The following is a 57,671-nucleotide window of genomic DNA, read 5'->3' as shown; positions in this document are numbered from 1 at the left end:
TATCCTCATCATCAAGGTAAATAATAACACTTTTATTTCCTGAATCATCATAATCATATCGACAAGCAGAGTACCCTTGAGCCATATTTATACGCTCACCATCTTCATCATAGTATGCTTCATAAATTATATTGTCGCTTTCGTCATATTCTTTATGAATTTCAGCATACCCTAAAGATATCACAACCGGATTACCTTCGGTATCGTAATACCTCGCACTGCTTTGCCTACCATAACTATCAACCTCATACTCAACCTTCCAGTATCCTATATTGACCATAATAGGCTCGTCGTTATCACCATAATAACTTTCAGAAGTAATATAATTTAAATCATTATATGTCCTCTTAAGCTCTGCGTATCCACCATTAACAGTCATAAGCTGTCCAGCAAGCCCATAGTAGCTTTCTCGAAGTATATTTCCATTTTTGTCGTAGTCATACTCAACAGCAAAAAAACCTTTTGGCCCCAGCGTTTTATTCCCATCAATATCAAAGTACTCAGTTCTAATAGGAAATCCGTCTTCGTTATAAATCATATGTACATCGTAATCAGGTTTTGCAACATACGAAAATGAATCTAGCATCACATTATACTTTCCTTCGCCTGTCACCTCAAAATCAAAGTATTCTGCATTAGAATAGAAAGGTATTATTATTTTACCCTCGCCATTCTCAAAATCTCTAGCATAAATAGTTCTAGTCACACTTTTTCCAGAATTAGTTGTATATAAAAATGTTCCAACTTTTTCATCTTGCGCAATTGAATTAAGATTTTCTGCTGATAATAACATCGTCAACTCATATTTTCCGCCATAGATCCCAACCGACTCAGCTCGGCAATCCATGTCAAAAACCACCTGTATCTGGTCATCAATACTATCACTTGTGCTTATCGCACAGTTTTCAATCCGCAAGTTATTACCATAATAAGCATAAACCCTAACTGTTACATGACTACACTTTGTGTTAAATCCAAAATTAAAATCGAAATTCCCATTGCCATCAAAGTCTTTGTAATATATGTTTTCAGCGAGTTCCTCACCATTTTCTGATTCAACTACCAACCTAGCGATTAACATATCATTTGCCAAGTCTTCTAATTTCTCATACTCCAAATGATCTTCAAGTAACTTATCAACACAAAGCTCAATATTCCCACTGAGAATCAATTCTCCAGGAGCCAACTCTATTGATGAGGAAACATATTCATAATCAAAATCAACTTCTTGTTCACCATAATAGTATCCTCGAATAACATATCCTGCACTAATTAGCGCTTCATATACTGCTTTATCAGTAGTATAGATTGAGGTTTTATCTGATAGAACTCCATACAGCGCGCCTCGAATGAAATGCTGAATATAATAATCATCTGAATCAGTGATTATAGTGCAATCCAACTGTCTTACCGTGTCCGAACCGGTGTAAGGTGAAATCTCCAATCCCTTATATTTTTCATAATATAGTTCATGAAGTTTATCACAATATACAGGATACTCATTGTTATTCAAAATTAAGGTAATAGCATCTGAATCTCCTTCTATTTCATCATTAAAAACTTTTCCATATTCATTAACCTTTATGCCAGCAAAAAAGAATAGCATAGCTGAAACCAAGATTGCTAGCGCCAAGAATACTACATCACATTTATTTACACTAATCTCTTTCCTATTCAGTAACTTAGCAAGAATTTTTCCGGCAAAATATATTATGATAATAAAGCACGCAAAAAAAACACAAATCACGGCCTTTGCCATCATAATAGACACATCTGATGCAAACCTCTGTTCTACGTCTATAATTGTTCTAAAACGCATGAGAACATATGGAATAGCAAAATATGCTATCACTATTAGAACTAGCCTTATCATACTTGCGGTAACACGTTCACTATTAAAGATTTCAAAGCGTGCCAGCTTACTATTCGAAAATTGCTGTCTTTCTGCTTCTTTTCTTTTTAGATACCCCTTATAGTTTTCGGTCCTTGTAGTCAGATTATAAGCTAGTGGCATCCAAAGAATAGGATTTCCCGCCATCTCCAAAAAATGCTGTTCTCCCAACGAATGAATTGCAATCACTATTGTAGCAAAAACAAGCCTACGTCTCCTTCTACTCATTCCCTTGTAAACAATAAAAGTCCACATGCTCAAGACTAATAATGCTGCTATCCATCCATACCGTATTAAAATGTTTATATACGATGAATCCAGAAAATTATACTCGATGGCCTTCATTCCAGGTGAAGCTGCTCCAACAAGCTCATATTTTACTCCAAAAGGTTTTACTCCACTTGCAGCGAGCCCTTCCCATGTCAAACCTATCCTGCCATGAGTAACATTTGATAGTTTTATCATGGCAGCATTGCCATGTCCATAAAGTTCTGCGCTAACCAATAGAAAAATCGTCAATATCGGCATTAGAACAAGTGATAGAATATTTAATAATGCAGATACTACTTTAACCAATCTTTTCTTCGAAAAGCGCACTTCTATCCTTGAATACAGTATTAATAATGCCAAAAGCAAAGACATATATGTGGAGGTGTTCGAATAAAAATAGTATCTAGCTGCTAAACAAGAAATTACAGTCACTATGAGCACGATATAGTCGCTCTCATATTCAGATACTATGAATAGATAAATGCAAAAAAATAACACTAAAGAAGCTGAGTCTGTTGGAAAACCAGTTATCCCGCCACTAGACCTAATTCTACTACCCACAACATAAACAATCCCATCGCCAGTAACAGAATTAGTAATCAACAAAGAAAGAATTGTTATTCCTTGCAACAGTAAACATATTTTTAATATCTTTTTATAATCCATTCCAATACTAGCAGCCATAAGAAGTGGCCAAGCGCTACTTCCTAGTCCATTAGGATTGTAAATAATGACAAGTCTCCACAACACTATCAGCGATATTCCAATAAATATATCCACTTTTCTATCGATGTGCGTGATCCACTGAAGTGTAACAATAACATATAAAAGGAAAACCAACACAGTAAATAAGAAAGAAGTGACAGCTTCTCCCATTATTCTGCTAGCACCGCATACATTAAAATAATACAGACAAAATATAACTATATAGCTTGTCTCTGAAAAATGCTTCAATCGCTGATTATTAGAAATATTTAAAAAGCTATTTATAATCAAAAAAAATCTTCTCCATTTAAGCATTACATCGTTTAATCACTTCAAATTTATGTAGTTCCCAAACTGCTCATCCCATTCTTCTGGTTCAAACGGTGTAAAGCCACTATTATTATAAAAAGTAAACTCACTAAAGTATATTTTACCATTTGCTTCATACAGATCGACGCGAACATGCTTAAGTCCACTCGATAATTTCTCTGCAATTTCTATCATTTCCTCGTACTTATCCGGTTTCTCAGGCAATGGATCTGCATAATTATGTGCATGGATAATCGGAAGAAAATGATAATCGCGATCAAAAAAAGTAAACTTCACTTCTGAATTACTTTTAAATCTATCAGTCGCAACATATAAAAATCTAACCTTGCCATCAAAACAAAAGAACTTATAATCACGAAGTTCTTCGTCTTCAATATCTTCCACATAGGGCTCACATATAATCTTTGGGCTTATATCCTTATATACCCATTCTCTACTAAAATAATAATAGTTTCTATTTAAGCAACTATTTAATTTGTTTTTTGCTGATTCAATATCGAACATACTCTTGTCCTTGCATATAACCACACTTCCACTATCATGGTTACACTTCAGTACAAAACTATCTGGTAAATTCGAAAAATCAATTTCATCAGCTCTATTCCAAACTCCAATCAACGGTATAACATATTCTTTACCGATTATATCTGCAACAATCTGCTTTACCATCCATTTATCTGCCAGCTTGGTATACAATTGATTTCTATCATTTAATTTCAACCAATTTAACTTTTCATTATAAGTCCTTGGTTCTTTTAAATTGATTTTTTTTCCAGTTCTGACACGATATAGCATCTCTATGTATAATCTATCCGGAAGTATCTTCATATATTTTGTACATATTTTTCTATAAATTCGTTGTCTAACAGTTAATTCATTTCTATCCATACTATACTTTTATCCAGCTTTCGCAATACTGATTATAAACTTCATGATTGTTAAACCATTTTTTAGGGCAAACCACAATTCTATTAGGGTTATTATTTAGCCACGCCCCCCACCAGCTAAATGTACTGTTAGCAATGATATTATGCTTACAAATTGTCATAAGATACATATCAAGATAGTCTTTTTGACAGTCGTATTCTATAGGTATATACTCATTTCCTTTCGGCAAAAGTTTCATTGCTGAATCAATGTCGGTACTAAAAACATAATAGTTACATTTTCCAGCATTGGCAGCTATATATGAGACCGCACTATCGTAATAATGTGAATCACATATATTTCCATAAACCTTCCGATTTTCCTCATTAAGATAATCTTCTAAACGGACATGTATTGCTACTGAATTCCCATGTTTTACTCTGTCCATTAATTCTAAAAAGTCCTTTGAAGTCCCATCAAGTTTAAAGGAAAAATCTCTTATTATCTTGCTCCTAAGGTTCTTAAAATACTTCTCGCATTGCCAATATCCACTAAAATACGTATCACGATCTAAATCTGGTATTTTCCCAAAACAAATTGCATCTAAATCTTCAATAATTTCATTAGGCTTTCTAAATAAAGCTTTTCTAATAAAACTATTAGCAATTCTATTTAGCTCGGAATCATAAGGATTATTATTTCGTAATAATGAAACTTGTGTTTTATTAGCTATTTTTATATCAACTCCAAATGCATCATATAAAGAATATGACCTGATTGCATTGCTAACGCTGTAATATGAGCAATCATACTTTATTGTATCATTTGAATATTTACACTCTAAAGCTTTTCCAAAGGCGTACTGAAACATTTGATTTCCTAAGCCGCCAGTCATTTCAATAATGTATGTATTTTTGTTTCTCAAGCCATCTCCCCATTTTCCTAAAGTTTTATTGATGATCTAAAAGCAACTAATACATATATAATTATGTATTGTCTAGCCATTACCAACTTGTAGTAGAATCTCTGCTGAAATGGAAGCTGCTTGTATGTGAGTATTTCCAACTTGCTCTTAATTGATTCATCTTCAACTGCATTTCGTATGCTTTGTATAGCATCTTTAAATTTTAAATGTCTATATTGTTGCTTACAATATGCAATTAAATTAATCCATGTAGTCATTGCTATTCTTCTTTTTACTTGTTGATAGTTTCCATATTCTACAGCATACCTCTCAAGCATCATTATATGTGCTTTCATAAGATTTAATCTATCAGATCGAAATCCCTGCGAAAAAGAGTTTTCGTTTTGGCAATAATGATACAATGGATCACTTATAGTAATTGCTTTATTAATATATTTACAATACTCTAAACAAAATGCTGTATCCTCACTAGCAACAACTCTTTCAGATAGAAATTCAATATGATTGTCTTTGATAATATCCGAACGAAAAACAGACATGCACGATGATACTCCTCTAAGCTCTTCATCATCATATGAATCTCCAAAATAATGAAGGACAAAATCTTCTTTTTTATATACCCTATTATTAACTGACGGTCTTACAAGCAATCTTCCATTTTTATCATCAATTTGGTATCCGTAACTACATATATCCGCGCCAGATTTATCCATTACATTAATGAGTTTTTTACAAGCACCTTCTTCGTAATAATCATCCGAATCCAAAAAGCTTATAAATCTACCTTTTGCAACCCGTAACCCATCATTTCTTGCCAGTCCTTGACCTTCATTCTTTTTGTGAATAACAGTAATATTTTGATATCTATCACTATAATCATCACATATACTACCACTTTGATCTCTTGATCCATCATCAACCAATATAATTTCAATATTCTTTTCTGTTTGATTAACAAGCGAATCAATACACCTTTTTAAGTATTTCTCGGTATTATATATAGGAACTACTACCGTAAGATCATATGTATCTTTACACATAATTCTTTACTCCGAAACAAATTTCTCGAGTTTTTCTCTCATTGTCCTTACTATTTCTCCACAAAAAATCTGCATATTTTCGCCGTTATAATTGCATAAATACGGAAACCTTAGTAAAAGCTTTACACTTTTACTTCTAATTATCCATGTATATAATAGCTTACGTAAAACAATGCTAAGTTTCTTGTCATCATAAATTTTTTTTATATCATTGCCTCGACTTATTAACTCGATCAATTCATATACTCTTTTATAACCTTTTGCATTATCTAACTTCTTTTCTGATACCCAATTATTATATATTATCTGCTGACTGTCTGATAGTTTAATATCAAGATCATTCAGCAATCTATTTCTAATTCTACTAGCATTATCCATTTGTTCATTTGTTGATGTAATTGAAATCTGCCTATCATGAACTCTATAATTAAGCAATACATGTTGTAAACGACCAATCTTATGATTTTTCGAAACTCTTACTACAAAGTCATAATCCTGTGCTGTCCTAAACGACTCGTCATAAATTATACCTTCTTCCACAAGTTCCTTTCTAAACATAAGTGATGGATGGGCAAATACAGGATGTAATAGCATTCTTACTTTCAAATCCTCACTATCATCAGGTAATTTCCAGCGAAGATCCGAAGCCCCTATATTTTGGACCGCAGTTCCCAAAAGATAAACATCCTTATGCTTATCTAAATACTCAACTTGCTCTTGTAGCCTCTGTGGATAAGATATATCGTCCCCATCCATTCTTGCAATATAACATCCTGATGCCATTTTTAACGCCTTATTCAAATTCTTTGTTAATCCCAAATTACTTTCATTAACAAATAGTTTAATTCTACTATCATTATAGTTCTTTATTATTTCGGGCGTACCATCTGTGGATGCGTCGTCTATAATTATAAATTCAAAATCTAAAAATGACTGATTCAAAATGCTCTCAACAGCTTCTCTTATATATTTACTGTCATTATAAGTAGACATCACTACGCTAACCTTAGAAGACATAGGACTCCTCTCATTTTGCCTTTTATTTCGTCAGTAAACGCTAAATTATTAAGTTGATAGCGCTACCACTACATTTATGTTATTTGGTGCTTGGGCTTTTGCGCATAAATATACCCCAGCCTCTTTTGAGACTGGAGCACATTGACCATTGCACCCCATTCTTTCAGAAATAATAAATATGTCAATATCAATATTTTCATATATTATATTTCTCATTATTCCTAGCACACAGCTTACACCATAATAATCATTATTCTATTTTTTATCCCATTAGTCTTCAATTATAGTAATCGATTTTAAAGAATAGTATTCAGCCACAGCCATGTTAATATAGTGTTTGGGGTCATTTGAAAGCCAAAAGTTATTGCAATTATCTATTGGAAATGGTAACTCGCTTCTATTAATAATTATATCAGACCCATTTTTATAATCTTCAAAGCTCGACATAAATCTTTTAGTATCATAGTAATGATCTTCATATGTCCCACTAGTAAGCATTTTATGAGTTGTCACAAAAGTATTATTTGGAGTCACGCATACCACGCAAACAAGATACATCCAACAAAGCAGAGGCATAATAGTTTTTATTTTATTTGAAAATAGTACTTCACAGTTTTTTTCCAAAAAGAGCCTAAGTCTATTTCCTATAAAAAAACATACTATAAAAGTAGACAGAACAATTGAAACATCTAAAGTAAAAGCAACTCTATTAGATGCTCTATTCCACGAATACCCCAACGCAACTGGATAACTCGCTACAACCGGGGTTAATACTCCCAAAGCACCTATAAAAAAAGTACTATCATCTATCTGTTTTTTATGATAAATACCACACATAATTACAGCCAGCAAAACAAGTACTAACGTTGTCTTAAAGAACAAAAAATGCCATCTACTAAAGGCCATTTCAAACGCCCATTTTATTGCCAAAACAAAATGATATTCCGTGTCTTCAATTTCACCATGCCTTACGTAATTACCTGGACATAGAACATTTACCATTGCCCCTAAAATCCAGGTAATAAAAATATATACATCCATTTTTCTAATCGTTTTAGTAATAAACTTGTTCAACAAGATTAATGCTCCTGCATAGCATAGGATTCCAACAACATTTAATGCCCCCCCGCAGCAAATATACCAAAAACAAAGGCAAATACAACATATCTATCTGACAAATGTGCTCTCATATAACATGTAACCGCAATAAGCATAAATGAAAGAGGAAAACTATGGGATATAGCACCAGAATACCAAAAAAAAGCTTCAATGTATAAAGTATATCCAAGACATGAAAAAACCGCCATAAGAACACACATGTAGCTCCATAAATCTTTATGTTTCTCCCCAAAAAGACTATAAACAAAATAAGATAATGCCCCCAAAAATAGTATTGTATTAAATGCTAATACACAACGTAATTGCCTAAATCCATAATTATTTATTGGACTCAATAAAGCTTGTAAGAACATCGAAAAATAAGTTCCTTGATGTTCCATGTATTCTTTAAAAGCGTATTTTAATGAAGAAAAACAATACTCTAGAAATGGTTCATTATATGCTCCAATACTTACTCCATGTGAGTAGTCATCCCCCTCCAATACACCAAATGAGCTTGCATGTATCATTGTTATAGCCATACTACAAATCATGAATATTGTAAGTAATATTATTATTTTTTTAGTTAAACTCAGTATTCTTTCACTACTATAAATCATATTCCCACCTATACCTCATATCTTAGTCTCATAACATTATGCGCATCAAACCGTTGATAAAAAGAAGAACAATTCAGTACAATACCATTTACGCCGAATTGTTGTTTATCATTAAGCACATTTTAAGAATAATGTGTTAATTAAAAATAGTCAGTCATGCGATAACTTCTCGTTGCTAACACTAGTACACTATATCATCATTTCAAAACAATGCACCTACTATTGAATATACAAAACCCAAAGCTGGACATATGTATATTACAAATAGTAATATCATGCTTATAATATAAAATAAATGTATAGCTATTCTTTGCAATATTTGGTTTCTAACAATTACTCTATAATCAAACCTGTTTATTATTGCTAGTGTAATAATCATAATTGTAAGCAATAGCAATGCCACCCCTACCTTAAAACCTACCGGTATGAAATATAGTTTTATCTCATTTTTCCCGTATTTCAATGGTATGCCAATGAAAGCACCATTGTAAACCTTTTCTACATCAGATAGATTTCCATTGACTATGCATGTCCATCCTTTATCAGCACTTATAGGTAAAAACAACTCCTTACCATCTTTTTTATTTTCTAAATATATGCTTATACTATTATTACTATACTTAGCTTTATATGATTCAGCATAGTATGGCTCGTTTTCAGCCAATAAATCCATATCTAAAGTGAAAAAATTGTCTGCATCATACGCCTGCTCTCCATTAACTATAATTTTTACAACTTCATCTTTAAATACTCCCAATAGTACACATCCATTGTTCCACGATGATGGATAAAACGTATTTTTACCATTTCTATCATATACTTCTATTTGCTGCCCATTAACTTCAAAACTAACATTCCCTTCGTTTTCATTGTAATAATACAAGCACTTTTCACCATTTATTCTAATATCAATCTCATTTCCTTTTATCATGCTTTCTGCACTTGTAAATAAATCTACGCCCAAAATCATATGTGCCAAACAATTTTGGTTATAGATAATGCTTCCTTCATTTATATCTCTAACTGTATTTTCATCTATAAGAATACCTTCATCATATTGATATTTTGTCTGATATATATTAAAATGCTCATTTTCGCCAATCTTTCTATATAATTTCGATGGCAGAATATTTTCTTTTTTAGAAAAAACATCCTTTACTCCAATGACCATATCTGAAAAAACTGTACCGCCAACATCACTTAACCTTGTATATATGTTGGCATAGCCAAGCATTTTGTTTTCTCTTATTTGTTCTTTTGAAACTAAATGCATATAACTTGACTGAGCAGCCCTCCGAATTAGAACAGGATAATTACTATCTTGATTTCCATCATAGCATTTTACCCTTTCCACTGGTTTTCTTATACTACCAGATAATTCCTCATACTCTTCGAAAGATAATAGGCTTGGTGTATCCTCATGTTTGAAAGGTAATAAATACACATTTAAAAGAATTAAACATTGGGCTAAAATCAGCGTTCCTAAAAATATGCATTTCCAATTTGAATGTTTGCTCATTAACGGAATAACACTAATCGCATGCCCCGCTAACAGGATAGCAATCCAAGCCATCCCTTTATTATTAGTCAGTATCCAATGTTCCATACATAAAAAAAATGGCTGAACGGCAACAGCACATAATAAAAGCAATTTATTATCACAAAAAACTAACTTTAGTCTTTTATAACACAAAAATGATATGAATAAGATCCATGTTTCAAGCATATATGCATATCTCATTGGGAAATTGACATATGATCCTGCCGACCACATAATATTAGATGCTTCAACAAGTATTGGCATAGCAAAAACAAATGCAATAAAAATATAGAATTGAACCCTTTTATTTTTTAGCATTTCTTTTATTATTTTTCTATTTTCTATTAAATACATCAAAATAACAGACGCAGGTATCGACATATTCACAAGCATTAGCCACTTAAATCTATTTGAATAATCAACCGTGTTCATTATATCCCAAAAAGAATTTCTAGAAGCAAGTCTATATGAATTAACAACTTGATAAGCGCCTGGTATAAAAATCGGTGCAGCTATCATGAAACTTATCATCGTACCAATTGCTAAACAAATAATTATAGCCCCCTGCTCTTTCCTGCTGACAAAAATTAAATACGCAAAAATCAACAGAATAATGCTTAATACAAACATATAACTCTGTTCAATACTAAGAATAAAAATCATTGTAAGAACTATTGAGTATTTAATCCACTTTTTTCTCTGAATAATATCATTGATTCCTAATAATAGCATAGGATATAGCATTACTGCTTCAAGCCAACTGGGAGTTTCCATGTTTTGTAGTACGAAACCACTGAATGCATATAATAAAGAATACATAATCCCCAATTTGCATTCATAATGAACTTTATTTAAGAAATAGAACATTGACCAAGAAATAAAAATAATTTTTATCATTATGAAATACGTCATCATATATTTCAGTTCTGATCTATCCCACAAAAAGAAAAGAAGATTAAATGGGCTCAATAAATCAAAATGCACAACCACACCCATCATATTCTGTCCGAGCCCCGTATACCAATCCCAAAAAAGAGAGGCTTTACCATGCATAACATCCCAAATGAATGTATAACTTGGAACTATCATGCCAGCAAAATCTTCCCGTGCAACAGTACTGTTTCCAAATGGATATATATGGTGTCTTGCACAAACCATCAGATAAATTGTAGAAACAAGAACTGTTAAAAGCATATATGGTTGTAGCAGTTTACACTTATTGATTATTATCTTAATCATTTCTTTTTTATATCTCCCCTTACAACTACAAGCTCATTTTATCATCTAGCCATATTCAAGATGTTATTTCATTTCCTACAGTCAAAAGTACTTGGTATATGAGAGCTCTAAAATTAGACATACTGACAGCATATTTAGCCATTAAATAGAAGCTATATATTCAAGAAACACTTTAGCTTTGTCCTCACCCCTTCCTTTGCATTTAATATGTCATCAGGATTAGCTTCATCATCTTAGCCTCTTCCTACAGTTTTATATTGTTTTTTCTAGTATAATAAGAAATCAAAGCAAAACACAAAACTATTACTGCAATGGTATATCCAAATTGAACGTAAAAATCAAAAATATTTATGATTAAACCAGGCAATTTTCTTAATCCACCATAATTTATTAAATTTATTCCATCGGAACTAAGAATCAAAAAAAGCGTAACTGTTACCATATATATCTTATCAACATATCTGAAATTCAGTGCACACAAGGCTGCCATCGGAATAACTAAATATTGATTAGCAACAGCAGAAGAAAACGCCACCATAGATATCATATAAATCAGTATGGTTTCTTCAATATTCATCTTTCTTGTAAGATAAGCCATGATAAGCATTAGCATCAAATAAACGACAAAGCTTTTACTTAATGGAAAATTGATTAATTTATAAAGTCCTAACAATAAAGGTGCATTGTTATAAGATCTATAGAGAAAAACATTATTCAGCACTCCCAGAAATGCTTCCTTACTTTGCACTACATAGGGAATAAAACTCATCAAAAAAATTGTTGGCGGCGTTATTGCATAAAATACCTTTTTCTTGAAAGAAAGCTCTTTCTTCGCTAATAAAAATATCGGCAACATAAAAAAAATGTGTTTCATAATTAATGACAACGCAATCATCATTACAAAGATAAAATCTTTCCATTTTATCTTTGTAGAATCGTTATAAAAAAACACTGCCAACACGCCAAATAGTATAGCCATATTGTCAAACTGATTATGATACCCTGAAATTATGATAGAAACAGGATTCAGAAAAAAAAAGATTGCTGCTCCAATTGAATGCAATTTTGCCAAACAACAAGCAATGCCCACATCTGACAATGTTAACATTCCTACAATTAGTACCCTAAATACCAGTTTCCATTCCTCTGCTTTAAACTGTGCAAATCTATAAAATCCCCCCTGAACTATTGAGAACAGCGGAGCATAATTGTATCTACTAGTTTCTGCATATACATTTCTACTATTTCCAACTATTTCTCCAACTATACAATATGATTCAAAATCATAATTATGGCCTAATGTCATAGCAACAAAACGTGCAATGACTCCCAATGATATTGCTATTGCAAATATAAAATAAGACTTATCCCCTTTTTCGCTCATAACATTTCCCTTTTAATTTCATTAAAGTCCCTTACAGCTTTAGAACCAATTTTAACTATTTTGGCAATATTCATACTATTCTTCCCCCCTTGCCTTGGTCTAAAACTAATTGGTATAAAAGAGCACTTTTCAGAATAATACACATAAAACATAGTAAGAATAATATTAGGTAAATTAAAATCATCAGGAATCCTTTTTATATAATTGCTTAATTGTTTTACTTCAAACAATCTGAATGGAGCATTAGCATCAGACACACTGACCCCAAATATAACCTTTAAAATAACACAGACCACTCTTTCAACAAATTTTCTCATTAATCCATCTTCCCTAGATGGTCTCGTACCAAATATAGCAGAATAATTCTTTCTATCCTCCCAGAATACATCAAACTCGTCTGGATTAGTTTGTCCATCTGAATCAGTTTGAAAAACATAATCAGCATTCTTAGCAATTGCATATTTATAGAGTGCTATCACCTTAGGACCATGATACTTTTCTACACTATCTATCACTTCTAGCTTATCATACCCATTGTTGATCATTTTCAAAAGAATCTCATGTGTTCTATCAGTACTCCCCTTATCTGCAATCACCATTCTTGAATCATCCGATTTACATGCCAATTTAGGATACCATTGTTTAATTACATTCTCTATGTTAGCCTCTTCATTATAGGCTGGCATAACTATAAATAATGTTTCCATTTACTATCTCCATTTTTTATATATCTTAAACATCAATAATTCAATTTCTGCAATTACGACGTTTTTATAAATATAATCAAGTAGTACTCTATCAATAGATCCAGCTAAATCCAATGCCTTATACATTTTCTTAAAGTAGTGTGAAAAACTGCATCTTCGAAGAATAAAAAGACTATGCACAAATAAAGAAAGACTCAATTTGCCACCTAACAGCAAGCGCCTCTCTCTCCCAATATATGAAGAGAGCATCCATGCACCATAATATACCAATTGTCCTCTAGCATTCCTACCGCTTAATTTATGATACAAATAATCAAGAAGAATCGCATACTCATCTGCTCTTCTGTGCTTATCCACTCGAGTCATTGAATTGTGTTGTATTCTATACACATATCCATACACATTTTTTGCATAATAAATGCTATTTGATGAAAAAATCATAGGATACATATATGCCGCATCTTCACCTATGCGTATTTCATCCGGCACTTCCATACTTTTCAAGAACAAGTCTTTTTTTACCCATTTATTCCACATTATTGGATTTAACCCGAAGTGAAAATACTCTCCACAATACAACACTTTACTCAAAAATTCGTTCAATGACTCACCATAAAAGTATCCCCCATCCAATTTTTGAACGTGTTTTTTTAATTTTTGCTCTTCTAATGTAAAGTAATCAAAAACTACTATTTCAGGATTATACTCAAGATAAATATCATATATTTTACCTAATATATCATCTACTAAATAATCATCCGCATCTATAAAAGTAACATACTTGCCGCTAGCAAACAGCAAACCTTGCCTCCTAGCATTTACCAACCCTTTATTAGATTGATGTATAACCTTAACCCTCGGGTCCATCTCACAATATTTATCACAAAGATTACCCGAATTATCTTCAGAGCCATCGTCAACTAAAACTATTTCATAATCTCTATATTTCTGCTCCAATATACTCTTAATACATGTTTCCAAATACTCTTCAGCATTGAAAATTGGTATTATAATGCTTAAAAAAGGCATTCTTATCCCCTTACTATCTTCTTAACCTATCGCATATATACAATAAATAAAACTTAAAAGGCAAGTCACCAAAATAACTAAAAAGTTCTCCGGCTGTGTTTCCATTAGCATTTGATATATCAAGTAATTTTCTAGTATACTTCATTTCTCTATTTCTAAGTCTATATTTCTTATACAAATAGAAGTATTCCTTGAATTGTAGATCCCAATTATACTCACAGTTTCTTGTTAGTTGCTTTGAACTTTCTCCAATACACACTAAAGGTTCGTTTATGCAGATAAAATCATTATCATGCAAAAAGACTTGCATATAATAGTCAAAATCAACAGTCCATGTCAAGTTTTCATCCCATTTAACTTTATTGTCTTCTACAAATTGCCTTCTTAAAAAAACACCACTTGGTGCTCCTACTATATTGGCTAAATACAAGTATCTCCAATCAATTTTTAGCTGTTTAATATCATCATTTCTTATATATCTACGTTTTTCAAATACTTTTTCGCCATTCTCAGCAAGTTGAACTTGCTGAGATTCACAAAACGCAAAATTTGCTCCACCTTGGTCCATCTTTCTTATTATCGTATCTACACTTTTCTCATCAGAGTACCAATCATCATGATGTAACAAGGTAACATATTCACCTCTAGCTTTTGCAAAAGCATTATTCCAGTTAGAAATAGGTCCTTTGTTATTACTTCTATAATATCTAATTTTGGAACACCCTAATTGTTCTGTATAACTATATATATCCTTAGTCCTAGAATCATCACTTATTACTATTTCATAATCATCAAACGTCTGGATCAGAATTGAATTTATTGCTCTTTCAAGTCCAGTTACATTTTCAAATGCCGGAATACAAATTGATAACTTGCAACTATTATTCAAGTCCAACCTCTTTCTTTGTCCGTTCAATAAGCCTGCCATTATTAACCTCATAAATAACATCAACATTTCTTATTGTGGTTAATCTGTGTGCTATGATAATAAGAGTTTTTTCACCCTGTAAATAATTAATTGACTCCATGACTGCATTTTCCGTTTCATTATCTAAAGCTGATGTTGCTTCATCTAAAACCATAATTTCAGGATTGTGATATAGCGCTCTTGCAATTCCAATTCTCTGTCTTTGGCCCCCTGAGATTCGAGCCCCCCTATCTCCAACAAAACTATTGATTCCTTGAGGCAAACTATCAACAAATTCTCTAAGATGTGCCATATCAATAGCACGATTCACAGCGTCATCGTCTATATCCTCTTCCTTAATACCAAATGCAATATTGTTCCGAATAGTATCGTCTATGATATAAATATTTTGTGGAATATATCCCAAAAGCTGATGCCATGCATTGGGATTATCTTTAATATTCCAATCATCAACGGATATTTTTCCCTCATTAGGCTGAAGAATCCCCAAAATAATATCAGCCAAAGTTGTTTTTCCGGCTCCAGAGCTTCCAATAAAAGCTACTGATTGGCCTTTCTTTATAGTTAAAGAAATATCTTTAATTACGAACTCGTTTCCATCTGGATATTTGTAAAATACATGATCTACACTTAGTTTATTCTCAAATTTTGCACCTTCATAAACATCTGTTTCATTTGCTAATTCTTCCGGTGTGTCTTCAATACTCCTCAAATCATCATATATAAATTCCAGTGATGGCATGCAATAATTTATGTTATTTATATAAGCATTAATTTTGCCTACAGAAGGTAATATTCTAAACGCAGCAACCGCAAAAGCAGATAATTGTGGCACAAAACTCTGTATCTCTACATCTTTACCAAAAGAGAGCTTTATAATTATCGCAATTAGCATTCCAACAATGCTTACTGTTTCTATTATATATTTAGGAACGGCAGTTAATAATTCGTTCGTTTTTGCGCCTCTAATTGTCTTCTCATAATACTTACTATATTCATCTATGAAGTATTTTTCTCTATGTAATACTTTTACTTCTTTGATTCCGCTAAGCGCCTGATTTATCCATTGCAATAATTTAGCATTATATAATTCATTTCTTTTCCCAATTTTGCCAGAGACATTTTTTGAAACAAATGCAAAAATCGCTATGCAAAAAAGTAGCATTCCCATTACAACTAGTGTTATTGAATGACTTGTATGAAAAAGAAAAACGCCTAATGCAGACAATACCACTACTTCTGACAACAAATGCAAAGCATTATTGACTAATAGCATGAATTGGTTTGTGTCTGTCTGTAAACTTCTTTGTAATACCGATATATTTCTATTCAAATGAAATGTATAAGGCTCATGCATATAAGTAGACAGCAATTTGATTGAAATATACTTTCTAGTCCGATATGAAAAAGAGAGAATACGTTCTTGTAAGAAGCATAAATATATATTTTTAGCTAAATATATAGCACATATTCCAAGCGCAATTATTACTATAAAATCTTTATCATCTGGTTCCCCGAAAAATCTATATAAGCTCAATATATAAGAATAGTCATTCAACGCACCTCTAGTGTCCATTATTAACGAAATTAACGGCATAATACACGCTACACCAATTAACTCCACAAAACTTCCAACAATCATTAGAAGAACCAAAAAAAACAAATTAGCCTTCTGACTTCTTGTAAAAATATACCTTAATTTTTCAATGTTCTTTTTCATTTTATTCTATCCTAAGCTTTCTTTTTACTTTCGACGCCTTTATACGCAAATTAAGCAGCATCTTATCAGTGGCTTGCAGAATGTATTTTTTATACACATACACTCTTTCACTAAATCCCGGGGCCACGTCTGCTTGGCAATTTTCATATGCATATATTACTTCTCTACACAGAACATCTGCACTGAACATTTCCTCATTAGGGTTATCCACATACTTTTTGGCTGCGTCAATATATCCCATATATTCTTTCTCAGACATATTTTTTAAATATGCATATAAATCTTCTAAAGAGGAATACTCACTATAATCAATGAATGCTTCCTTGGGAATATATAACGAAACATCATCTGCTCCCAAGTATATTGGTACTATTCCACTACATAAGCAATCACATATTTTTTCTGTAACATATCCTCTTATATTTTTAGAATTTTCGAAACAAATAGCAAATCTATAGCCATGATATGTAATACATTTGTCATAGACAGTTCCTTTGTAGCATGGATGTAATAAACTATCCCATCCTGTTCCATAGAAATCAAAATCCTCTTTATGATTATTCTCAAGCCATATTATTACTTTTTCTCTTTCGCTATATAATTCATTTTCATTATCTGACGTCTTATTTCCAGAAATCGAAGTTATTAATTTTCTATCTTTATAATCAACGTCTCCATACCTTTTCACAAAATCGAATGGAATATTTCTTTTAAAGATACGCCTGTTGTCAACCAGATCATAGTTCCATGTCAGTATTCCCCCAAACCACTTAAGCAGTTTAGCATAACCTTCTTTAGTATTCTTTGGTACTACAACTGGAGGTTCAGCAGAACAGTAAAAAGCTCTATCAAGCAAATTACGTTGCATTATTTCCTTATACCATTTGTAATTAACACTAAAAAACAGAAAACAATCTATATCCTCTAGTTTTTCATAGCAATCTATAGTATGAAACTCAATCCCCCTACTTCTAAATGCTTCTGCAAATAATACATGCGTTCCTTTATACCCATCTTCTCTAGGAATATATACGCTATCTTTTTTTATTGAATCATCCCAAGGGACAATAGCAATTCTTTTCATCATTTTACAATCCGTCATTATATAAGTATCCAATCCTTACAATATATGTCTCTAACTCTTTTTGTCTTATTCCATTGCCTTGGTGAAACTACAACCTTTGAATTATTTTTATTCAACCAAGCTGCCCACCAGCTGAACGAGCTGTTAGCAATAATGTTTCCATCACATTCACTCATAAGCAAAAGATCATAATAGTCATTCCATAACGTCGATCTTACAAAATAATATTTTTCATCAGATGGTAGTACATTTTTCGCCAACTTGTCATCATCAGTAAACACAAAAAAAGTAGCATCATTCCAAGTACTTTTGATTATTTCTATTGCCTTGCTATAGTATTGTAAATTGCAAATGCCTCCCATCTTTTCAATGTTATACTTGTTATAATAGTCCCCTCCTCTTATGTGAATAGAAACCGCATGATTACTTTCAGTAATAGTTCTTTCTAGTTCTGTATACTCAACAGATTTAGGTTTTTCTATTTTAATAAATTTATCTAATATAACAGGGCGTATATCATTAAAATATTTAGCAGTTTGCCAGTACCCAAATAAATAGCCGTTTTTTCTAGTAAGTATGCAACGCTTGTATTCCTCTGACTCTTCAACATAATATGGAATATATTGCCTAAGCAAAGGAATCCTTGATAAGATATATTTCCAAATCACTTCCTCATTCTTCTTTTTATAAATATCCACGCTATCCCTTGACGCTTCTTCAAATTCAATACCAAGCAATTCCCTTATACTTTCTCTTTCGGTATTTTCTTCATTAAAGCTATCATAAAAAGATGTATCTACTTTAACATCCGCGCCTTTTTTTTCCAACGCATAGCAAAGTGCATATTGAAACAGTTGGTTTCCTAAGCCCCCCATTATTTTCACGATAATCATTATTTTCTATTCCTTTACTACGCTAATCAATTCCTTCACTTTTTCTTCTATACGGTAATGCTTCATTGCATATGCTCTCGACTCTTGTCCTTTTTCATATACAAATGAAGAATCATTTAGTACCTCGTTTATTCTTTCAGCCATTTCATTATAATTATTAACAACAGTGCATCCTGGGATTTTTTCCGCATGTCCAACATTTGTAGATATAATCATGAGCCCCGATGCTGCTGCTTCACACAGTACAATAGGATATTGCTCTTTTCTACTTCCCATCAAAAAAATATCTGCTTCCTTCATATAATGCTTCATATCCAATCTATCAAGTCCATAGAATAACTCTATATTAATTTTATCTACAAAAGCATGCCCTTTATTTTTTTTCAACTCATTTTTTTTATACTCATTAATCTCACACAATTCATTATAATACTTCTCATCCTGCCCCCCGATCATTCTAAGCGTAATATTCTTATTTCGCCCTGAAAACATCTCCAATGCATGATAAAAAGCATTCAGTACTGCTTTTTGATTCTTATTATCATCATAGTTTGACACATAAATAAAATTCAGGCTATCTTTGTCACAAATGTTATTATTTCTAATATAATTAAAGAAATCATCCTCAACTGCATTTTCTATAATAACGCCATTTGAAAGTCCATATTTTTGAGCATATTCAAATGCACTATTGTTCTCTGATAAGTATATTACTTTATCAAATTTTTTTATGTATTTATAAGCTTGCTTATAGTATCTATACCAATAATAGTTATATTTAAATGCATTCAATCTAAAATGTAATAAATTATCAATCAACGGGTATCTTTCAAAATATGCAGAAGAACCATGATTATATAGTATTTTCTTACAATCAATTTCATCTAAAATAGGAGATAGAAAATCAAACGTCCATGTTTGAACGCATACACATATTAAAACATCTGGTGCAAATTCTTCTATATATTTACGAAGTCTTGCTTTTTCTCCGTAAAACTTGAATCCTTTTTGCTGAATGCCAATTCTGTACACACAGATTCCATCATAATCATATTTATTATTATACTCAGCAGTCAAACTATCTTTTTTTTCAGTTATGACAATAACCTCATTATCTCGTGATAATCCCTTAGCCATATAATCATTAACTAATGATATCCCATTTTTTTCAGGAAAAAATGAATGCGTTAATATCAATATTTTCATATACTTTTCCTTAATTCATTCAGTAAGTACACTATATAATCCGAAGAGTTTTTCTATCGCAGATATACATATGTATCATTTCTAACTATTTATTAAAAACACGTTGCTCACTTATATTTCCTTAAAAAGCACTCAATTTCTTTTGCCATTACCTTTTCATTATTAGTATCACTTATGTATTTTTGAGCATTTTTCGCAATGCTATACCTCAGTTTTTCATCAACGTTAACAGTTTCAATTAATTCTGCTAACTGTTCAAAATTCTCTGGTTCGTATAGCAAAGCAGTCTTTCCATCTTCAATATAATCCATTAAACTAGGCACCCTTGATGTAATTACACACTTCCCCATTGCCATCTGCTGCATTAATGTCATCTGCCCATATGAATAATTAAATGATTTTAAAGGAAGTATAGAAAACTTTGCATCTCTAATCAAAGCCATAAGGTCTTTAATAGGCACAAAACCTATCTGCTCGATATTAGTCAACCCATAATACTTTTCATTTACGTTCCCTACAAGTTTAAGAACAAGATTTTCTGTATCAGCAAGCTGAAATGCCTTAACCAGTGTATCCCAATCTCGCTTTGCATATCCTACGCAGATACAATAGTCTTTTCCACTTTCGTCGCAATTGTCTGAACTATGATTTTCAAGTATTCCATTAAAAAAATCGAAATCCGTTCCAAACTTTATAAATTCAGACTTATCTATAACCCAGGGAAAGTATTTTTTATAATAGTCTCTTTGACTTGAAGTATGATAGATTATACCATCAATAGACTTGCTGGCAAATTGCATCAACTTTAGTGCAAAACCACTTTCAGCTGCACTGTTAAATGCACCAATATCAAAGACGATGTGTTTTGATCTTGTTCTAAACAACCGCCGCCATAAGGCGATTACTATTCCACTTTGCATTCCATGAGACACTATTAAATCATATTTATTAAGCTGAGGAATTGCTTTTATAGCTTGAATAATATAAAAACGTAATTTGTTTTTTTCTATGTTTTCTAATACACCAATTGACCTTATATCAATAATGTCAACATCAGGCTTATCGTTAAAATATCTAAAAAACCAATAATCCTGACCATCTACACAATAATCCGGTGGCTGTTTTTCTAATGGCTCAACATCGCAATATTCAACTTTCCAATTCGGAAGAAAAAGAATTAGCATTAATTTCAACTCCACATTCTAGTAAACAAACTGATAGAAGCACATAATAAACAAAAAAATAAGCGATTTCATTTATCTATTTTCATATACATCCAGTATCCACTTAGTATATTCATTTACATCCATGTAATCTATAGCTTCTAAATTGTTTCTGATTACATTTATTTTTTTCATTGCATCTTTTTCATTCCATGCAATTAGTATCTTATTCTTTAAATCGTCAACATCCCCGCTCTTAAACAGCCATCCCGTTTTACCATCATCAACCAATTCAGGAATACCACCAATTCTTGCACCCAGCACAGGCACAAGTCTTTCCTGGCTCTCCATTACTGAGAACGGACAATTTTCATACCACTCTGACGGATATACAGTAAATAATGCATTGCAAATCAATGCATCCAGTTCAACACCAGATTTAAAGCCAACATTAGTAGCATTTGATAGTTTCTCTATTTCTTCAACATACCCACCATTTCCAGCAAAAACAAATTTAACTTCTTGAAGCTGTCTTGCTGCCTCAATTAACGTCCTTACTCCTTTTTCCACTGAAAAACGCCCAAAATATAAAACATACTTTTTATATGGAAGTTCTATATTGTCAACAGCTTCTTTTACAGCAGAATTATTAAAATGTTCTACAAAATTATGCATCGTGACAGTCTTACTAGCAAATAATGGATTTGTATCCATTTTCTTTTTCATAAACTCAGAACAACAGATAATAGTATCAATATATTTATATACACCATTCCAATTCCAAAAGTATGCTTCCGTAGCCCCAACTATGGACTTTGCAGTTGATCCATGGATACATTTTCCTTTTATACAATTACTAAAATTGCCCCCTATACACTTCTCACAGTTCTCGTGTGTAGCAGGATTATTAAACATATGATTAGGACACAATAATTGATAATCATGAGCTGTAAATACTATCTTACATTTTTTGCCTGATTGTTTTCTCCATTTTACTATCTCGAGTATTATCGATGGAGTGAGCTGATAGTTAAAATTGTTTAAATGAACCACATCTGGCTTAAAATCTTCAAGAACAAGCCTTATTTTCCTTCTGGATTCTGAGCTATAAATAGTTTTTAATGGATATGTAAATTTGCTTAATGGATTACCTCCATGAAAGTCCATATCTGAAGTATAGGCATTAGCAGCATTGCCAACACATCTACCTTCATGCTCCATGCCAAAATACTGAACATCATGCCCAAGCTTTATCAACGCTTCTCCCAATTTAAATATGTAAGTCTCTGATCCACCATTGGGATAGAGAAATTTATTTACCATCAATACTTTCATGACCAGATACCTTAAAGATATAAGCCAACTGTCTCTTTAGCTATATCATCCCAATTGTATTTTCCGCAAACATAGTCAGCTGCCTGAGCTTTACACTTATCAACCACCTCTCGATTGTTAATTAGCTCACTCAGTTTTCTAACTAAATCTTCTTCATCGTTTGTCCTAAACGAAACGCCCTTATCTCTCACAACATCTACATTTTCAGCTATATCAGAAACAAGACAGCAATTTCCATAACTCATAGCCTCTAAAAGACTAAGTGGCATACCTTCAAGTTCACTTGGAAGGCAGTACAGGTAAGCATTACTATATAACTCTGCCATTTCATCACCCTGCACAAAACCTGTGAATATGATTCTATCATCATCTGATGCTAATTTCTTTAAAGACTCTACATACTCACTGGAATCGCTACTTCCACCTGCAATTACAAGCTTCTTTTCTGTATCAAGTTCTTTGAATGCATCTATAATTAAATCAATTCGTTTCTCTCTTGTAAGCCTTGAAAGAGACAATATATAATCATCACCTTTTAGTCCATACTTTGAAGTTATTATATCTGCTGCCTTTCTTTCAGGTCTCTCCACTCCATTAGGAATTAGATTGGTTTCTCTATTATAGTTTTCAAGGAAATATTGCTGTACATGCCTGCTCAAAACTATCATGCTATCAGAAAACTCCACAGCAACTTTTTCTCCAAACTTTATAAATGAAGATGCCATTGATCCCCATTTACCATTTCTTGCCCAATCAAGCCCATGGATTGTTGCAACAGTTTTTATTCCAAACAAGGATGGTATCCACATGAATGCACAAGGACCTTCTGCGTGGTAATGAATAACGTCATAATTTTTAAATGAAACCACTATACTAGCAATAAAAGAATAAACCAATGCAGCAATTCCCTTTTTCTGAATAGTCGGAATTCTTACAATACCAACTCCCTCATATGATTTTAAATTGTCATAATCAGCGAGATTAAACTCATTTCCAGAAACATGATGTCCACTTCTATTATAAGCATCAACTTCATGTCCCATCTTCACCATTCTTGTAGATAGCTCTTCAACTACTATCTCTACTCCACCTTCTCTGCTAGGAATACGCTTATGCCCAATCATGGCGATTTTAAACTTATCCTTATGAGCAGGAATAAAAAGCTTTATAGGACAACTTCCAGTAGCATCAACGATATTGTAAAAGCAATCGCCCAGTATCCATCCATATATGAAAAAATTAGTCGGATCTGTAAAATATCCACCAGTCATCTGATAAATCGTGATATAGATAAAAAGGGCCTTATCTATATTATTACCATGTTTAAAGCAAAAGAATCCTAACCCAAATACACATATTAGAACTAACAGGATACCAAATATGCCTCCCTCAGCGATAATGCGAAGGAAAGAATTTGGAAACGCAATGTCACTATCAATAAGGTTAAGTGCAAACGGCGTATTTCCATTTCCAAATCCCACTCCAAGAAAATATGTTTCATCGAGCACGTGGCCTAGTTTTGCTATCGGAATAACTATTTTTTGGTTGACCAAAGAATCTGTTCCACTAACTATTCCTCTGATACGTCCTAGGTATGTCTGGTTTAGTAATAAGGCTACAACTGTAACTACAGCCATAAACAAAGATGCATTTTTATATCGCTTTAATACTCTATTGTCGCCTTTTTTAGCTTTATGCACATATCCAACGCACAACATGGAAAAGATCGCTATAAATGCACAGGTAATTCCACCTATTCCATATGAAAGGTATAAATCAATTATCATTACTACAGCGCCAACTGCCTGCTTCCAAAAAACTTCCTCTGTCATGATCTGATAAACCAACATAACAAGCACAAGTCCTGAAGCAAAAGCAAGTGCACCAGCATTAATATAAAAAAGTCTTAATCTGGATGCTGCAACTATGCCATCAACAAATTCCTCTGGTGCCCACAAAGCTGAATCCCTAAAAAGCAATGCAACAACTGTCTCCATCCCATGGATCCATACAATTGTCCCAACGAATCTGAACATTTTCCATCTTCTGCAGTTGTAGGCAACGAACACCATAAGTGTGACATTAAGAGCCATCTTTGCGAGGAAAATAAACGAACGATTAACCCAAGTCCATGGATACAAATAAGCCATAATAAATGTAAGAACAATGAATGGCACCAGCAATTTTAGTATATAAGCCAATTTATCATGTCTTTTCCACGCATAGAAAAGAAGCGCAAATGCAGAAAACAAATAAAAAATATCTGTATTGCCACTTCTTCCCAAAATATATTTTGATGTAAATAGAAAAGCCTGTATATACTCCATCTATTCTATTCCGTACCTCTCACCGAATTTCTCTATCCATTCCTTCCTCGGAATAGCTCTGCAACTATTCTTCCCATAAAAGCTTGCAGTCATATAATTATCCACATTATCCGGATCTGCAACAATAGGCATTTGCATTAAAGGTCCCTGCTCGTTATTAACTTCAGGAACGATCACATCGTCCACTTCCTCTTCTGTCATAAGCATTCTTTGAAGTTTCATTTGCTCTTTATAATCATCTGCCTGTCCCGACAGATAATACTCTAAGCATACATAATCTGTATATTTTTTTACCCCATGTCTGCCAAAGAAAGCAATCATCACAACTACTATACTAATACCAATTACAACTACACGTTTTCTTACGCCTTTCTTTTTCGAAACTTGACCATCACTAACTATTTCATTTTGTTCAGTACATTTAAAAGTAGTATAAGAAACAAGATAAATAGCCAAAGCTGATGAGCAAACGAAAAATGTCCAAAAGTTAAAGTTGAAATAACCAGAGGAGACTTCTCCTCCTGCATATAGTCTTGGAGCATAAACACTTGCATTTAAAAGAAAAAGTGTAACCGAAAATAAAACAGGGTGAGAAAAAACATCTTGTATATTAGTTATCTCAGTAGATTTGCCTTTTCTCAATTCATACACTGCATAATAGGTTATAGCTCCAATAAAAATCAAAGCAATAACCACAAATGTTTTCTCAGCTATAAAGTATTCAAATGCATCTTGAACTGAAAAAATAATGCTTTTTACTATCGTTGCAGCAGCCCCGCCGGAAGGTTGTGCCCCATTTTCTAAATCTGATGCACTTCTTACAGCATTTCCCGGTGCTATAACACTGATTACAAATCCTATCATTTCGAGTAAAAAGGGTATCATCAATGCAAAGTCTCGCTTATCCCTATTCTTTGAGATTACCGCCTTGCTAAGCCACATTAGAAAAATCGAAAGGGTAGTAAGTATAATTGCAGGGTAAGTCGCCCCACCTAGCAAAGTAGCTAAAATTATAAGAGCAATCAAATCTATTGTTCCATGCTCAAGTAAATATCTATCCGCTAGTACTATGCTTATCAATGTCATACACATTGGCATAGCATAGTGTACAGAACCTACCCACCAGAAAATAGCCGATTTCTGTGACGGCACAAGCTGAAAAGAGAAAATCAGAAAGATAAGCCCTACTTCAAGCCACAAATACTTTCCAAGCTTCCACCTTGTCTTTATAAAGTGATGTGCAAATATCAAGAAACTGATGACCTGCATAACTACAAATATATATGGAACAATAACATACGCTGAATCAGAAAACACTTCCGGATGAAGGCAAAAAACAAAACAGTCAAACCAGGTTCCTTGCCATCCATACCAAGTTGCGACTGTGGTTTCAGCTGCTGCCTTTATGGCATCCATCACTGACCCCATAGCCAAATATGCTAAATGCGCCCTAGCACCGTAATTATAATCATCCCCTGCTGCACAGTCATATTCTGCGACAATAAAAACAGGAAACAATGAAATAAACAAAATTATTGCAAGCGCAAAACACAGCACTAGGTTCTTCCTTTCGTTTTTTTCGTTCACCGTCATATTTATTCCTTTATTACATATATTTCTTTTATATCCCATAGTTCATCGTCAACTTGAATCAATTCCAGATTTTTCGAAAGGCACTTGCACAAATGTCGTCTAATCATTTCAGCAACTTCTGAATTTGAGCAATGTAAGTAAACTTTATCATCAACAAGCGCTTTCATCGGGTTCTTTATGCCTCTCTGTGTGCAATAATATAATGAATCAGGCGATGGGAATATCCAATTGCCCAAGTATGCCGAATTTTCAAATATGCTCCCATACTTAGCGCGAGTAATACTCACAGGATTATTTGTTACATAAAAATCAGTTAGCATATAAAAATTATCTTTATCACTCAAAAAAGAGTATAGTCTTCCTGTTATATCTGCTTCATGTGCAACAATACTTTTTTCCTTAGTATATCGCCATTCATAAATATTATTCCAAATAAAAACTATTACTGCTATACTCCCTGCTATAATAAGCAATTTCTTTGCCTTTTCACCATTTATATATCTGATAATAGACTTTTCATTCTCACTAATGCAGATATATACGATTGAAAAAACTATTACTGCAACATATGTGCCACACTCCGCTCTCCACATAAACCTGTTTACGCAAGTAAAATACCAATATATCGTATAAACGCAAAAAACATTAAATAAGGCATAAAGCTTTGAATACTTATTCCCCAAAAGAAATAACAACAATATCAAGCAAAATGCTGATACCAATATCAATTTGCTCAACCCAGGAATCCTCTCATGAGCATTTGTCAAATTAACAACAGTCTCTTTTAATGTGCTTAAGTTCAAGTTGATTTGATTATTGTTATGTTTTCTCTCAATATCTATAACGTCATACAGCCATCCCCTGTTATAAAAATCTAAATCGCCAAATATCCACTGATTATATAGTTCTATATCATTGTAGCCAGTTTTTATTTTTTCATATCTTTCCGGGTCGTGATCATAATTAATACTCATATGATCTCTAAGATATGCACTGGCACTGTTATAACTCCAATATTCATTCCATTCTGGATTTATAGCCCTAAACACCATTTCAGAAGCAAGCAATACTACCACAGTCAAAACTAACACTAATGTTCTTACAGCGAAGATTAAAATGTTTTCTTTCTTCAGCTTCTTTCTGTTCATCAAGAAAAATATTGCACAAAAAGCCATTATAAATGGCATCATCATATATAGACAATCCATCCTTGATCCAGCGCCAAATAAGAATAATATAGTTCCTAAAATCCAACACTTATCTCTATTTCTCATCGAAATAAAAACAAGTCCAATGCCACATGCAATCCATAGTGATGCAGTTTTGGTAAACTGTACTGCAACATAGTAATCTCTAGAAAATATTATATTTATCAAAAAGCTCCCCAAAAACGCAATTATCTTTGAATGTCTATAAAATAAAATCACACATAATGACGCAATTGAAATCATACTCAATACTATCATTGTCCAATAATACCAATTTATTAATGGAAACAGTCTATTAAATAATGCAATAGGAATTCCATAGAGTATATTACTGAAAGGAATATAGTAGTTATACATAGGCCCAAAAGCACCTACACTAACTAAATTGCGAAAAGCATCATCATTTCCTGCATAGTCCAGCTCCCCACCTAAAATGCTGATAGAGCACGCAAGTAAAGTGGCCAAAAACACTATAATTATATTATAAGAATCAATACTTTTATACTTATTCATATCATATCGCCTCAAAATGATATATAGTTATTTCCCGAACATATACAATGCATATACTATTCCAGCAAAGTAATGCAATAATAATCCCAAAAGCTCAAATACTATTTTGTGCTTATTACTATATAATCTTTCCCCTTGGAAATACTGTAAAAAACGTAATGTGGCACACAGACAAACTTCAAAACAGTAAAATGGCGGTGTTTGAAACATCGCCATTGACTATTCCATACTTTTTCTCATATCATAACAGCACCTAAATCATCATGCTAACTGAATCACTTATCGACAAATTAAGAATTAGCAGTACTTTTGTATCAAGCTCTGAACCATAAAAAGAAGCATTTAAATTCAAAAGGCTAAATACTCTCACAAAAACAGCCATTATTGCCAACACATTACTATAAATGTGCTTCTCAACATTTTTAATACTACTAATTTAATTTCATGTCCCGGCTGATATATTGGTGCATCCAACGTCAAGCATTGTCTGAGCCTATTATTCCGCCAAACCCTTTTGGCTATTATATCGTTGGGTAATTTTTACTTTCTCGGCTCATAACAAATGCAGACTCACAGGGCATAAACTTACACTTATATTTTTCATCTTTTCTACAACGGTATACTTTTCCGTCGACAAATCATAGCCTATATTTGTTACACTGTCACGATCAAATGAGCTGATTATCTCTCCACCGCATTCTAATAACTTTTTATCATATACAGGCATTATTTTACCTTTTCTAAAGACAATTCCCATATATTATACACGTTTTATCACACATCGGTGTCAGTTATATGAACCAAGAAAGTCTCTAGATTAAGAAGAATATCATCCATCTCTCTCCCAAAAATTTTTAACATCTTAAAACTCACTATACCTTTTTTGCAAAGTTCTGTATAAATATGCCGCAGCTATTGGTATCAGTAGATTTCTCCCAATATACCTTGAAACAAAAGTTGCCTCAATTATTGTGTAAACACCAAGGGAGAACACAATAAGAACAGTCCAAATATCCTTTTCTTTGTAGCAAAGATATATCAACAGCAGAATAAGTATAACTACAACTGTTGCAGGAACAATTCCATACCAATAGTACAATCTAACCCAGCCCATATCAAAAATTCTGTCGCTATTCCTATCAGAAAAAAACTTCCAGGTCTCAACAGCTCCTTCATGGGTCTGTGAATCATAATAAAGATTTGCGATTCTTCCATTTAAAATCTCATCAAGCTTTGCAACTAATTCATTCCCTGTTTGCCAAATCACTTCTCCATTATCCAGAACAGTCCAACGATATTTGCTGGCAATTGCTGCCACAACAGAGATGAGCACGCACATGCCAGGTGAAACTAATCCTGCCAAAATATATACGAGTTTTTTTTCTTTGATCACCGGAATAAATCTTACTATCATCGCAAGAGCAATTGTCATCATAAATATCAATATAATTGTCCTGGAAACACTAAATTTATACAAAACAATAGTACCGACTATCCATGCCAAATAGCTAACAATTCCGGCTCTTTTACCATAAAGCCACAGCCATAGCAGTAAAATCACATACGCACAACCACATAGAGTATTGGGGTGACCAAAGCCAAGAGTGTATCTTCGTTCTACGCTGCCTCTTCCGAAATCTGCATCAACATAGACATCTCCCATAACTCCGATCAAAGATAAAGCTGTAATAAGAATGAACCCTGCCAGACAGAAATAAAACCAATACTTCATAGTCTTCTCAAGGTTAATATCTTTGGCAGCAAACACAAACATCGAAAATCTTAAAAGTTCATTTCTCCCCGTTATCCTGTAGCATATGAAAGTAAAACAAAATGTAGCTATAATGATCAGCCATTCCTTTTTATCATGCTTCATGATCAGCACTGCAATAAGTGTCAAAAGAAATGTTACTCTGAAAACATGACTGATGAAAGGAATTGAAATTTCGCTCTTCTCAAGCAACATAAAAAAAAGTTCAATAGTAAGTGCCACGTAGTACAGAGTATTTGAAATGTTTTTTCTGTCTATCTTTCGGATATTATCCATATCAAACAATCCTTATTTTGTATAAATATATTCTATCCTCTTGATCACTGGATTCTCCTCATCTTCTCCAATGAATCCGGTATAGATATAAAGGTCATAAGTATCGCCTTTTTCCAAGCCAAGTCCAGAAACATCCCAAATATAGTATAAACCATCTATTTTATCAAATTCCACACTCTGAACTGACTGAACAATCTCATCCTGCCCTTTCTGAATCGATAGAACAAAAGTCCCTACGTTTTCAAAAAAGTTTTCCAGTGAAACATGGATTTCTTTTAAATCCTTACGTTTAACAGTAAACTGCTGACTGTAACCGGAGTGTTCTGCAAGCTCATATCCACTGGCAAGACTCTCATCATGCAGATTTTCTGTCTTAGTTGTAAACTTATCAACCGATAATACTCCTGCTCCAAATAGCCATATTAACAACAGTACAGGGATGATTAACTTACTTTCAAGAGATGTAGGCAACTGAATGTCATGTTAGTTCTCCTTACGCTTGTTTTTTGAAAAAACAAAAATAAGCATCATCACAACAAGACTTGTAATAAAAACCCATATTATGAAAGAGAATGGAATGATTTTCTGGATAACTTCAAAACAAAGCATCTTATTCGAAAGATCACTCTCATCTCCGGCATGGCTTACACCATATGTACTCATGGCTCCAAGGTATGCTTTTATTGTCTTATCTGCACAGCTTAGGGCATCTAGCTCAACGTAATATACCACATCATCTTCAAATGTAATATCTTCCGGAATTATATCTATATAATCCTCAAGAGAGCTGTCTGAGATCTCTGTGACAAGTATTTCACTTTCATATAGTGCTTTCCCTGTCTCCTGATTTCCAATCTTAACTGAAACAACACCTTCAGATACATTGTATGGATTACTGAGATATAGCCTTATCCCTACAATTTTGTTTGCTTGGAATTGCTGATGATATGGAACAGAGTCAAGCCAAACAGAAGATAGTCTTGTATTTGGCTTATGAGTAATAACGTCATAATGCTGAGTCGTCATATCTTTAAAAACAAAGGCTGTAAAAATAAAATAGAGTATAACAACAGATACAACTGCTCTATCCAACCATATATATTTTTTATTTTTTCTTCGCTTTTTTATATCTATTCATTAATAAAACCTCGATATTATACTATACCAAATATATGCCAATGTTTCCACAATCACACACATATTGCTCAATAACTAAACAAATAGTAAAATATCCACAGTTTAAAATATATTTTTGGTCTTATAAAACATTAACACTATGACAAAAAACACTAAACGAACAATTCAAATCATCATACTTATATTCCTGCTCTGCGCAGGAATATACTTATTCTTGGGCAAAAATGTCGGTTCATCTTACAATGATCTGGTTACAGATGACGAAACAATTAATGACATTGTCTCTTCAAGAACTTTTTGTGATACTCTTTTTAGCTCTATTATGTTCGATGACCAAGAGCTCATATATGCCACAAATGGCGATTACTATTTCTATTCTCTGATTCAGGGCAGCTCTCATTCATACAATCCTGAAGTAAATGTCATTTCAGATAGCCCAGATCTAAAAATAGCATTTAATAACAGTATCAATTCTGATGACATAGCAAAAAATAATGCTATTTCTTTTGTTGTTTATAATGATTCTTACTATTATAGCTCTGCACTTAAATGCACAACTCTTCCTGTTATTTCTATCAATACTGATTCTGATATTTCTGAGTCAAAAGAAGAATCAACAACTATGAAGTTTCATATATATGATAACAGTATCGGCGCCTCTGAAAAAGTTATTACTTCCGATGGTACTATTCATGTAAGAGGGGCTTCATCACTTATCTATCAAAAAAAGTCATACAGGCTTTCTCTTTCTTACACTCAGAAAAATGGCAACGTAAAAAACAACAAGGTATCTCTTTTAGGTTTAAGGAAAGATGAAGACTGGATACTATACTGCATCTATGATGACCCGGAAAAAGTGCGAAATATTTTTTCTACAAATTTATGGAAAAATTCTGTAGCAACTGACAATTACAACAACCTCGACACTGGAACAGAATATAAGTATGTAGAGCTGTTTTTAAATGGTGAATACAGTGGCTTGTACGCACTTGGCTATCCTATGCAGGCAACACAAATTGGAATAACCAAAGATAATACAAATGCTGTTATGTACAGACGTCTCATGGGATATGAGAATACTCTTCTCCTGGAATCTGATGGTGCACCTTCTTCTTTCAGAATTCAAAGCAAGCACGATAACGACAGTTTTTCACTCTTGCGTGAATATCTGATTCAAACCGACATGTTCCATGATAAGCCTGATGAGCTAAAAGATCTCATCGATATTGATAACGCTATTGATTTCTTTTTATATATAAATCTGATCCAGGGTTGGGATAACATATATAAAAACCAGAACCTGGCGATCTTTAATGGAAACAATTCCCTTAAAGGACTATATATTCCGTGGGACATGGATCTTACATGGGGTTCAACGACCCACTGGGAAAAAGACCCCATCACGCCTGCTACAAATTTTGAATTTGATTATGAAGCCTTTTACGAGTTATTGCAGCTAGAGCCTGAAACAACAATTTCACAGATACAAAAAAAGTATAAAAAGCTGCGTCAAACCACCTGGTCCGATGCTACTGTTCTGACCATGCTTGACTCATACGAAAAAGATATCTTTTCATCAGGTGCTTATCTGCGTGAAAAAGAATGCTGGCCTGAAGGCAGCTACATAAGTGGTTCTCAGTTGAATCTGGATGAATTTAAGAATTATGTACTCGACAGACTATCTGCAATGGATGATTATGTTGATAATCTCACTGTGGATCCTGATTATGAGTATGAAAAGCTGACTTTTGGCAGCGATATTATTTATGATTGCGTATCTCAACTATTTTCTGATCCTAATGAGCTGGTTCTTCTTGAGATAAATAATCCTGATCTTTGGGATGAGGAGTATTATTATGAGCTTCTATCCAAATGGGGAATCCCATCTGATTATGTATCAGAAAAAGTTTCTTTAAAAAGCCAGTTAATTGATCAATATAATGAATTTAATGGTGAATCTATTGCTGAAGACGCATTAGGCCTCGGAGAGTCCACTGACCTTATAATTATGCTTGATAATGATGAGTTCTCATTCTGCAACGATTTCTTCGCCGGAGGGACCTATGAAACCGAAATAGGAAATCTGATCTACTATCAGGCAGATGATGGTTCTTGTGGAGTATACTTAGATGATAAAGAGATAATTACTGAAAATGCGTTCGACAGGGATTTTGATCTCAGAGTAATACACATTGATGCAGACTCCCATGAAGTGACAAGAATTGAGGAACACAAAGTATATGAAGAATAACTATTCAAAGTTAAAATGCATGATCGCCGGGCTATTTTCTGCAAGTGCGTTTTTTATCAGTCTTGATACGCCATCGCCCTATGAATCGCATATTGTATCTCCTTTGATCAATATCATTTTTGAGCTGTTTGAGCAGCTAAATAGTACATTTGCAGGTAATGCTTTTCTGATAATGATAATAGGTCTTGCACTGGCATACGCATACTACAAAGTATTGAATAGCACAGACATAAAGGGCGGCAAGCTGCTGGCGCTATTTTTCTCTGTTATGTACACAGGTGGTAAAGCTTTTAGATACAATGATTCTTTGTCTAGCCTTTGGACTCCGAAATTTAATGTAATCAAGACCCTCATCCTTATAATTGGTTTTTATTATCTGTACCTGGCCATAACCAAATTTACATTATGGGTACTTGATAACCCATGGAAAGTTCAATCATTGCTCGGTTCCGGTACTCTTAGTAATTATAAAATTAAGAGAAAACTGTACTCTCATTACCATAGGCATCCATTTATTTTTATGTGGATACTTATTGTGATAGCCTGGCTTCCTCATCTTATCTGCCGCTACCCTGGTGCGCTCAGCGATGATAACTGGGCACAGCTGAATCAGTATTTCGGTCAAACTCAATTGGCAACCAACCAGCCTATAATCCACACCATGACCGTCGGTATTTTTGTTGAGTTTGGGGTAAAGGTTCTCGGTAGTGCTAATGTCGGGCTGTTTATTTACTGTATTCTCCAGGCCATCGCTATGGCAGCTGTTCTTTCATATACGCTTTTATTTATGAAAAAATGGAATACTCCAAAATGGTTCAGACTACTTGCGATCTTCCTATACACAGTAACGCCTTATTTTACAGGAAATGCAGCATGGGCTATTAAAGACTATCCGCATATGGTTGGATATGTTTTGTGGGGACTTACATTTATAGATGTTATAGTCAGAAAAAAAGACTCTTTCTCATTCAAGGAGGATAAACAACTTATAATTCTGTGGATAATTGGTGCTTTTCTCATGACATCCTATAGAAAAAATGGACTGCATATCTACCTTGGAACCCTTGTTATCTGGATGGTAATTTCCATCGTTAAGTACATCAGACATAAAACAGAGATAAAGATATCTTTAGCCCTTATTTTGATGCTGATCATGCCCGTGCTTTTGTCATCCGGCCTTGAAAAAGGAATAATCAAAGCCTTCAACGTTGTGGAGATAAAACAGCAAGATATGTTTTCTCTTCCCTTCCAGCAAACGGCCAGATACTACCACTATTACAGGGACGAATTTACTCAGGAAGAATATGAAGCTATTGGGGATGTTTTAGATTATGAATGGCTCTATACAGACTACCATCCTGACTGTTCAGATTCTGTAAAAGCCGAATATCATGCCGAAAACACGCAGCAATTGCTTAGATATTTCAAAGTATGGTTTTTGATGTTCTTCAAACACCCTCTTTGCTATATCGAAGCCACATGGAACCAAAGCTATTATGTGTTCATGCCGGATTTCGACAATGTAGTATATAACCAGGATGTAAATGCCGGAATCGGTGTTGCTACAGATGAGCTGAAAGATTACTTAAATCTTCATATACCTGAACCTATCGACGGACTTGCAATTACAATCTGCAGCCTGTACAGAATGCTTAATCAGATGCCGATAATCTCAACCTTAAGCAATCTGTGCGCCTACGTATTTTTGATGTTTGCTATTTCTCTTTTCTTAAAAAGAAATGGTCTTAAGGAATATAGACTAGCCCTCGTTCCTTTGTGGCTTTCATTTATATTTATATTCCTTGCTCCTATGATTGTTGATCAGCCCAGATATTCTTGGGCAATATTCTATTTGATGCCCACTATTGTGGCTATGTATATGCATCTAATAGAGAAAAATCCGATAAAGAAGGGTATTTGATAAGCTTTTTACATTCAAAGCTAAAAGATGTATCATGTTTGATAACAATAAATGTCAGAAATGAATCAGAAAGAAGGATTTAATCTTGGAAAAACTTGCTATAGATGGCGGAACGCCAATTAGAAAAGAAAAGATATATTATGGTCGTCAATGGGTTGACGAAAAAGATGTTGAAGCTGTTTCAAAAGTACTCACAGGTGATTACCTTACTTGTGGCCCCACTGTTACAGCTCTTGAGCAAAAAATCTGCGAAGTAACCGGTGCAAAATACGCTGTATCTGTTTGTAACGGAACTGCAGCTCTTCACTGTGCGTGTATTGCAGCAGGTCTTGGAGAAGGTGATGAGGTTATTACAACTCCTCTTACCTTTGCTGCATCAGCAAATTGCGCAGTATATGTAGGTGCTACACCTGTTTTTGCTGACGTTAATCCTGAGACTTACAACATTGATCCTGATAGCATTGAGGCTCATATCACTGAAAAAACAAAGGCTGTTGTAGCCGTTGATTTCACAGGTCAGGCTGTTGAGCATGATAGGATCAGAGAAATCTGTGACAAACATGGTCTCACTCTTATTATTGATGCAGCTCATGCTATTGGCACAAAATACAAAGGAAGACCTGAAGGCTCTATTGGAGACATTACATGTTTCAGTTTCCACCCTGTAAAAACAGTTACAGCAGGTGAAGGCGGAGCAATCACAACTAATGATCCAGAGCTCTACAGAAAACTCCACCTTGCTTCACAGCACGGAATCGTTAGAAATCCTGCCGAAATGGTAGAAGAGCCGGAAGGTCCTTGGGTATACGAGATGCAGGAACTTGGATTCAACTATAGAATGACTGATTTTCAGGCAGCTCTTCTTATAAGCCAACTTAATAAGCTCGACAAGTTCTCTGCACGCAGAAAAGAGATTGTAAATAAATATAACGAGGCATTTAAGGATATCCCGGAGTTGTTTATTCAGAAAGAGATTCCCGAATCCGATACCACAAGACATCTGTACATTATCCAGCTTAAGCTCGATAAACTTAACTGCACCAGAAGACAGTTCTTTGATGCACTTGCAGCAGAGAATGTTCAGCCTCAGGTGCACTATGTTCCTGTATACTACTTCCCATTCTATAAGAAGAGAGGCTACAAAAAAGGTCTTTGCCCTGTAGCTGAGGATATATACAGAGGAATTATGAGTATTCCGCTTTATCCAATGATGACAGATGAAGACGTTAATGATGTTATCAAAGCTGTAATAAAAGTTGTTAACGCATATAAAAAATAAAAAAGCCCTGTCAGAAATATCTCCTGTGAGTAAAATATCAAGCATATACTCAGCATGATCTAATTCTTTCAGAGCTTCACAAAAATAAGGATGCCATTCACTATTTTCATCCTTAGGTGCATATTCAGTTTTCCATTTTTTCAAAAGATGCAAGTAGTCGGACAAAACACGAAAGACATATTTTTCTGACTCCTCAAATTTGAGGATCAGGGACTTTTCATGAGTGACCTTTTTTCACAGGTGCATGGTAGCTTTCATCATATATAAGATTGAAGTCATCACATATTTTTATTGCTGCGTCCTTAAGCCCCAGTCCAAAATACTTTGAAACAAAATCTACTGCCTCTCCCTTTTCACCACATCCAAAGCAGTAATATCTGGTATCAACTTTCATGCTTGGATGTTTATCGCTATGGAATGGGCAACAGCACATCCCATAGCGGTTCACCCTGATACCATAATACTCAAAGACCTGTCTTGCTGTAATATTTTCGCTTACAGTATTGAACACACTCAACGGCTTATCTCACCTCTGTTCTTTTTCGGGAGATAAATTGTATTGGCATCCCTTTCCTTTATCTCAGCTTTATACTTCTCCAGAAGTGCAAGAGTGCTCGGTCTTGTCTCTTCCATGATTTCCTCAATAAACTTATCCTTCATCTCAGACAATTTGAATGCCTTTCTGACTCTGTTTATGATCCTATCACGAAGCTTACCAAGATTTTTCTGCAAGACTTCCATCTGATGAAACGCATAATCTCTGAGAGATTTATCTGCTGTTCTCTCTGGAACCATAAGCCATTTCTTATGATGTTCAATCTCTGCAAGATCTTCCTCTCTAACCTTGTCAGTGGTTTCATCAACAAGTGTGTCACAGGCTTTATCATAAGCAACCTCAGATACTTCTTTGAGAAGACCTTCAACATCTTCGATCTTTAGCTCCAGATTTTTATTTTCCTGAGTGAGTCTTTCGTTTTCAGCCTGTAGCTTCTCTCCTATCTCCTGCCATGTGTCAATGGTGTCGTAAAGATCCTTGATGTCAGCGTTCAACTTTTCTATGATGTACTCCTGCTTTTCAAGATATTTCTTGCCACCATAGATAGGTTCTTCCTCAACCTCAAGTCCAAACTTTTTGCAGCTCTCCAAAAATAATTTTCTGCATTCTGCATCAAAGCTCATCTTCCTATTGTTGTACTTGCCGGATTTCTTTTCAGGATTAGGAAGTTCAAAACCCATTTCCTTAAGTGCATCTTCCTGCTTGGGCTGACGTTCTCCATATTTGTTTACAACATCAAAGACATGTCTTTCATGAATGTGAGGAGTACCTTCATCAAGGTGAAGAGCCCAGTCAAGGATATGCATATGCTTGCCATATCTTTCCTGAAGCTGATTTAAAAAATCAAAAGTCACTTTTGCAAGGACATCATAATCAACATGCTTATCAATATTTCCAATCTTATAAATTGTTTCCTCAGGGCAAGTCTTTGTACTCTCCCTAAGATCATCCGTTGTCCTGTTCCTCTCCTTATATCTGGCGGCAGTGTTTCTTGCATTCTGCCCTTCAACATAATCTTTGTAGACAAGATCATAAAAACCTTTCTCCACCTCGGTAAAGGAAGGAGTCTCATCAGTCCTTTCATCTTGACGAACTACCTGTCTCGTGATGCAGTCCCAATAGAGATTGTTCTTGGTAAATTCCTTTTTAATCTCCTCAGCCTTATCAAAATCAAACCCTCTGTCATTGTGCTTTGGGTTGTAAGCTCCATGTGATCCTGATCTGCCATTATGGCGTGATACTCGCATAAAAATAATTCTCCTTTGCTCTAAAAAATTTTGTTAACTGTTTCAGTTTTTTCAAAAAACTTGTCCGCGGAAGTGCCGTTTTAAAGCCATAAAACTGGCGTGGTAACAAAAAATACCCAGGTAGGTGTGTCGCAAGCAACTCACCTACCTGGGCGGGATTTCACCCTCGACCCGACAAAGGAGCTCCGCTCCCTTGACCCACGGTTGCGAAAATGTGTGCACTCATTTTCACAGGCAGAGAGAATGCTTCTCTCTGCACTCTTGCTCCAGAGCAAAGAAAAAGAGATTATCTCTCCATGGGATAATCTCCTTTTCTTCGTTCTGATGTTTTTGCAAAATTCCTCTTAGGAGTTTTGACATTTTCTATAAACTGCTTACTTTATTATTCTTCTTTCTATCTTGTTTATTATGCAATAATAAATAAAATACGATACAGCTATACAACTTGTGTACAATACTAATCCATGTAATGACTCACTCCATATTCCCAGCTTATACCACAGTGCACTTTCAACAGCTAATACTAAAGGATGAACTAAGTATAATGTAAAACTGCCTTTACTTAACCAATTTATAATTTTAGAAATAGCAATATTCGATGTCATGTTTTCACATAACACAGAGACAGCAACTAATATAACAAACACAATCTCGTAACTATACCATGACAAAGATGAAATTATCATCCCGATCAGTAGTATCAAAAGATATAGATACTGCTTTGATTCCTTTATCGCTATAAATAGGACAGCGCCAAATAAAAAACAATATAATTCAGTCAATGGATTCATAGAAGAAAAATATTCTATGTGCGCCTCATCAGGATAACTGCTAAGCATTTGCTGAATTGCATTAATCATCCAGTTTCTGCTAAACAATAACATAAACAAAACTGCTATACCAACATAAGTATTTTTAATAACCTTGTATAACCACGGAGCTAATAAATAGAATCCAATAAAGGAACTCATTGTCCAAAGCGCACTATGATTATTCCACATGTTCCAATTATTAGAAGGAATGAAGCAATGTATAAAAAACACATATCGAAAGAAACCTATACCACATTGACCCTTAAAAACTTCACTTAATGTACCTTCATGTATTGCTTTAACAATATCTTCCAAATAAATCAATATAAGGCAAAAGTAGTATGTCGGCAAAATTCTTATCAATCTTGACTTATAGTATTGTAAAACCGTTTTATTCTGAACACTCGAAAAAGCCAAATATCCACTTAAAACAAAAAATAATTGCACTCCTTTTGCTCCAACCCCAAAGTCTTTTCCGATATGTTGCCCAATATGCACTGACAAAACCATAAAAGCAGCTAGTATTCTAACTATATCTAAATTTATATTTCTTTTTGTCATCACTATTGAACTCCCTTCAACACAAGAATTATCCGATCTGCTATGGCTTGCATCCCTTTATCTCCTGGGTGATTTGCTACCCCATTGTGTTCTACAATATGTTCTTCTCCACTTTCGTCATAAACTATAGTATTTAGTCCACAATAATATTCTTCATTATCAGTAATGCCATCCAGTGAAACGTACTCTACATCATTTTCTTCTACAGCATTCATCTTAAGTTCATTTCTATCTCCATTACTCCAAAATCACCAATAACAAGAATTCGAGCATTAGGTGCTTTTTCTCTTACATAACTAATCAATGAGACATAGTCTTCTTGATATGTTGTCAAATCACTTGCATTTTCAGCCAACTGAATAGTTACTAGATCTAATTCAGTGCTTAAATAATGATCTAAGTATTCTAAAGTCTCATCCCTGTCGTGGCTTTGTGTTTCCCATACACTAAAGTTATATGGAACTCCCTTGACGGATTTATTATTCTCTTTCAGATAATCTAAACCCAAATGGTAATAATCATGTTCTGCATCGCATACAGCCATGCCTACTTCATTCCACCAAAAACTTGTAATACTATGAATTGTTATGCTGTTGCCAATTGCCAAATATTTATAACCCTCATCCAACCATTCGACATCTTCCTATGAAAGCGGCTTCACTTCTTCTGACAATTATGATATAGATGCTCGCATTTCCTGTAATTGCTGGCTTTGTGACTTTTCATGTTTTATAAATCGATATCCACAATAACAGCCACATAAAAGAATCAGCACTGCTAAAATTGAAATAATGGCAGTTTTTGTTTTTTTCATATTCCCTTCATCTAAAAGGTGTACCTTTTGAGACAGTAAAAACACTGCATATTAACTTTTACAAAAGGTCTTAAAATGTGCATGAATACAGTATGTTGTGATATAATAACAAGCAGTGTGCATTAAATAGCAAAAAATCCAAAAAGGTACACCTTCTTGGATTTTTTCAGTTATCTAAATATGTGGAATTCTTGTACACTTTAGCTTTGTAGTAGAATGTGGATCTTGGCATATTGCACTCTCTAGCCGCTTCTGCAACAGAAATTTTCCCTGACTTCCATTTCTGATATACATCATGGAAGTTCTCCGGTAACTGTTTTGGCGGTCTACCAAACTTATATCCCCTTGCTTTTGCAGCTGCAATACCTTCTGCCTGCCTCTGATGAATTGTTCTATACTCGCTCTCTGCAACATATGAAAGCAAGGCAAGAATCAGATCACTGATGAAAGTCCCTAGCAAATTCTTTTCTCTTCTTGTATCAAGGATTGGCATATCAATAACAACTACATCAGCACCTTTTTCCTTTGTGATAACTCTCCATTGATCACTTAGATCCCTGTAACTACGACCAAGCCTGTCAATAGATTTGATATAGAGAACTGAATTATTATCAAGCTTTCTGATCATTTTCTTGTACTGGGGTCTTTCAAAGTTCTTTCCTGAAAGTTTATCAAGGAAAATATTCTTTTCAGGAACTCCCATCTCCTTCAAGGCAATGATTTGCCTGTCCTCATTCTGTTCTCTTGTTGATGTTCTGGCATAACCAAAGATTTTTTGTTTTTCTTCCATTCTGCAAATCCCTCCTTTTTTGCATTAAAAAAGGCAACCAAGATATTCTCTCGATTGCCTAAAAACAGTACTTATTAAATTGTTATGTGCGATTGATATGCTTTTTCATTATTTAATTCAATTTGATTTTCTCGATAAGATAACTTTCAAATTCACATTCTTTTGACGAAGAGTAATACTCTTCTATGAAGTCGTAATCATCGTCCAGTATCTCAAAAAATCCATCTACATGGCACACAAGTGTTGTGAGAACAACATACACACAGTCAGCATCCGGACACATCTCTGTTACTGTATTTATGAATGTAGCATAGTCAACACTGTAATCATACTCAGGTTTTCTGATAACAAATGAAGCTTTGTCTTTGGTAAACGGATCATAGATTGTATGTTTTGAATCTATCTGAGCAACTACAGGAGTATCATAGCCTGCGGAAGTAATGAATATTACTGCATCCTCAGGAAGCTGGTTTATAGCTTCTGCTGCCTCTTTTCCACTAGACAGATACATATCAGGATCCAGATCCTCCATAAGAAGATAAGCATCTGAGTAATTCCATGCTCCCAGCGTGATTGCTACAACAAGTATCAGCACTACCGGTTTTCCTGAACCAATATACTCATAAAATCGCCCCTGAGCCAAATAAGTAGTAATAATTATGAAATACACCATATATAACCATGTAAGTACACGGTGATTTCCTGTTCCATAAACAAAAGCGTATATATACAGCTGCCATAGTATTCCAACAACAGCAATAACAATTGGTGATCTACTATAGCTATCATAAATGAATAATATAGCAACACAAACTAGCGCCATCAACACGGCTACAAGAACATACCCTCCATAAAGCATTTGAAGGCCAAAATTAAGCTCTTTTAATAAATACTGTATCGCTGTCAAAAAAGCAATTCCTGAAGCTGAATTTGTCTGTGTAAGTCTAAATTCCCACAAAAGAAAAATAGCACTAAAGAGCGTTATAAACATTCCTGCTGCCGGTTTGATCAGCCAACTCACATCTTTTTTTTCTCGTTTGAATTCAAGAATCGTTTCTATAAACCAGCACACTCCGCATGCCACAACGAAACCGCCCATAATGACAATGGTCTGTAATAGAAGTGCCAATAATATGCCAAACAGGATTGGACGTTCATTCTTTTTATTATAAATGGCTGTGATAGAGATCAGTAAAAGTGCTGCTAAGCTGTAGCTTCTTGATGGAGCTACATAAAAGCCGACAAAGGTTGGAGATAATGCCATTACTGCCTTTATCCACAAAGGCAGATCAATCCTAAAGATCAAAATATAAAGCGCTGCTGTAACAAATAAAAGCGCAATATACTTCATTATCTCAATTGAAATTCCAAGTTTTGCAAAAGGCATCAATACTAAAAACCATAATATGGGATGTCCCTCGTAGCTTGTTATTGTAAAAATGGAATCAGCGGTAAGTTTACAATCTTTGGCAATAAGCCATGCTTGTGTCTCATCGCGCCAATACTCATGATTGAGCACAAGATACAGATTAAAGCAAAACAACACCCCAAACAAAATGTAGTTCAATATCTTCTTATCTTTTTTTGAAAACATATCATTAGCAATACTCATATCTATAAATTTCCTTTATCTCTTTCTTCCTTGGAAATACATTTGCTTTACAACTGCTTCGCCACTGCCTTCTTTATAAACAATAAAACGATACTTTCCCGGAGAGTTAAATTCTTTTCCCAGAACTGCATCACCATGCCCCAATTCCTCTGATTCGAGATATTCTCCGTTATAATAAATATCAACACGTACTTGTGTATCTTCAGCACAAAAATAGTTGATTTCCCAATCAAATGGCATATTGGCTTCAATATCGGGGCTTGTAAGAATATTGCCTTCTCCATAAGTATGAAGAAATCCATCTGAATCTATAAAGCCGTCTGACTCATATCCATGTGTCGTTGGCAAATCCACACTTCTCACACCATCTGCTATGTAAGTTATTCCATCGATAATATTTTTATCTGAGATCATTATCTCATATTCATCTATTCTGCCAAGAGATTCATAATTCTCCTGAATGTATTCAGGCATCTCATCCCTTACTCTGGCTATAATAGCATTTTTCTGCCCGGCTACAGAATTATCCTCCCAAGATGAGAATTCATCCCACCCGCCAACGTCACCGTTGGGATAATACGATTTATACTTTCCATCTTCATCAATCAATAATAATCCTGCTCTTATCTGCTCCTCATTATAAATATATGCAATTTCAATGTCATGTTCCTTAAGTACCTCGATTATTTTCCCTTCTCTTTCAAAATCCACCTGGTATTGAGATCTCTCCCCTTTAAGCCAGGCTCTAATATCCGTTGGAATACTAAAACAACTGTCAACAAGGAATAACATAGCTATTGCTAAATACATGTAATTACGATATTTATCTTTTGATTCCGAAAGCCATTTTTCAACATGTATCGCGGCACATATCATAAGAGCCGCTGTACCAATAAGTTGGTATCTATCTCTTGATGGGATAATTATTAAAATAATAAAATTACAAACAAATACTGAAATCAATAGAGACTCTGCTAAATCTCGCATGTTAAGATTAGTTATATCTTTTTCTCTCCCATACTCTTTGAGACCAAAAGCTTTGGGTATAAAAAACAAGCCACAAAGAATAATAGCTATAAGTCCCCACCTAAGTGCCACTGAAAGCCCTTCAATTGAAGCTGCTTGAACAGGATGTATTGGAAAAGCTCTAAAATTACTAAAGAAATCAGATATTGTATGCCCAATAGCATCCATAAAAGTCGTGTCATTGTTGACAGAAAAGCCATCTGACTTAATAGGAATATTAGCTGCTTTACATAGAACCATCCCTATTACACTAAAACCAACAGCCGACGCCATATGGATGATGTTATATCTAAACCTTGGTTTTTCATCATTTAAAAAGCTTTTAATAAATAAGCACAACAATACTGGGAATATTCCGCAAACAAATACATACACACCTGAGGAGAAGGCTGTCAAAAATGTTTCAAAATAAAGAAGGATGAACAATAAAATATTATCTTTTGAACGCCATTTGTTCTCAGGAATAGTCAGGGCTGTGATCAGCATAAGTGGTACAAGAGCTTTTATTGAATACTGAGAGCCACGGATAAACATCATGTTTGGATAAGCAAGTGTGCCAAAATCATAGGTTGTGAATAACAGACAGAACGTAATAAACTTTGTTGTTGCCTTAGCTCTGGCATTATCTAAAAGCTTGTTAACTACAAATATCCAGACTGCGATATTGACCATATCGCTTAAACCATATGCGTAATAAACATTACCAGTTATCTTGTAAAAAAGAACAGCTAATAGCATTGGACAATCAAATTCACCTGTTGTGGTATAAACCCAATCAGGTAAAAGAATCCGGTTATGATCTCCCATTTGTTTTGCATGATACAAAAGCTGTGCATAATCCTGATCAAGAGCCTTCGTTACATTAAAAAGGTTGCAATACGCAAGTATCCCCAGTTCAAATACTACTGCAATAAAAAGCATTAGCTCTGCATAAAACTCCAGTTTATTACTTTTGTATTTATCTTGTAATTTCCCAAATATAATACTTGGATTCATAACGCGTTTCCTTCCCACATCTTATATACTAATTCTGATAATACCTGGCAGACCATATCAATATATGCACAAATGTAACTCATTGTCTCTAAATACCACCTGGTCCTCTGAGTACATTCCCCAGTTCTGCGCCGCAAAATACTCTGCCAACTCGGGATCCTGTTCACCTTCAACATAGTTTCTGTCAAGGTATAGGTTAATTGATGTAAGCCTGCTCCATCCACAAGACTGGGCTCTGGCCATCATCTCTGAATCTCCATAACCTGCATCCCACCACATCCTGTCAGCATCTGAGTAAAAACATATTGTATCAACCTCGTTGCCGGTTTCATCCTCATATTGTCTTATCTGTTCTCTGATAATCTGAGCATAATATCTGTCAGCTTCATTACACTGATATCTCTCAACAAATACCTTTTCAAAGCTGATAAATTCTACGATCAGGAGTGTAGCAATTACAAACATTGCAATTGCTTTTGAAAAACAATAAAGTACTTCGCTAATTCCTGATATCTTTGTAATTTTAAACGACATATTCTCATTTCCAAATGCTCTTTTTTGCGTAAGGTAAAAGAAATAAACCAGTACAATTCCAAACAGCATTCCGTAGGAGTGAGTCGTTCTAGGAGATGGAATTGCTGAGTCTGAGATAGCAAAAATTATCAGACTGACTATTATTGTCCCCGCCATCAGATATAAGAATGAAAGCAGAACTACCATTTTTCTCTTTTGTGCCATCAACACAGACAGGATTGTTATTGCGCATATTCCCAAAGTCCAAAGGGCAAAATATCCTTTTCCCATATGGAAGAACTTATTAAAGGTGATTTCTTTTGCCAGGCTTACCATGACACTAATTGCATGTGCCGGGCTAAAGCTGCCCTCTGATCTGTCTATCACAAGAATGTATTTTGCAGTGATAAACGCCGTTCCCATGGGAATAGCATACATAAAGCCCACATAGAGATTTTTCTTTATAAAATCCACGAAATTCCCACTATTAAAAAGAATAAGCGGAAGACACAATATTACATAGACCTGTACACTTGTCTGATAGATAAATACCGCGTTTAAGAGGAGTATAACAATACCGATAGTTCCTTTTACCCAGCCTTTAATCACCGTGTTATGACTCCACATGTATTCTGTAATGTACATAGCAATGACATTAAGAAAAATTGTGAGTATGAATAAGCCCTTTTCCTCGAACAGGAAATATTCGATGATCAGTGGATTAGCCAATATCAAAAATGACAGGATCGCTGACAGTTTTTCGGACGCAAGGTACTTGTTATAAACTCCGGCCAGAACAGTTACTGACAAGATCATGAACAGCATTGCGCAAAACCATGATAGATGATACAAAATTCCGGCAGACAGGTTCATATTTTCAAGTATATAGAAAATCACACCTTTCACTGGCCTTGCATTCTCATAAAAACTAAATACCCATGAGCCTTTATCCATATAGCTGGCATACGCATCTGTTGAATATTCAATGGAATAATCAAAGCCAAAATATAACAAACTTAATATAGATGAATAAATGAGATATGTCTTATTGTTAAGAACAAGCTGCTGTATTTTTTCTATAAATCTTTTCAAGGTAATTTCTCCTGTTATGTTTAATTCACAGCTTTATTTTACACAAAATAAGTGAGAAGTATAGACTCCTCACTTACTTCAACTACCATTTTTGTTTTTTAATTATGAGCCCCAATATTAAAGTTCAAAGTTTCCGTTTACGTCGCCGTTTACTACGTAATAAGCTCTTCCCTCTTCAGGCTTAACATAGATATCAAGAGACTTAATGTCCTTCTTACCATATGCCTTCTTAGCAGCAGAAACGAGCTGATCCTCTGTTACTGCCTTGTCGCCAAACTGAAGTTCAATCTTTGTGTTTACTTTACTAGCTGCCATTTTTTCTTTTCCTCCCCTTATTTAAGAAAGTGAATTGTATCACAGATTAGTATACTACCAATTATTTCTGCATGCAATTGCGAGAACTACGCCAAGAATGATTATTATTATCGAAAAAATCTTCATCCACTTATATGTCTCGGGTTCCTCTTCGTTGTCCTTATTCAGTTCTGCTATTGTGAAAAAGACCACCCCCGCTATAAAAACAATAGCTGCAAAAACAGCAAATAACTTATTCATCACGCTTCCCCCGAACAATTTCTTCTTAAAATTCTGCTCCTAATATTATACAATAATACTAGGTGTTTATCATCTTTTACCTGATGGGAGGGGCAGCGACATCATGTTCATTATTCCACGTATAAAACCTAGGTATAGTCTAAAAGAAGTGATCGAATTCGAATCTGATCCTATTCAGAGAAAAGAGAAAACCAGAACAACAATTATACTGCTTGCCGGTTTTATCATATATAGTATCATTGCCTCCATCCCTGCATATTTGTCCAAATACAAGCACGGACTTGTTACCAATATCAGCATTGCGGTACTTTTCCTTGTTCTTGGTATCGTTCTTTATAAAACTCAGCAGCATATCATAATAACCATCGTTGGTTCGTATATGCTCTCAATTATTCTTTTTATACATCTTATCATGGAAACTGACTGGACCATCGGAATGGATGCTTTCTGGCTCTTTATCCTTATTATGCCCTTCATCACGGACTACCTGGCCGGTGTGTTCTTTGGAACCATCAGTTCTCTTAGCGGATATTTCCTGAGTATTCTTCTGTTCAAGACTTCTCTCATTGGCTATCTTCAGCCCTATGGAAAAAACATGATTGACTGGTTTCCAATCATATACATCGTAGTTATGGCTGCTGCCGCAGTCATGGAGTATGAGCTCACCATGTTCCAGATGCACAAAAAATCTTCTGACAAAGAGATTGCCTACTATCAGAACGCCCGCAGCAGAAGGCTTCAGGAGCAACTCTCAATATATGAAAGTAATGAAACAACTATAAGAAAATACAAACACGATATAAGACACCACCACAGAGTCCTTATGGGACTTATAAATGATGGCAAGATAGAAGATGCTATAGCCTATCTTAAGGACTTTGATTCAAAGCTTGATGACGTCACAGTAGTATCTTATTGTGACAATCAGATTGTCAATGAGTTCCTGACTATTTACGGCGCAAGATGCCAGAAGCTTGGCTTTAAGCTCCGCGCCAAGGCCAATGTCCCGGCAAGGATTCCTGTAGAGTCTACTGACCTTACAAGTCTCGTCGCCAATGTCCTGGAAAATGCCATAGAAGCTCAGGAGAGAATTCCTGATCCGTCCAAAAGAAATATTCAATTTGAGCTCACCTATGACGGCCGAAAGTTAAAGCTCTTATGTAAAAATCCAAGCATTGTAAATGCACGTTTTGACGAGGATGGACTGCCTATAAGCACAAGAGCAGTTCCAAGTGGAATTGGAACTGCTCAGATAAGGTCTGTAGCTGAAAAATATTGTGGAGTTGCCAGTTTCATTCAGGAAAATGGCAGCTTCGTTGTTCGCGCAGTTATGACTTGTATGTAGCCTTAAGTCGGTTATGTAATCCTATAACGGCAACTATAACGTATACAGGGCCATATAAGAAAAGATATCTTTGCTGCGACTCAAAAATAAGAACAAACATTGTTATTCCCACAAGACAAAGAGCAAGTGATACATTCGTTTTATCTTTTAACTTAAAGAAAAGCATAAATGGAATCATTCCAAGCCATATGATCTGCATAAGATTCAAATAAACCGGATGTCCTTTATGAGTTGGAAGGGTGAAAAATCTTGCCCAAATATTCCATGGTGCATCTTCTAAAAGCGGATCATCAACAAACTCATCTCCTGCAAGTCCATATCCATAAGAGCCATCATTATAGTCGATAATAAGCTTTTTACTATATAGCTTAACTACTCCCCAAGGACCAAGACTCTTAAGTCTTATCTTTATCTGTTTCTTTTCCTTAGAAATTCTCTCATCGTAAGACTGTATGTAATGTGAGAAAGTGTCATCATCGAAATTAAAGGTTCCGTCGTATTCCTCGTTCAGTCCCATCATAAAATAGTGATAAGGTGTAAGTTCCTGCTCTCTGTCGCACTTGCTGTCAGTATAGAGTTCAAACATTGTGGTACTGAATCTAAAATCTTCACATTTAATAAAAAGTGGAACAAGGAAAATCACGTTAAGTGCAAAAATCGCCAGATCAAGCAGCATCTGAGCTCTTTTCTTTTCACTAAAAGATGAAACAAATAACGCACAAAGCTCTGCTATGTAAGCCACAAACGCTGTTGTCTTTATCTGATATCCCAAAAGAGCTACAGTAAGGAGCACAAGCCATTTTACAATCTTTTTACCTGTAGTATCATCAGGCATTATCATGAAAAGCCACAACACCAGAATAGGAAAAATAAGGCCAAAGCAATCTGTATAAGCTACGATTACCCACGGACTCATAGTTACGAAGATACTGCACAGCAGATATCCGAAGGTAGCTGTCTTTTTATCCTCAGTGATCCTATAGATAATGTCTCTTACAATAAGACCTGTGAGCCAAAAAAGTATGCACTGAATAACTACCACAATTCCGTAAAGAACTGTCCTATTTGTGATACCAATTGCTATTGATACCCTGAAAATGCTTGAAAGAATAACAAATATAAGCCTGTTATTGGGATTTTCAGAATAATACCCCAGTTCTGTATCGTTTCCAAAAGCATAATTCAACGTATCACTAACTACTGTTCCTGCATCCCATCCTGTCCTATACAGTGAGCATATAGCCATTATCACTGTAAAGATAAGAATTATTAGCGGTAGAGTAAATCTATTTTTAAAAGAAAAATTGCTTTTATATATAGCTCTGCCTGCTACAAGCATCAGGATGATTCCCACAGCGAACAGGATCACATTTGGAGCCACAAAATGTCTTTTGTGAAACTCTGAATAATCTACAAAATTTGCAATCAAAAGCAACCCTATCACATACACGATTGTTATTGTATAGATCACTCCGATTATCTTATTTAATACTCTTTCTGCCGAAGACATATTTATTTTTCCTCCAATGTCCTGTCACTAAAATGCCAGTTGATGGTGTCGACTATTCTCTGTCTGACCATAGCAGCAATTTCATTTGTTCTCATATTTTTATACTCATCATAATGGATCGGTTTCAGGTAGTAAACAAAAGTCTTGGTTGGACCAATGTGCTCATCTGAATTGTAGACCTTATAAGAGTCCACAAGTGCAACAGGAACAATAGGCACTTTTGCCATCTGTGCCACTTTAAAGCTGCCTGCCTTAAATTCCTCAACGATGTTTCGATTATTCTCTTTATATCCACCTTCCGGGAAAAGAATAAACTTCCTGCCTTTTTTTAACTCCTCTGCCATCTCTTTGAAAACTGTAAGAGTTTGTCTGGGATCGTTTAGGATAAGTCTTTTTCCTTTAACAAGTCCCAAGAACTCAGCTACAAGAATAAGGTGAGATCTCTTTTCATCCATCACGAAAGAACATGGCTTTTTGTGGCTGGTAAAGATTCCCAGTACATCGTATTTCCCCTGATGATTGGGATAGAGCATGTATCCGCCATCCTCAGGTAGATTCTCCTGTCCAAAGCTTAGAGTCTCATATCCTGATGACCTGTTCATCTTAGTTATCATCTCATTGGCAAGGGCATATCTCTCTTCATCTGTATGTCCATCTACATTAAGAAGCCAAATGCGGGCTTTCGCGACATAATATATTATTCTGTGAATATTTATCAGTATTGTGTGGTAAAAATTACGCATTGAGTTTTTCCATAAGGGATTTAAAGCCATATTTTTCGAACTGTTCCTTGGCTTTATCCACGTTGATGTTTATCTTAAAATCGTCTAACTGCTTCTGGAAGTCATAATCTCTTCTGATCATAGCAAGGTCTTTTGATAAAAATGCAAGATCTCTGTACTCAATAAGAGCCTTCATAGGGCTTCTTGATATTCCAAGGCTCTCTTTCCAAAACGCCCCAAGCTCTTTTTGCTTTTTGGCATCGCCCTCGCAGGAATCTATCGCTTCATAAATGCCCTCAACTGTGCCATATTCTGCAAGAAGCGGCATAGCAGCACTGCTAACGCCCTTAACTCCTGGGATATTATCACTGCTATCGCCCTGTATTCCCTTAAGGTCAGGTATCTGACAAGGCTTCACGCCGTATTCTGAAAGACACAGTGGTGGTGTAACTTCAAAAGCCTTATCCGGAATCTTCACCATCTTACTGTTCCAGCCATACTCCGCGCTGTATTTAGCCTGCAGTTCATCAGCTGTCTCCTGCTTGGTCTGAATGAGCCATACTCTTGTATAGTCACTTACAAGCTGAAGATAATCGTGATCCTTAGTGATGATGTAGGATGGAATCTCTTTTTCAAACTTCGAAACAACGCTGCCAACAATGTCATCAGCCTCGTACTTCATGTCGTACATGACCTGGAATCCCATATCCTCAAGGAGCTTTTCCATATTTTCAAACTGCTCTTTTAATGGTTCAGGAGTCTCGCCGCGGTTACCCTTATAATCAGCGTATTTTTCCCTTCTGAAGGTATCCCTTGTCATATCAAAGGCAAACATCATATGGGTAGGCTTCTGCTCATCAATGATCTTCAGGATTGTACGCATCATGCCGTACATTGCATTGGTGTACTGTCCTGCATCATTGTGCATTATCTGAGAAAAGAGCTTTTCTTTTTTCTCAGGGTCTTTTTCAAACAGGAGAGCCTTCGGGAGGTTACCGTAGTAATTGGTAACCAGCATCGAGCTTCCATCTATCAGGATGAACTTATTCTGTGACATCTATATCATTCCTTATTTTTTGATTTGTACTAATTTTGTTTTTACGTGAATTAAATCTTACATACCTATATCCGGATTTTTTACTTTGAAGTCTCATATTTGAAAAGTTTATATCCCCAGAATATGAATGCTGCAAGGGATGCAAGTTCAGCAAGTCTCCAGTGCCATGGCTCTGTGAACTTGATTGTGATAGTTCCACTAAATCCGGCAGGAATGTCAACTGCAAGCTTATAGCTGTCTGCCCTGTAGGTATTAAGCTTTTGGCCATTGCCCTTGGCTGTATAGTATCTGTATCCCCACAAAGGCGCTTCAACTGTAACTGTTTCACCTGTTGGGTTATCTACCTGGGCTGTGATCTTAAGACCATTTCTTGAAATAAGAGATGCTGTTGCCTGAGTATTCTCATCCCTTATCACCATATCTGTCTCTCTGGAAGGAAGCGTATCATCTCTGCCTGGGAGAATAAACTCTGCATCAGATGTCTCAATAAGAAGAGTCTTGTCAAACATGGTGATCTCATTAGCTTCAAGTGAAGTTTCCTTATAAAGCTCGCCGCCATGATAAATGCAGGTCATAAGGATTATTGCACCTGTGATCAGCGCTACGCTCTTTCCGGCTTCCTCTTTTGTGATCTCTTTTAAACTTGCTGCAAGAATAAAGATTGTTATTGCAGCCACTATATCAAGGATATGCCATGGATACTGAATCTCCGCAAAGTGCTCGAAAACGCCTGGAAGTCTATCCTTAAAGATAAAGTATACCTTGTTGTTAAGACACATATAGAAAAGGAGTGCATTAAACAGCACGACTCTGATATATACAGATGTCTTTTCCTTAAACTTTCCTGAAAGAGCTATGGCGATTCCAAGGGCCATTATTGCTATAAATCCGTATCCGATTCCTGCCCAGCCGCCTGAGTCTTTGGACTTATCTGCAACTTCTGTAAATATGGTCACCATCTCATGGCCACGCTCCCAAAGGATGTCAGAGTAGTCATTTCCTCTCATATCCTCAAAGTAATCAAGAAGAGGAACAACGAAAAATGCGCTTGAAAGGAAAGTAAGGCCGCATGCCTTGAAAAGGTCCAAAAGAACCGGTTTCTTAATAGTCTTTTCTATCATAAGAAGGCAGAAAAGAGGAATTGTAAATGCAAGGATATAAGGCGTAATTACATGATTTGCAACTACAAGAGCAATTCCAAATGCAAGTGTGATGTAGCCGTATTTCTTTTCCCTTGTGTAAATATCATAAAGTCCCAAAACGACCAATGGAAGGAAGGTGTAAGCACCATATTCTCCAACTGTTGCGCCTGTGTAAACTGCCTGGAGTCTGAATCCGTTGAGGGTAAAGAATCCTGCGCACAAGAGGGCAATGTAGTCGTTTTTTGAAACGCGTCTGCTGGTGTGATATGAAATCCAAGCTGTCAGCACGTTCATAAGGAAAATGTAGAACTTATATGCAAACTGAACGCTGAATCCAAGGAGCACCAATATAGCTGAAGGATATAGGAAAACATCGCCGTAGCCAACGCCAACCGCGTATCCATAGTCATTATCCCAACCGCTTTGGATCTTAACCGGGAACTGACCGCTCTTAAGTCCCTCAGCAAGGAATGCGATTCTTCTGAGATGGTAGAAAATGTCATCTCCGAAGTATATCTTTCTGTAGAAAAGCATAAAGCTTGAAAAGAAGATGATAAATATCATTCCTGCAATAACATATGCTTTTTTATTAAGGTACTCTGCTGTTTCTTTCTTTTTGAACAGATACAGGAAGAGAACTAAATCTATGAGAAGCAAAACGAAGAAGAACTTCGCAGTCTCGTGAAGTACAGTCATTCCTGCCATGTAAGTAATGGTCACACTGTTTACAAGGACGTAAAGGTCGTCGCCTGTAGCATCCGTCTCAGGTCCCATTCTCACTGTGAAGTTTGTACCATAATGAACCCAGGAAAGATTGCTTGTAGAAGTATCTCCCGATGGAATTGCTGTATGATCGCTGCTCACAAGGTTTGCAGACTGCGCAGCTGTTGGGTCCCCGGAAGCCAGAAGCGTGCTGTAATTGGTATGCCAAGTGCCTCCGTTACTTGAACAGTCTATTGTTACTGAATAGATTCCCTTTTTCAAAAAGACATCCGGTGTATATACTACACTCCCCGGCTTACTGGAATGATCAGCATAAAATCCGGGCTCAGTTACTGTTGTTCCCGTAGCCTCATCATAATATGACAGGATCAGATCATCACTTATAAAAGAGATTTCTTCATGCCTGTAGAATCTTAGGGCATTAACCACAAGAAGTACTAGCTCGAGAGCTAGTACTCCAATAATTAAATATTTTTTGTTTTCAAAAAACTTTTTCATTCAAAAATATCCTCGCCAAAACGTACTTTCAGTTGGGCCTTGATGGCTCTAACAGTTCCTTCAAATCCAAGTTTGCTACTGTCAAGACACAGGTCGTAGTTCATGGCGTCGGTCCAGTTCTGCCCTGTGTGGTGATGGTAGTACTCGGCGCGGTATTTATCCTCTGTTGCTATGTATTTCTCCAGCTCTTTTCCTGTTAGTGGCTGAACCTTGCCCGCCTGCTCCATCAGGAAATCATGTGGTGCATGGACAAAAACACTTAGCACATTTTCGTAATCTTTTAAAACGAAATTAGCCGCACGTCCAATTATAACACAGCTTGTATTTTCTGCCAGTTTCTTTATGGATGCAGCCTGAAGATTAAAGAGATTGTCCTCTGATGTATATTCCTTGCTATCAGGCCCTATAACCTCTCCCTTATACACATTCACAGGAGTGCGAAGAAAGCCTCTTTTTCTGCGCTTTTCATCAACCTCCAGAAAAAGGCCTTCACTGATGCCACTTTCCTCTGACGCGATCTTACTAAGTTCCTTGTCATAGTAGTGAATGCCCAGTTCATTTGCCAGCATTTCTCCAACTGTACGTCCGCCACTGCCGTACTGACGGGCTATTGTAATGACGATGTTTTTTTTCATATTTATTCCCCCAGGTATGCAGATTTTATAGATTCATCATTAAGAAGTTCGTGAGCATCCCCCTCTTTCACGATGCTTCCGGTCTCGAGGACGTAGGCTCTGTTAGCGATGGAGAGTGCCTTTTTAGCATTCTGCTCAACTAGGAGCACTGTCACTCCATCCTTATTAACATCTTCAATGATGCTAAAGATCTCGTTTACAAATATAGGTGAAAGTCCCATGGATGGCTCATCCATAAGGATAATGTCAGGGTGTGACATAAGAGCTCGTCCCATGGCAAGCATCTGCTGCTCACCGCCTGAAAGAGTTCCTGCAAACTGGCTTTTTCTCTCTTCAAGTCTTGGGAATCGCTTGTAGATCATCTCAAGAGTGCTCTCAAATTCTGCCTTATCATTTCTGGTATAAGCTCCCATCTTGAGGTTCTGAAGAACAGTCATCTCTGCAAAAACTCTTCTTCCCTCAGGAACCTGAGCCATTCCAAGACTGACGATCTTATGATTTGGAATCTTTGTCAGCTCTTTTCCCTGATATAAGATGCTGCCGCTATCGGCCTTTATAAGGCCTGATAAAGTGTGAAGGGTTGTTGTCTTACCGGCTCCGTTGGCACCAATAAGGGCAACGATCTCGCCCTTATCTACATGGAAAGAAATTCCCTTAAGAGCCTGGATCACACCGTAATATACACTTAAATTGTTTACTTCAAGTAAATTTGCCATATAATAATTGCTCCTTCGTCAGGTTCTCTCAGCCTAAGTATGCCTTTATAACTTCCGGATCAGCCAAAACCTCTTTTGTTTCGCCCTGGCACAGAACACGACCAAAGTTGAGCACTGTAAGCTTTTCGCATATTCCTGAAACAAGCTTCATGTCGTGCTCTATGAGAAGGATAGTCATATCAAACTCTCTTCTCACGAGGGCTATTGTCTCCATCAGTTCTTTTGTCTCATTAGGATTCATGCCTGCTGCCGGCTCGTCAAGTAAAAGGAGCTTAGGATTTGTCGCCATAGCTCTGGCAATCTCAAGTTTTCTCTGCTTACCGTAAGGAAGATTGGACGCCAGGATGTCTTTTTCCCCATCAAGGTCAAATACCTTTAAAAGGCGAAGGGCCTCCTCTTCCATCTCTTTTTCTTTTGTCTTGTAGCTTCCAATGTGGAAAATGCTCTCAAGCAGGCTATATTTAATGCGTTCAGAAAGGCCAACCTTAACATTGTCTATAACTGAAAGCTGCTTGAAAAGTCTGATGTTCTGGAAGGTTCTTGCAATTCCTGCGTGATTGATCTCGATCGTGTTTTTCCTTGTAATGTCCTGTCCATCAAGCTTTATGATTCCTTCATCTGGCTTATAAACGCCTGTAAGAAGGTTGAAAACTGTTGTTTTTCCGGCACCGTTTGGTCCGATAAGGCCGTACAGCTCGCCTTTCTCAATCTTCAGATTAAAATCTCCAACTGCGCGAAGACCACCAAAAGAGATGCTCAAATTGTTTACTTCAAGTAGTGCCATTATGCCATCTCCTTTCCGTTCTTCTTAAGGAGGTTGCCAAAAGTTCTTTTCCTCCACTCAATTACCTTAGGTGACCAGTTGACGATCATCATCACGATGAGAACGATTGAGTAAATCAGCATTCTGTAGGTATTGAGACCGCGAAGAAGCTCTGGAAGAAGGTAAAGTATGCATGCTGCGATCACGCTTCCTCTGATATTTCCGATGCCGCCCAAAACCACGTAAACAAGGATCATGATCGATGCGTTGTATCCAAAGTACTGTGATGAAGCTGTAAGAGTTGTGATGTTATGTGAGAAAAGAACTCCTGCAGCGCCTGCAATTGCAGCTGAAATCGTAAAGGCCATCATCTTGTATCTGGTGACATTGATTCCTGAAGCCTCTGCAGCGATGTAGTTATCTCTGACTGCCATGATAGCTCTGCCGTCTCTTGAATTGATGAGGTTGAGTACCACAAAAAGTGAGATAAGAAGGACTGCGATTCCTATGGCAAAATTGGAATCATGTGGTGTTCCTGTGATTCCCATAGCGCCGTTTATAATAACCTGTCCATCCTCTTCCATGTTGAGTTCCATAGCGTTTTTCATAGAGAAGTGAAGTCCATGGCTGTCTACTCCAACGTAAAAAGCATTGATGACGTTTTTTATGATCTCACCAAAGGCAAGAGTGACGATTGCAAGGTAGTCGCCCTTAAGTCT

47 protein-coding genes (1 of these 47 only partly in view) are annotated in these 57,671 nt (G+C 35.3%); 4 read left to right on the top strand and 43 right to left on the bottom strand.

Going from position 1 to position 57,671, the window contains the following annotated elements; all coding sequences use genetic code 11:
- The 24 genes from E7303_RS04575 to E7303_RS04460 all read right to left on the bottom strand — a co-directional run.
- A protein-coding gene (locus tag E7303_RS04575) for a hypothetical protein (protein WP_292144051.1) crosses the window boundary here: on the bottom strand, positions 1–3,037 show its 5' portion. 962 nt of this gene lie to the left of the window's left edge; the window shows 3,037 of its 3,999 coding nt (coding positions 1–3,037); it begins with the start codon at positions 3,035–3,037; its stop codon lies off the left edge, out of view.
- Positions 3,038–3,193: 156 nt separating this feature from the next.
- A complete protein-coding gene (locus E7303_RS04570) occupies positions 3,194–4,084 on the bottom strand; it encodes an ATP-grasp fold amidoligase family protein (RefSeq protein ID WP_292144050.1) in 891 nt (296 codons plus the stop codon).
- A gap of 1 nt (position 4,085) precedes the next feature.
- Positions 4,086–4,988, bottom strand: coding sequence for an alpha-1,2-fucosyltransferase (locus E7303_RS04565; RefSeq protein ID WP_292144049.1), 903 nt, complete (start codon positions 4,986–4,988; stop codon positions 4,086–4,088).
- 17 nt (positions 4,989–5,005) lie between these two features.
- On the bottom strand, positions 5,006–6,028 hold the full coding sequence (locus E7303_RS04560) for a glycosyltransferase family 2 protein (protein ID WP_292144048.1): 1,023 nt from the start codon (positions 6,026–6,028) through the stop codon (positions 5,006–5,008).
- Between the two features lie 6 nt (positions 6,029–6,034).
- Positions 6,035–7,045, bottom strand: coding sequence for a glycosyltransferase family 2 protein (locus tag E7303_RS04555; protein ID WP_292144047.1), 1,011 nt, complete (start codon positions 7,043–7,045; stop codon positions 6,035–6,037).
- Positions 7,046–7,315: 270 nt separating this feature from the next.
- Positions 7,316–8,149, bottom strand: coding sequence for a DUF6056 family protein (locus E7303_RS04550; RefSeq protein WP_292144057.1), 834 nt, complete (start codon positions 8,147–8,149; stop codon positions 7,316–7,318).
- Positions 8,150–8,160: 11 nt separating this feature from the next.
- Positions 8,161–8,763, bottom strand: coding sequence for a hypothetical protein (locus E7303_RS04545; protein WP_292144046.1), 603 nt, complete (start codon positions 8,761–8,763; stop codon positions 8,161–8,163).
- Positions 8,764–8,965: 202 nt separating this feature from the next.
- Positions 8,966–11,542, bottom strand: coding sequence for a YfhO family protein (locus E7303_RS04540; RefSeq protein ID WP_292144045.1), 2,577 nt, complete (start codon positions 11,540–11,542; stop codon positions 8,966–8,968).
- Positions 11,543–11,786: 244 nt separating this feature from the next.
- Positions 11,787–12,926 carry a hypothetical protein gene (locus E7303_RS04535; protein WP_292144044.1) on the bottom strand — a complete coding sequence of 380 codons (1,140 nt, stop codon included), beginning with the start codon at positions 12,924–12,926 and terminating at the stop codon, positions 11,787–11,789.
- Positions 12,923–13,633 (bottom strand): glycosyltransferase family 2 protein, encoded by a 711-nt coding sequence (locus tag E7303_RS04530; RefSeq protein ID WP_292144043.1) that lies wholly within the window; start codon positions 13,631–13,633, stop codon positions 12,923–12,925. The genes E7303_RS04535 and E7303_RS04530 overlap by 4 nt, the downstream gene beginning before the upstream one ends.
- A 3-nt stretch (positions 13,634–13,636) precedes the next feature.
- Positions 13,637–14,662: a glycosyltransferase family 2 protein gene (locus E7303_RS04525; protein WP_292144042.1), complete on the bottom strand. Its 1,026-nt coding sequence runs from the start codon at positions 14,660–14,662 to the stop codon at positions 13,637–13,639.
- A gap of 13 nt (positions 14,663–14,675) precedes the next feature.
- On the bottom strand, positions 14,676–15,590 hold the full coding sequence (locus tag E7303_RS04520) for a glycosyltransferase family 2 protein (RefSeq protein ID WP_292144041.1): 915 nt from the start codon (positions 15,588–15,590) through the stop codon (positions 14,676–14,678).
- The gene (locus E7303_RS04515; RefSeq protein ID WP_292144040.1) at positions 15,544–17,310 is read right to left on the bottom strand and encodes an ABC transporter ATP-binding protein; all 1,767 of its coding nucleotides are present in this window, start codon (positions 17,308–17,310) and stop codon (positions 15,544–15,546) included. Before E7303_RS04515 ends, E7303_RS04520 begins: the two co-directional genes overlap by 47 nt.
- A gap of 1 nt (position 17,311) precedes the next feature.
- Positions 17,312–18,397, bottom strand: coding sequence for a glycosyltransferase family 10 domain-containing protein (locus E7303_RS04510; protein ID WP_292144039.1), 1,086 nt, complete (start codon positions 18,395–18,397; stop codon positions 17,312–17,314).
- Between the two features lie 14 nt (positions 18,398–18,411).
- The gene (locus E7303_RS04505) at positions 18,412–19,287 is read right to left on the bottom strand and encodes an alpha-1,2-fucosyltransferase (RefSeq protein WP_292144038.1); all 876 of its coding nucleotides are present in this window, start codon (positions 19,285–19,287) and stop codon (positions 18,412–18,414) included.
- A gap of 6 nt (positions 19,288–19,293) precedes the next feature.
- Entirely contained in the window at positions 19,294–20,493 is a 1,200-nt protein-coding gene (locus E7303_RS04500) for a glycosyltransferase family 4 protein (protein WP_292144037.1), read from the bottom strand.
- Positions 20,494–20,600: 107 nt separating this feature from the next.
- The gene (locus E7303_RS04495) at positions 20,601–21,677 is read right to left on the bottom strand and encodes a glycosyltransferase family 4 protein (protein WP_292144036.1); all 1,077 of its coding nucleotides are present in this window, start codon (positions 21,675–21,677) and stop codon (positions 20,601–20,603) included.
- 72 nt (positions 21,678–21,749) lie between these two features.
- Positions 21,750–22,991 (bottom strand): glycosyltransferase, encoded by a 1,242-nt coding sequence (locus tag E7303_RS04490; RefSeq protein WP_292144035.1) that lies wholly within the window; start codon positions 22,989–22,991, stop codon positions 21,750–21,752.
- A gap of 11 nt (positions 22,992–23,002) precedes the next feature.
- On the bottom strand, positions 23,003–25,318 hold the full coding sequence (locus E7303_RS17985; RefSeq protein WP_330601618.1) for a glycosyltransferase family 4 protein: 2,316 nt from the start codon (positions 25,316–25,318) through the stop codon (positions 23,003–23,005).
- Positions 25,319–26,950 (bottom strand): hypothetical protein, encoded by a 1,632-nt coding sequence (locus E7303_RS04480; RefSeq protein WP_292144034.1) that lies wholly within the window; start codon positions 26,948–26,950, stop codon positions 25,319–25,321.
- Positions 26,914–28,632 (bottom strand): hypothetical protein, encoded by a 1,719-nt coding sequence (locus E7303_RS04475; protein WP_292144033.1) that lies wholly within the window; start codon positions 28,630–28,632, stop codon positions 26,914–26,916. The genes E7303_RS04480 and E7303_RS04475 overlap by 37 nt, the downstream gene beginning before the upstream one ends.
- Before the next feature lie 862 nt (positions 28,633–29,494).
- Positions 29,495–30,679, bottom strand: coding sequence for a hypothetical protein (locus E7303_RS04470; protein WP_292144032.1), 1,185 nt, complete (start codon positions 30,677–30,679; stop codon positions 29,495–29,497).
- A 12-nt stretch (positions 30,680–30,691) separates the two neighbouring features.
- Positions 30,692–31,150, bottom strand: a complete 459-nt coding sequence (locus tag E7303_RS04465; RefSeq protein ID WP_292144031.1) for a hypothetical protein — start codon at positions 31,148–31,150, stop codon at positions 30,692–30,694.
- Positions 31,151–31,162: 12 nt separating this feature from the next.
- Positions 31,163–31,771, bottom strand: a complete 609-nt coding sequence (locus tag E7303_RS04460; RefSeq protein WP_292144030.1) for a hypothetical protein — start codon at positions 31,769–31,771, stop codon at positions 31,163–31,165.
- Between the two features lie 259 nt (positions 31,772–32,030).
- Here E7303_RS04460 and E7303_RS04455 point away from each other — a divergent pair, with 259 nt between their 5' ends.
- From E7303_RS04455 to pseC, 3 genes are all read left to right on the top strand, one after another.
- Positions 32,031–34,067 carry a CotH kinase family protein gene (locus E7303_RS04455; RefSeq protein ID WP_292144029.1) on the top strand — a complete coding sequence of 679 codons (2,037 nt, stop codon included), beginning with the start codon at positions 32,031–32,033 and terminating at the stop codon, positions 34,065–34,067.
- Complete coding sequence (locus tag E7303_RS04450) at positions 34,057–35,988, top strand: DUF6020 family protein (protein WP_292144028.1); 1,932 nt, start codon at positions 34,057–34,059, stop codon at positions 35,986–35,988. Before E7303_RS04455 ends, E7303_RS04450 begins: the two co-directional genes overlap by 11 nt.
- Positions 35,989–36,073: 85 nt before the next feature.
- Positions 36,074–37,267 (top strand): UDP-4-amino-4,6-dideoxy-N-acetyl-beta-L-altrosamine transaminase, encoded by a 1,194-nt coding sequence (gene pseC / locus E7303_RS04445; RefSeq protein ID WP_292144027.1) that lies wholly within the window; start codon positions 36,074–36,076, stop codon positions 37,265–37,267.
- 217 nt (positions 37,268–37,484) lie between these two features.
- Here the strand turns inward: pseC and E7303_RS04440 are convergent, their stop codons facing one another.
- From E7303_RS04440 to E7303_RS04390, 11 genes are all read right to left on the bottom strand, one after another.
- Positions 37,485–37,778 (bottom strand): CHC2 zinc finger domain-containing protein, encoded by a 294-nt coding sequence (locus tag E7303_RS04440; protein ID WP_292144055.1) that lies wholly within the window; start codon positions 37,776–37,778, stop codon positions 37,485–37,487.
- A gap of 2 nt (positions 37,779–37,780) precedes the next feature.
- Positions 37,781–39,070, bottom strand: coding sequence for a serine/arginine repetitive matrix protein 2 (locus E7303_RS04435; RefSeq protein ID WP_292144026.1), 1,290 nt, complete (start codon positions 39,068–39,070; stop codon positions 37,781–37,783).
- Positions 39,071–39,444: 374 nt separating this feature from the next.
- A complete protein-coding gene (locus E7303_RS04430) occupies positions 39,445–40,443 on the bottom strand; it encodes an acyltransferase family protein (protein ID WP_292144025.1) in 999 nt (332 codons plus the stop codon).
- Between the two features lie 2 nt (positions 40,444–40,445).
- Positions 40,446–40,658, bottom strand: coding sequence for a hypothetical protein (locus E7303_RS04425; protein ID WP_292144024.1), 213 nt, complete (start codon positions 40,656–40,658; stop codon positions 40,446–40,448).
- Positions 40,655–41,071: an SGNH/GDSL hydrolase family protein gene (locus E7303_RS04420; protein WP_292144023.1), complete on the bottom strand. Its 417-nt coding sequence runs from the start codon at positions 41,069–41,071 to the stop codon at positions 40,655–40,657. The genes E7303_RS04425 and E7303_RS04420 overlap by 4 nt, the downstream gene beginning before the upstream one ends.
- Positions 41,072–41,423: 352 nt before the next feature.
- A complete protein-coding gene (locus E7303_RS04415; protein WP_292144022.1) occupies positions 41,424–42,047 on the bottom strand; it encodes a recombinase family protein in 624 nt (207 codons plus the stop codon).
- A 112-nt stretch (positions 42,048–42,159) separates the two neighbouring features.
- On the bottom strand, positions 42,160–43,659 hold the full coding sequence (locus tag E7303_RS04410; protein WP_292144021.1) for a hypothetical protein: 1,500 nt from the start codon (positions 43,657–43,659) through the stop codon (positions 42,160–42,162).
- A gap of 15 nt (positions 43,660–43,674) precedes the next feature.
- On the bottom strand, positions 43,675–45,681 hold the full coding sequence (locus E7303_RS04405; protein WP_292144020.1) for a hypothetical protein: 2,007 nt from the start codon (positions 45,679–45,681) through the stop codon (positions 43,675–43,677).
- A gap of 57 nt (positions 45,682–45,738) precedes the next feature.
- Positions 45,739–47,286 (bottom strand): glucosyltransferase domain-containing protein, encoded by a 1,548-nt coding sequence (locus E7303_RS04400; protein WP_292144019.1) that lies wholly within the window; start codon positions 47,284–47,286, stop codon positions 45,739–45,741.
- A 117-nt stretch (positions 47,287–47,403) separates the two neighbouring features.
- The gene (locus E7303_RS04395) at positions 47,404–47,601 is read right to left on the bottom strand and encodes a DUF6465 family protein (RefSeq protein WP_292144018.1); all 198 of its coding nucleotides are present in this window, start codon (positions 47,599–47,601) and stop codon (positions 47,404–47,406) included.
- A 54-nt stretch (positions 47,602–47,655) separates the two neighbouring features.
- Complete coding sequence (locus E7303_RS04390; protein WP_292144017.1) at positions 47,656–47,841, bottom strand: hypothetical protein; 186 nt, start codon at positions 47,839–47,841, stop codon at positions 47,656–47,658.
- 103 nt (positions 47,842–47,944) lie between these two features.
- Here E7303_RS04390 and E7303_RS04385 point away from each other — a divergent pair, with 103 nt between their 5' ends.
- A complete protein-coding gene (locus E7303_RS04385) occupies positions 47,945–49,186 on the top strand; it encodes a sensor histidine kinase (protein ID WP_292144016.1) in 1,242 nt (413 codons plus the stop codon).
- Here the strand turns inward: E7303_RS04385 and E7303_RS04380 are convergent.
- From E7303_RS04380 to E7303_RS04345, 8 genes are all read right to left on the bottom strand, one after another.
- Positions 49,170–50,696: a hypothetical protein gene (locus E7303_RS04380; protein WP_292144015.1), complete on the bottom strand. Its 1,527-nt coding sequence runs from the start codon at positions 50,694–50,696 to the stop codon at positions 49,170–49,172. The genes E7303_RS04385 and E7303_RS04380 overlap by 17 nt on opposite strands.
- A gap of 2 nt (positions 50,697–50,698) precedes the next feature.
- On the bottom strand, positions 50,699–51,439 hold the full coding sequence (locus E7303_RS04375) for a lysophospholipid acyltransferase family protein (protein ID WP_292144014.1): 741 nt from the start codon (positions 51,437–51,439) through the stop codon (positions 50,699–50,701).
- Positions 51,432–52,475 carry a 5'-3' exonuclease gene (locus tag E7303_RS04370; protein WP_292144013.1) on the bottom strand — a complete coding sequence of 348 codons (1,044 nt, stop codon included), beginning with the start codon at positions 52,473–52,475 and terminating at the stop codon, positions 51,432–51,434. The genes E7303_RS04375 and E7303_RS04370 overlap by 8 nt, the downstream gene beginning before the upstream one ends.
- Positions 52,476–52,555: 80 nt before the next feature.
- Positions 52,556–54,838, bottom strand: a complete 2,283-nt coding sequence (locus E7303_RS04365) for a 6-pyruvoyl-tetrahydropterin synthase-related protein (RefSeq protein WP_292144012.1) — start codon at positions 54,836–54,838, stop codon at positions 52,556–52,558.
- Complete coding sequence (locus E7303_RS04360) at positions 54,835–55,473, bottom strand: AAA family ATPase (protein WP_292144011.1); 639 nt, start codon at positions 55,471–55,473, stop codon at positions 54,835–54,837. The genes E7303_RS04365 and E7303_RS04360 overlap by 4 nt, the downstream gene beginning before the upstream one ends.
- Before the next feature lie 2 nt (positions 55,474–55,475).
- Positions 55,476–56,189 carry an ABC transporter ATP-binding protein gene (locus tag E7303_RS04355; RefSeq protein ID WP_022772744.1) on the bottom strand — a complete coding sequence of 238 codons (714 nt, stop codon included), beginning with the start codon at positions 56,187–56,189 and terminating at the stop codon, positions 55,476–55,478.
- A gap of 28 nt (positions 56,190–56,217) precedes the next feature.
- Positions 56,218–56,973 carry an ABC transporter ATP-binding protein gene (locus tag E7303_RS04350; protein ID WP_292144010.1) on the bottom strand — a complete coding sequence of 252 codons (756 nt, stop codon included), beginning with the start codon at positions 56,971–56,973 and terminating at the stop codon, positions 56,218–56,220.
- Positions 56,973–57,671, bottom strand: a 699-nt coding sequence (locus E7303_RS04345) for a branched-chain amino acid ABC transporter permease (RefSeq protein WP_292144009.1), incomplete at its 5' end; no start/stop codon positions are given. The genes E7303_RS04345 and E7303_RS04350, both read right to left, overlap by 1 nt.

Origin of the sequence: Butyrivibrio sp. (genome assembly GCF_015056685.1) — a bacterium.
GTDB lineage: Bacteria > Bacillota > Clostridia > Lachnospirales > Lachnospiraceae > Butyrivibrio.
Note: the sequence above shows the minus strand (reverse complement) of the source record. Positions and strands in the feature narration are given on the sequence as shown.

What these genes read in the sequence shown, in the direction of transcription:
- E7303_RS04560 (WP_292144048.1), bottom strand. Translation starts at nt 6,028, where the DNA reads ATGTGTAAAGATACATATGATCTTACGGTAGTAGTTCCTATATATAAT.
- E7303_RS04435 (WP_292144026.1), bottom strand. Translation starts at nt 39,070, where the DNA reads ATGCGAGTATCACGCCATAATGGCAGATCAGGATCACATGGAGCTTAC.
- E7303_RS04530 (WP_292144043.1), bottom strand. Translation starts at nt 13,633, where the DNA reads ATGGAAACATTATTTATAGTTATGCCAGCCTATAATGAAGAGGCTAAC.
- E7303_RS04490 (WP_292144035.1), bottom strand. Translation starts at nt 22,991, where the DNA reads ATGAAAGTATTGATGGTAAATAAATTTCTCTATCCCAATGGTGGATCA.
- E7303_RS04515 (WP_292144040.1), bottom strand. Translation starts at nt 17,310, where the DNA reads ATGAAAAAGAACATTGAAAAATTAAGGTATATTTTTACAAGAAGTCAG.
- E7303_RS04375 (WP_292144014.1), bottom strand. Translation starts at nt 51,439, where the DNA reads ATGCGTAATTTTTACCACACAATACTGATAAATATTCACAGAATAATA.
- E7303_RS04520 (WP_292144041.1), bottom strand. Translation starts at nt 15,590, where the DNA reads ATGGCAGGCTTATTGAACGGACAAAGAAAGAGGTTGGACTTGAATAAT.
- E7303_RS04480 (WP_292144034.1), bottom strand. Translation starts at nt 26,950, where the DNA reads ATGGGATATAAAAGAAATATATGTAATAAAGGAATAAATATGACGGTG.
- E7303_RS04430 (WP_292144025.1), bottom strand. Translation starts at nt 40,443, where the DNA reads ATGACAAAAAGAAATATAAATTTAGATATAGTTAGAATACTAGCTGCT.
- E7303_RS04540 (WP_292144045.1), bottom strand. Translation starts at nt 11,542, where the DNA reads ATGATTAAGATAATAATCAATAAGTGTAAACTGCTACAACCATATATG.
- E7303_RS04425 (WP_292144024.1), bottom strand. Translation starts at nt 40,658, where the DNA reads ATGAATGCTGTAGAAGAAAATGATGTAGAGTACGTTTCACTGGATGGC.
- E7303_RS04535 (WP_292144044.1), bottom strand. Translation starts at nt 12,926, where the DNA reads ATGAGCGAAAAAGGGGATAAGTCTTATTTTATATTTGCAATAGCAATA.
- E7303_RS04355 (WP_022772744.1), bottom strand. Translation starts at nt 56,189, where the DNA reads ATGGCAAATTTACTTGAAGTAAACAATTTAAGTGTATATTACGGTGTG.
- E7303_RS04495 (WP_292144036.1), bottom strand. Translation starts at nt 21,677, where the DNA reads ATGCTAATTCTTTTTCTTCCGAATTGGAAAGTTGAATATTGCGATGTT.
- E7303_RS04410 (WP_292144021.1), bottom strand. Translation starts at nt 43,659, where the DNA reads ATGAGTATTGCTAATGATATGTTTTCAAAAAAAGATAAGAAGATATTG.
- E7303_RS04500 (WP_292144037.1), bottom strand. Translation starts at nt 20,493, where the DNA reads ATGAAAATATTGATATTAACGCATTCATTTTTTCCTGAAAAAAATGGG.
- E7303_RS04570 (WP_292144050.1), bottom strand. Translation starts at nt 4,084, where the DNA reads ATGGATAGAAATGAATTAACTGTTAGACAACGAATTTATAGAAAAATA.
- E7303_RS04555 (WP_292144047.1), bottom strand. Translation starts at nt 7,045, where the DNA reads ATGTCTTCTAAGGTTAGCGTAGTGATGTCTACTTATAATGACAGTAAA.
- E7303_RS04360 (WP_292144011.1), bottom strand. Translation starts at nt 55,473, where the DNA reads ATGAAAAAAAACATCGTCATTACAATAGCCCGTCAGTACGGCAGTGGC.
- E7303_RS04395 (WP_292144018.1), bottom strand. Translation starts at nt 47,601, where the DNA reads ATGGCAGCTAGTAAAGTAAACACAAAGATTGAACTTCAGTTTGGCGAC.
- E7303_RS04475 (WP_292144033.1), bottom strand. Translation starts at nt 28,632, where the DNA reads ATGAATAAGTATAAAAGTATTGATTCTTATAATATAATTATAGTGTTT.
- E7303_RS04415 (WP_292144022.1), bottom strand. Translation starts at nt 42,047, where the DNA reads ATGGAAGAAAAACAAAAAATCTTTGGTTATGCCAGAACATCAACAAGA.
- E7303_RS04545 (WP_292144046.1), bottom strand. Translation starts at nt 8,763, where the DNA reads ATGATTTATAGTAGTGAAAGAATACTGAGTTTAACTAAAAAAATAATA.
- E7303_RS04385 (WP_292144016.1), top strand. Translation starts at nt 47,945, where the DNA reads ATGTTCATTATTCCACGTATAAAACCTAGGTATAGTCTAAAAGAAGTG.
- E7303_RS04350 (WP_292144010.1), bottom strand. Translation starts at nt 56,973, where the DNA reads ATGGCACTACTTGAAGTAAACAATTTGAGCATCTCTTTTGGTGGTCTT.
- E7303_RS04505 (WP_292144038.1), bottom strand. Translation starts at nt 19,287, where the DNA reads ATGATTATCGTGAAAATAATGGGGGGCTTAGGAAACCAACTGTTTCAA.
- E7303_RS04525 (WP_292144042.1), bottom strand. Translation starts at nt 14,662, where the DNA reads ATGCCTTTTTTAAGCATTATAATACCAATTTTCAATGCTGAAGAGTAT.
- E7303_RS04450 (WP_292144028.1), top strand. Translation starts at nt 34,057, where the DNA reads ATGAAGAATAACTATTCAAAGTTAAAATGCATGATCGCCGGGCTATTT.
- E7303_RS04405 (WP_292144020.1), bottom strand. Translation starts at nt 45,681, where the DNA reads ATGAATCCAAGTATTATATTTGGGAAATTACAAGATAAATACAAAAGT.
- E7303_RS04380 (WP_292144015.1), bottom strand. Translation starts at nt 50,696, where the DNA reads ATGTCTTCGGCAGAAAGAGTATTAAATAAGATAATCGGAGTGATCTAT.
- E7303_RS17985 (WP_330601618.1), bottom strand. Translation starts at nt 25,318, where the DNA reads ATGGAGTATATACAGGCTTTTCTATTTACATCAAAATATATTTTGGGA.
- E7303_RS04365 (WP_292144012.1), bottom strand. Translation starts at nt 54,838, where the DNA reads ATGAAAAAGTTTTTTGAAAACAAAAAATATTTAATTATTGGAGTACTA.
- E7303_RS04470 (WP_292144032.1), bottom strand. Translation starts at nt 30,679, where the DNA reads ATGGATAATATCCGAAAGATAGACAGAAAAAACATTTCAAATACTCTG.
- E7303_RS04390 (WP_292144017.1), bottom strand. Translation starts at nt 47,841, where the DNA reads ATGAATAAGTTATTTGCTGTTTTTGCAGCTATTGTTTTTATAGCGGGG.
- E7303_RS04370 (WP_292144013.1), bottom strand. Translation starts at nt 52,475, where the DNA reads ATGTCACAGAATAAGTTCATCCTGATAGATGGAAGCTCGATGCTGGTT.
- E7303_RS04510 (WP_292144039.1), bottom strand. Translation starts at nt 18,397, where the DNA reads ATGATGAAAAGAATTGCTATTGTCCCTTGGGATGATTCAATAAAAAAA.